This window comes from Streptomyces sp. NPDC048521, assembly GCF_043199855.1.
Classification (GTDB): domain Bacteria; phylum Actinomycetota; class Actinomycetes; order Streptomycetales; family Streptomycetaceae; genus Streptomyces.
In genome coordinates, this window is record NZ_JBICWR010000029.1 from 1 (window position 1) to 57,420 (window position 57,420).

At 73.4% G+C, this 57,420-nt stretch carries 45 protein-coding genes and 1 pseudogene (1 of these 46 only partly in view); 24 read left to right on the plus strand and 22 right to left on the minus strand.

Annotated elements, in window-relative coordinates; genetic code table 11:
- On the minus strand, positions 1–932 hold a 932-nt coding region (locus ACGFRF_RS38825; protein WP_393748372.1), incomplete at its 3' end, for a lipase family protein.
- Positions 933–1,141: 209 nt separating this feature from the next.
- Between ACGFRF_RS38825 and ACGFRF_RS38830 the strand changes: the two genes are divergently transcribed.
- Positions 1,142–1,840, plus strand: coding sequence for a lipoprotein (locus ACGFRF_RS38830; RefSeq protein WP_393748374.1), 699 nt, complete (start codon positions 1,142–1,144; stop codon positions 1,838–1,840).
- Between the two features lie 21 nt (positions 1,841–1,861).
- Here ACGFRF_RS38830 and ACGFRF_RS38835 read toward each other — a convergent pair whose 3' ends face one another.
- Positions 1,862–2,494, minus strand: a complete 633-nt coding sequence (locus ACGFRF_RS38835; protein WP_393748375.1) for a GNAT family N-acetyltransferase — start codon at positions 2,492–2,494, stop codon at positions 1,862–1,864.
- Between the two features lie 177 nt (positions 2,495–2,671).
- The gene (locus ACGFRF_RS38840) at positions 2,672–4,666 is read right to left on the minus strand and encodes a DUF1996 domain-containing protein (protein ID WP_393748377.1); all 1,995 of its coding nucleotides are present in this window, start codon (positions 4,664–4,666) and stop codon (positions 2,672–2,674) included.
- 403 nt (positions 4,667–5,069) lie between these two features.
- Here ACGFRF_RS38840 and ACGFRF_RS38845 point away from each other — a divergent pair, with 403 nt between their 5' ends.
- From ACGFRF_RS38845 to ACGFRF_RS38865, 5 genes and pseudogenes are all read left to right on the plus strand, one after another.
- Positions 5,070–6,986, plus strand: a complete 1,917-nt coding sequence (locus ACGFRF_RS38845; protein WP_393748379.1) for an NlpC/P60 family protein — start codon at positions 5,070–5,072, stop codon at positions 6,984–6,986.
- Between the two features lie 199 nt (positions 6,987–7,185).
- A complete protein-coding gene (locus ACGFRF_RS38850; protein ID WP_393748381.1) occupies positions 7,186–8,550 on the plus strand; it encodes an FAD-dependent oxidoreductase in 1,365 nt (454 codons plus the stop codon).
- Between the two features lie 182 nt (positions 8,551–8,732).
- A pseudogene (locus ACGFRF_RS38855) lies at positions 8,733–9,698 on the plus strand (DUF1152 domain-containing protein).
- A 485-nt stretch (positions 9,699–10,183) separates the two neighbouring features.
- A complete protein-coding gene (locus ACGFRF_RS38860) occupies positions 10,184–11,446 on the plus strand; it encodes a hypothetical protein (protein ID WP_393748383.1) in 1,263 nt (420 codons plus the stop codon).
- A gap of 85 nt (positions 11,447–11,531) precedes the next feature.
- Positions 11,532–11,819 carry a DUF1232 domain-containing protein gene (locus ACGFRF_RS38865; RefSeq protein WP_393748385.1) on the plus strand — a complete coding sequence of 96 codons (288 nt, stop codon included), beginning with the start codon at positions 11,532–11,534 and terminating at the stop codon, positions 11,817–11,819.
- A 164-nt stretch (positions 11,820–11,983) separates the two neighbouring features.
- Here the strand turns inward: ACGFRF_RS38865 and ACGFRF_RS38870 are convergent, their stop codons facing one another.
- Positions 11,984–13,252 (minus strand): hypothetical protein, encoded by a 1,269-nt coding sequence (locus tag ACGFRF_RS38870; protein WP_393748387.1) that lies wholly within the window; start codon positions 13,250–13,252, stop codon positions 11,984–11,986.
- 385 nt (positions 13,253–13,637) lie between these two features.
- On the opposite strand from ACGFRF_RS38870, the gene ACGFRF_RS38875 reads away from it, so the two are divergent.
- The 3 genes from ACGFRF_RS38875 (at position 13,638) to ACGFRF_RS38885 (ending at position 20,357) form a co-directional block, all read left to right on the plus strand.
- Positions 13,638–16,139 carry a SpoIIE family protein phosphatase gene (locus tag ACGFRF_RS38875; protein ID WP_393748389.1) on the plus strand — a complete coding sequence of 834 codons (2,502 nt, stop codon included), beginning with the start codon at positions 13,638–13,640 and terminating at the stop codon, positions 16,137–16,139.
- An 83-nt stretch (positions 16,140–16,222) separates the two neighbouring features.
- Positions 16,223–18,961, plus strand: coding sequence for a SpoIIE family protein phosphatase (locus ACGFRF_RS38880; RefSeq protein WP_393748391.1), 2,739 nt, complete (start codon positions 16,223–16,225; stop codon positions 18,959–18,961).
- Positions 18,962–19,037: 76 nt separating this feature from the next.
- Positions 19,038–20,357 carry a tetratricopeptide repeat protein gene (locus tag ACGFRF_RS38885; protein WP_393748393.1) on the plus strand — a complete coding sequence of 440 codons (1,320 nt, stop codon included), beginning with the start codon at positions 19,038–19,040 and terminating at the stop codon, positions 20,355–20,357.
- A gap of 13 nt (positions 20,358–20,370) precedes the next feature.
- On the opposite strand, the gene ACGFRF_RS38890 is transcribed toward ACGFRF_RS38885, so the two are convergent.
- Both ACGFRF_RS38890 and ACGFRF_RS38895 read right to left on the minus strand, forming a co-directional pair.
- Entirely contained in the window at positions 20,371–20,607 is a 237-nt protein-coding gene (locus ACGFRF_RS38890; protein ID WP_393748395.1) for a hypothetical protein, read from the minus strand.
- 151 nt (positions 20,608–20,758) lie between these two features.
- Positions 20,759–22,597 (minus strand): glycoside hydrolase family 15 protein, encoded by a 1,839-nt coding sequence (locus ACGFRF_RS38895; protein WP_393748397.1) that lies wholly within the window; start codon positions 22,595–22,597, stop codon positions 20,759–20,761.
- 196 nt (positions 22,598–22,793) lie between these two features.
- Between ACGFRF_RS38895 and ACGFRF_RS38900 the strand changes: the two genes are divergently transcribed.
- Together ACGFRF_RS38900 and ACGFRF_RS38905 are read left to right on the plus strand one after the other, a co-directional pair.
- Positions 22,794–23,000, plus strand: coding sequence for a hypothetical protein (locus ACGFRF_RS38900; protein WP_393748399.1), 207 nt, complete (start codon positions 22,794–22,796; stop codon positions 22,998–23,000).
- 345 nt (positions 23,001–23,345) lie between these two features.
- Positions 23,346–24,266 (plus strand): helix-turn-helix domain-containing protein, encoded by a 921-nt coding sequence (locus ACGFRF_RS38905; RefSeq protein WP_393748400.1) that lies wholly within the window; start codon positions 23,346–23,348, stop codon positions 24,264–24,266.
- Positions 24,267–24,391: 125 nt separating this feature from the next.
- Here the strand turns inward: ACGFRF_RS38905 and ACGFRF_RS38910 are convergent, their stop codons facing one another.
- The 4 genes from ACGFRF_RS38910 to ACGFRF_RS38925 form a co-directional block, all read right to left on the minus strand.
- Complete coding sequence (locus ACGFRF_RS38910) at positions 24,392–24,880, minus strand: DUF5709 domain-containing protein (RefSeq protein WP_393748402.1); 489 nt, start codon at positions 24,878–24,880, stop codon at positions 24,392–24,394.
- A gap of 627 nt (positions 24,881–25,507) precedes the next feature.
- Positions 25,508–26,362, minus strand: a complete 855-nt coding sequence (gene prcB, locus ACGFRF_RS38915; protein ID WP_393748404.1) for a proteasome subunit beta — start codon at positions 26,360–26,362, stop codon at positions 25,508–25,510.
- A 73-nt stretch (positions 26,363–26,435) separates the two neighbouring features.
- The gene (locus ACGFRF_RS38920) at positions 26,436–27,383 is read right to left on the minus strand and encodes a lysylphosphatidylglycerol synthase domain-containing protein (protein WP_393748406.1); all 948 of its coding nucleotides are present in this window, start codon (positions 27,381–27,383) and stop codon (positions 26,436–26,438) included.
- Positions 27,380–28,867 (minus strand): hypothetical protein, encoded by a 1,488-nt coding sequence (locus ACGFRF_RS38925; RefSeq protein WP_393748408.1) that lies wholly within the window; start codon positions 28,865–28,867, stop codon positions 27,380–27,382. Before ACGFRF_RS38925 ends, ACGFRF_RS38920 begins: the two co-directional genes overlap by 4 nt.
- A gap of 187 nt (positions 28,868–29,054) precedes the next feature.
- Here ACGFRF_RS38925 and ACGFRF_RS38930 point away from each other — a divergent pair, with 187 nt between their 5' ends.
- Positions 29,055–29,426 (plus strand): BlaI/MecI/CopY family transcriptional regulator, encoded by a 372-nt coding sequence (locus ACGFRF_RS38930; protein WP_393748410.1) that lies wholly within the window; start codon positions 29,055–29,057, stop codon positions 29,424–29,426.
- A gap of 263 nt (positions 29,427–29,689) precedes the next feature.
- Here ACGFRF_RS38930 and ACGFRF_RS38935 read toward each other — a convergent pair whose 3' ends face one another.
- Both ACGFRF_RS38935 and ACGFRF_RS38940 read right to left on the minus strand, forming a co-directional pair.
- Positions 29,690–32,032, minus strand: coding sequence for a glycoside hydrolase family 65 protein (locus ACGFRF_RS38935; protein WP_393748412.1), 2,343 nt, complete (start codon positions 32,030–32,032; stop codon positions 29,690–29,692).
- Positions 32,029–32,769, minus strand: coding sequence for a beta-phosphoglucomutase family hydrolase (locus ACGFRF_RS38940; RefSeq protein ID WP_393748414.1), 741 nt, complete (start codon positions 32,767–32,769; stop codon positions 32,029–32,031). The genes ACGFRF_RS38935 and ACGFRF_RS38940 overlap by 4 nt, the downstream gene beginning before the upstream one ends.
- Positions 32,770–32,934: 165 nt before the next feature.
- Here ACGFRF_RS38940 and ACGFRF_RS38945 point away from each other — a divergent pair, with 165 nt between their 5' ends.
- The 5 genes from ACGFRF_RS38945 (at position 32,935) to ACGFRF_RS38965 (ending at position 40,098) form a co-directional block, all read left to right on the plus strand.
- Positions 32,935–33,624: a nucleoside/nucleotide kinase family protein gene (locus ACGFRF_RS38945; protein WP_393748416.1), complete on the plus strand. Its 690-nt coding sequence runs from the start codon at positions 32,935–32,937 to the stop codon at positions 33,622–33,624.
- A 370-nt stretch (positions 33,625–33,994) separates the two neighbouring features.
- The gene (locus tag ACGFRF_RS38950; RefSeq protein WP_393748418.1) at positions 33,995–35,689 is read left to right on the plus strand and encodes a phospholipid carrier-dependent glycosyltransferase; all 1,695 of its coding nucleotides are present in this window, start codon (positions 33,995–33,997) and stop codon (positions 35,687–35,689) included.
- 79 nt (positions 35,690–35,768) lie between these two features.
- A complete protein-coding gene (locus tag ACGFRF_RS38955; RefSeq protein ID WP_393748464.1) occupies positions 35,769–36,686 on the plus strand; it encodes a MurR/RpiR family transcriptional regulator in 918 nt (305 codons plus the stop codon).
- A 469-nt stretch (positions 36,687–37,155) separates the two neighbouring features.
- Complete coding sequence (locus ACGFRF_RS38960; RefSeq protein ID WP_393748420.1) at positions 37,156–37,536, plus strand: hypothetical protein; 381 nt, start codon at positions 37,156–37,158, stop codon at positions 37,534–37,536.
- Between the two features lie 171 nt (positions 37,537–37,707).
- Positions 37,708–40,098, plus strand: a complete 2,391-nt coding sequence (locus ACGFRF_RS38965) for a SpoIIE family protein phosphatase (RefSeq protein ID WP_393748466.1) — start codon at positions 37,708–37,710, stop codon at positions 40,096–40,098.
- 115 nt (positions 40,099–40,213) lie between these two features.
- Here the strand turns inward: ACGFRF_RS38965 and ACGFRF_RS38970 are convergent, their stop codons facing one another.
- The 3 genes from ACGFRF_RS38970 to ACGFRF_RS38980 all read right to left on the minus strand — a co-directional run bounded on the left by ACGFRF_RS38970 (position 40,214) and on the right by ACGFRF_RS38980 (position 42,651).
- Entirely contained in the window at positions 40,214–40,654 is a 441-nt protein-coding gene (locus tag ACGFRF_RS38970; RefSeq protein ID WP_393748468.1) for a flavin reductase family protein, read from the minus strand.
- Positions 40,655–40,883: 229 nt separating this feature from the next.
- The gene (locus tag ACGFRF_RS38975) at positions 40,884–41,618 is read right to left on the minus strand and encodes a peptidoglycan-binding protein (RefSeq protein WP_393748422.1); all 735 of its coding nucleotides are present in this window, start codon (positions 41,616–41,618) and stop codon (positions 40,884–40,886) included.
- A 190-nt stretch (positions 41,619–41,808) separates the two neighbouring features.
- Positions 41,809–42,651 carry a hypothetical protein gene (locus ACGFRF_RS38980; RefSeq protein ID WP_393748424.1) on the minus strand — a complete coding sequence of 281 codons (843 nt, stop codon included), beginning with the start codon at positions 42,649–42,651 and terminating at the stop codon, positions 41,809–41,811.
- Between the two features lie 289 nt (positions 42,652–42,940).
- Here ACGFRF_RS38980 and ACGFRF_RS38985 point away from each other — a divergent pair, with 289 nt between their 5' ends.
- From ACGFRF_RS38985 to ACGFRF_RS38995, 3 genes are all read left to right on the plus strand, one after another.
- Positions 42,941–43,684, plus strand: a complete 744-nt coding sequence (locus ACGFRF_RS38985) for a TetR family transcriptional regulator (RefSeq protein WP_393748425.1) — start codon at positions 42,941–42,943, stop codon at positions 43,682–43,684.
- Between the two features lie 158 nt (positions 43,685–43,842).
- Entirely contained in the window at positions 43,843–44,259 is a 417-nt protein-coding gene (locus tag ACGFRF_RS38990) for a Zn-ribbon domain-containing OB-fold protein (RefSeq protein WP_393748470.1), read from the plus strand.
- Positions 44,260–44,538: 279 nt separating this feature from the next.
- Positions 44,539–47,298 carry a hypothetical protein gene (locus ACGFRF_RS38995; protein ID WP_393748427.1) on the plus strand — a complete coding sequence of 920 codons (2,760 nt, stop codon included), beginning with the start codon at positions 44,539–44,541 and terminating at the stop codon, positions 47,296–47,298.
- A 20-nt stretch (positions 47,299–47,318) separates the two neighbouring features.
- On the opposite strand, the gene ACGFRF_RS39000 is transcribed toward ACGFRF_RS38995, so the two are convergent.
- Positions 47,319–47,705: a PPOX class F420-dependent oxidoreductase gene (locus tag ACGFRF_RS39000; protein WP_393748429.1), complete on the minus strand. Its 387-nt coding sequence runs from the start codon at positions 47,703–47,705 to the stop codon at positions 47,319–47,321.
- A gap of 70 nt (positions 47,706–47,775) precedes the next feature.
- A complete protein-coding gene (locus tag ACGFRF_RS39005; RefSeq protein WP_393748431.1) occupies positions 47,776–48,954 on the minus strand; it encodes a MalY/PatB family protein in 1,179 nt (392 codons plus the stop codon).
- Between the two features lie 25 nt (positions 48,955–48,979).
- On the opposite strand from ACGFRF_RS39005, the gene ACGFRF_RS39010 reads away from it, so the two are divergent.
- From ACGFRF_RS39010 to ACGFRF_RS39020, 3 genes are all read left to right on the plus strand, one after another.
- Positions 48,980–50,023, plus strand: a complete 1,044-nt coding sequence (locus tag ACGFRF_RS39010; protein ID WP_393748433.1) for a hypothetical protein — start codon at positions 48,980–48,982, stop codon at positions 50,021–50,023.
- A 51-nt stretch (positions 50,024–50,074) separates the two neighbouring features.
- Complete coding sequence (locus ACGFRF_RS39015; protein WP_393748435.1) at positions 50,075–50,905, plus strand: SAM-dependent methyltransferase; 831 nt, start codon at positions 50,075–50,077, stop codon at positions 50,903–50,905.
- Between the two features lie 303 nt (positions 50,906–51,208).
- A complete protein-coding gene (locus ACGFRF_RS39020; RefSeq protein WP_393748437.1) occupies positions 51,209–52,594 on the plus strand; it encodes a S1 family peptidase in 1,386 nt (461 codons plus the stop codon).
- Between the two features lie 124 nt (positions 52,595–52,718).
- On the opposite strand, the gene ACGFRF_RS39025 is transcribed toward ACGFRF_RS39020, so the two are convergent.
- Positions 52,719–52,910 (minus strand): hypothetical protein, encoded by a 192-nt coding sequence (locus ACGFRF_RS39025; protein WP_393748439.1) that lies wholly within the window; start codon positions 52,908–52,910, stop codon positions 52,719–52,721.
- A gap of 120 nt (positions 52,911–53,030) precedes the next feature.
- A complete protein-coding gene (locus ACGFRF_RS39030; RefSeq protein WP_393748441.1) occupies positions 53,031–54,176 on the minus strand; it encodes an ROK family protein in 1,146 nt (381 codons plus the stop codon).
- Between the two features lie 124 nt (positions 54,177–54,300).
- Here ACGFRF_RS39030 and ACGFRF_RS39035 point away from each other — a divergent pair, with 124 nt between their 5' ends.
- The gene (locus tag ACGFRF_RS39035; protein WP_393748443.1) at positions 54,301–55,503 is read left to right on the plus strand and encodes a Gfo/Idh/MocA family protein; all 1,203 of its coding nucleotides are present in this window, start codon (positions 54,301–54,303) and stop codon (positions 55,501–55,503) included.
- A gap of 4 nt (positions 55,504–55,507) precedes the next feature.
- Here ACGFRF_RS39035 and ACGFRF_RS39040 read toward each other — a convergent pair whose 3' ends face one another.
- From ACGFRF_RS39040 to ACGFRF_RS39050, 3 genes are all read right to left on the minus strand, one after another.
- Positions 55,508–56,203 carry a L,D-transpeptidase family protein gene (locus ACGFRF_RS39040; protein WP_393748445.1) on the minus strand — a complete coding sequence of 232 codons (696 nt, stop codon included), beginning with the start codon at positions 56,201–56,203 and terminating at the stop codon, positions 55,508–55,510.
- 363 nt (positions 56,204–56,566) lie between these two features.
- Positions 56,567–57,358 carry an SDR family NAD(P)-dependent oxidoreductase gene (locus ACGFRF_RS39045; protein ID WP_393748447.1) on the minus strand — a complete coding sequence of 264 codons (792 nt, stop codon included), beginning with the start codon at positions 57,356–57,358 and terminating at the stop codon, positions 56,567–56,569.
- A gap of 58 nt (positions 57,359–57,416) precedes the next feature.
- A protein-coding gene (locus tag ACGFRF_RS39050; protein WP_393748449.1) for an SDR family oxidoreductase crosses the window boundary here: on the minus strand, positions 57,417–57,420 show its 3' end. Its footprint extends 911 nt past the window's final position; only the last 4 of its 915 coding nucleotides appear in the window; the start codon falls outside the window, past its right edge; it ends in the stop codon at positions 57,417–57,419.

A 57,420-nucleotide genomic window follows, 5' to 3' on the forward strand; every position in this document is an offset into this window, starting at 1 on the left:
TCGCCGACGCACATCCTGGACAGGTCGGCCAGTGCCGCCTTGCCCGCCGGGTTCAGATGCCGGTCGGCGATCGGCTTCAGCGCCGGGTCGGACTGGAGGAAGCCGTTGACGGCCCAGCCGAGGGCACCGGCCAGATCGCTGCCGTCGATGGCCCGGGTCACCTCGGTCAGATCGGCGGGCGGCGCACCGGAGTAGGTGCCGGCCAGGGTGATGTCGGGGGCGTAGGACGGCTGGAGTTCGGCGGCGGCCGCGGTCGCGCCGCCGCCCTGGCTGTAGCCGTACAGTCCGACGGGCGAGGCCGCGGTCACCGACGCGCCCTCCAGGTTACGGGCCGCGCGCACCGCGTCCAGCACCGCGTGCGCGCCGTCGAGGCGGTTGACATAGGTGTGCAACCGGTCCGTCGCGCCGAGCCCGGCGTAGTCGGTGACGACGACCGCCACCCCCTCCGAGAGCAGTCGGTAGATCGCCAGATCCTCGTAACCGACGGACACCGTGCGGCCGTTGAGCGTCAGGGGGTGTTCCAGACCTAGAGAGGCGGCGCACTGGTCGCCCTGTCCCATGGTGCCGGGGGCCACCGCGACCAGGGGGCGCGGTCCGCCGTGTCTCCAGGCGGCGGCCGGCTCGAGATAGGCGCCGGTCACCGCGACCGGCTGCCCGGTGGAGTCGGTCGACTTGTACATCAGCCGGGTGGCGCGGCCGGGCAGCGGGCCGTCGAGGCCCGGCAGGCTCAGCGCCAGCGGCAGGCGCTCGCTGCGGATCAGGGCGCCGTCGGCGACGGGCAGCGTGGTGGGCGGTGTGTAGAAGGCGGGGATGGTGACGCCGCGGGACACCACCGGGTCCGAGGCGGCGGCGGGGAGCGCGGCGGCTGTCTGCGCGCCGAGGCAGGCGGCTACGGCGATCGCGAGGGCGGGCAGACGGGTGCGTACGGGCATGGCGGACCTCCTGGGCGGCGTGGTGGGGCAGGGGGCTCCGAAGCGACCGGCAAGGACATTACTTTCGAGTAAGTTACCGGCGGTAGCCCACGAGAGGTCACGGTTGGGTAATGGTGAATCGCTGTCAGCAAGAGCCTCGACCCATATTCCCGGGCCCGTTGTCCGCCCCCTCGGCTACAGTGTCCGCCCGGACCATCGGGGAGACGAAGGTGCAGGTCGAAGTGGGGATCGTGCGGACTACATCGCTAGGCATCGCGGTGGGAACGGCGCTGTTGGCGACGGCGCTCAGCGGGTGCGCCGAGTCGAGCGGGCCGGACGGCAAGGGGCGCCCGAGCGCATCCAGCACGCCGGAACCGGCGAAGGCGACCGCGAGCGGTGGCACGATCGGCGCCGCAGGTTCCGCCTGCAAGCTGCCCGTCAGCTTCGACATCGCCAAGGACTGGAAGGCCAAGGCCGTCGACGCGGACGCGGAGCTGTCGAAGGCGACGAAGGGCTCCGACGACGACCTGGGCGGAGCATTGGCCGAGGCCTTCCTGCGCCAGGGGCCGGTCACCGCCGCCTGTGAGATCGACGCCAAGCCGGCCGGCAACATCGGTTTCCTGCGCGTTTGGACCGGCAAGGCGGGCGACGGCGACGCGGGCAGCGTGCTGCGGGAGTTCGTCGCCGCCGAGGACAACGTCAGCAAGGCGAAGTACCACTCGTTCAAGACCGGCGGCGGGGTGTCCGGCGTGGAGGTGGAGTACCTCTACACGAGCAAGCTCCTGGACGAGACCAAGAAGGAGAGCGCCTTCGCGGTCAGCACTCCGGGCGGCCCGGTCGTCCTGCACCTCGGCGGCATGGACACCGAGGAGCACGAGGCGATGCGGCCCGCGTACGACCTCGCCAAGCAGACCCTCGAGCTCGGCTGAGGGCCGCCGCCCGCGCCTCGCTCACTCCACGGCCGTGGCCCGGCCGAGATAAGTGAGGGGGCCGGCGTCCGCGACCTGGATCTCGTGGAAGCCGAGCCGGTCGTAGAAGGCGCGGGCACCGGTGTTGACGGTGACCATCCCGAGGTGGACCGCCTGAACGCCCTTCCCGCGCAGGGCGTTCAGGAAGGTGTGCAGCAACCGGCGCCCGTGACCCCGCCCCTGCCACGGTGGCAGCAGGTCGATGTGCAGGTGGGCGGGGTAGGCGGCGAGTTCGGGTACGAGCATCCGTTCCGGGTGGTGCAGGAGGCGGATCATCTCCTCCGTGGGCGTACGGGACGGCCCGGCGGGTTCCGGGTAACGGCCGGCCAGCCGGGGTATCCAGGTCCGCCGGAAGTCCTTGACGAAACGTTCGGTGTCCGCGGTGCCGACGACGTACCCCACGGCCCGGCCAGTGCCGTCGTCCAGCACGAAGGCGAGGTCCCGGTCGAAGTGACAGTACGGCTCCGCGAAGATCGACGGCATCAGGCGCTCGTCGGGGTACATCGCCCGGGAGTCGCCTCCGTTGTGCGCGGTGCGGACGCAGACGTCGGCCACCGCGGCGCGGTCGGCGGGGCGGTAGGGCCGGATCACGGGGCTCGGACGGAGAGAGGACATGACGACATCGTGAGCCCTTTGGGAGCGCTCCCACAAGGTCTCGGCGACGAAGGCTGCCGGCGGGCGAGGCCGCCGCCCCGGTCGGGCCCCGCGAACGGCGCCGCGGCGACCGCACCTTGTGGAGGTGGGCCGCCGCGGCGCCCGTTATCGCGGGTGTGCTGTGTGCTGGTGTGCTGCTCAGTAGCGAAGGCGCTTGGCCCGGAGCAGCATGAGCAGGCCCGAGAGGGCGAGCAACGTGCCGATGGCCGCGGGCCAGAGGTGGGCGCCCGTTTCGGCGAGTCCGCCCCGGGTCGCCTGGGGCTGCGTCTGCGCGGCCGCGGGCGGGGTGTCTGCGGCCGCGGCGGCCGGGGCCGACGCGGACGCGGTGGGTGCGGACGGGGACGGCGCCGACTGAGCCGGCGCCCCCGAACCGCTCTGCGGGGAGCCGGGCTCGGCGGACGTGACCGGTGCGGCCTTGTCGCCCGCGTCGCGCTTGGTCGTAGGGGCCGGTTCGGTCGTCGGGTCGGTCCGCGGTGCCTCGCCGGCGCTGGAGACCGACGGTACCGGGGCGGAGGAGGTTCCGCCGTCGGGATCGGTCGTGCCGGCGTCGCCCGGGGCCTCTGTCGCACCGGCGCCGGAACTCTGCGTCGGCGTCGCGGTCGCACCGTTGCCGTTGCCGTTGTCGTCGCCGTCGCCGCTGCCGTCGCCGCTGCCGTTGTCGTCGCCGTCGCCGTTGCCGTCGGGGCCGCAGTTGCGGTTGGAGTTGATGCAGTCGACCATCTCGCGCATCAGGTCCTCGTCGAAGACGTTGATGAAGTCGCCGTGGTCGGTCACGGGCTTGTGCAGCTGCTCCGGGAAGGAGTCCACCGCGAACAGCGGGACGGTACGGCCGCCGTCCTGCAGGCTCGGTGCGTCGACGTCGTAGACGATGCGCTGCACGAGCTGCGGAATGGGGCGGAAGCCCGCCGGGCAGGAACCGTCCTCGGCGGCGAAGGCCACGTGCGTGCGGTGGTTGGCGCTGTCGATGTTGCGGCCGTCCCAGCAGCTCTGGAACCGGAAGGTGCGTACGACGTCGCTGCCCTGCGGGCACAGCGGGTACTTGTCCTTCAGCTGCCGGTCCTCGAAACCGGTGCAGCTCCAGGACGCGTTGGCGTTGCCGGGGCCGTTGACGAAGGCCTTGGCGTCACCGGTGATGATGCGCAGCAGGCGGGGCATGGCGGTGACCTTCTCGCGCGGGTTGCCCACGAACGTCAGCGTCACCTGCCTCGGTGTGACGATCTTGCCCGCGTTGCCCTCCGTACCGCCGCCCGGGGCTCCCGCGTCCCGTTCCTGGGTGCCGTTCTGCAGACGCAGCACCGGCCAGTAATAGGTGGACTTGTCACCCTGGTCCACACAACTCGTGTCGGCGTTCGCCAGGTCCTCGTCGCTGGCGAAGGCGCTGTTGCTCTGGTTGCCGATGTAGTCGTGGAAGTGGTGGGCGCCGTTGGAGACTCCGGGAGCGACGATGACGTTGTCCGAGTTGAACAGGCCGTTCGCGTTGACGCCGCAGTCGGAGGTGAAGGTCCCGCGCGAGGCGCCGTCCTGCTGGGGCGGGTTCGGTGCGTCGGGCGGTACGGAGGTGATGTCCGTGTAGTCGGAGGTGACGGGTCCGTTGCCGCCCTGGCCCGCGCCTGCCGGTGCCTGGCCCGCACCGCCCTGGTCCTCGCCTCCCGGTGCCTGCCCCGCGCCGCCCTGCTGGGCTCCTTCGCCGGGGGCCGCCGTGGCCTGGTCGCCACCGTCGGCGCCGCCGGGGCGCAGGGTGCACTCGGCCAGGTCGTCGAGGCCCTCGGGGCGCTCCCCCGCCTGGTCGACGGCGTCGACGATGCGCCCGATGGTCTCCGCCCGCTTGTCCTTCAGCGGGTTCATGATCGCGCCGTCGACGGAGTCGGAGTCCTGGCCGCCGGCCTGTCCTGCAGCCTGGAGTTGCTGGTACGCCGCCGTCGTCTGCTGGTCGAGCACGGCGAGTTCACGGTCGACGTCCGCGCGGGCCGCCTTCGGGACGGCCGTCAGCCGGCTGCCGACGTCGGGGCAGTCGATGGTCGCCATGCCCGAGGACAGCACCCGCCCATGGGCGTTGGTGTCGGAGCCGTCGCCCCAGCCCTCGGTGGCCGAGGCATAGACGTTCGCCGCGACGAGCCCACCTCCGCCCAGCATCAGGGCCACCCCTGCGAAGGTCGCGCGTCGTGCGCCGGTCGGGCGTCTGCGCCTGTTGCGTACCAAGGTCGTCCCCTGTGTGTGTCATTGCCGGTCGGCATGGAGTTCCCCCGCCTCATACGGAGGACGGTGCCACCGTGTTCAACCGGATCGCGAATTCACCGAGAACCCACAGGAGAACGTGAGCCTCGCCCTTTCCCCGTCGAACGTCATCACGAACATCACAAATACGTATCGGACATTCCACGCCTCAACCTTCACACGAGGTACACACGTTGGCTAGGTTGACGCGAGGCCGCCCGGCTCAGCCCCGGCGAGCCGCCGTGTGGTCCGGCACCGGATGCTCGTCGGTCGGACGAAACGGCCCAACTGCCCTGCGGGGCGAGGAAGGAGCACGTCTTCCATGGCGCCGGAGAGCCGCGACGAGGTGCGGCAGCGGATCGACTCCCTCTACGACCAGGCCGAGAACGCGACCGGGAACTTCAACGCGACCCGAGCCATGGCGGCCAGGACGCGTTCGCGGGGCGTCCCACTGGCCAAGCGACGGAGCGGGCAACCGGATCCCGCGCTCGACGAGGTGGCCCGGCAGTGGTTCGACGCGGCACGCGCCAGACTCGGCCCGACCGTCCCCGCCGCCTTGCCCGCCGACCGGCTGCCCGACCGCCCGTCGGCGCCGGCAGCCTCCCGGGACCGGTCGGGGGGCGGCCTTCCGGGCGGCGAGACGGGGGCCTTCGCTCTCCCCGGCGGCGAGCGGGGCAGCACCGGCCTTCCGGCGAGCGATGAGCGGGCGGCTCTGGGAACGGGCCCGTCCGGACGGCGTCCCGAGCTGGAGCGCGGCGCCGACCGCGCGGTGGCCGAGCTGACGGCCGGCTCGACGCCGGATCCGACGGCTCGCCCCCTCGCGGCCCTGGAGAACGGCCGCCCGGCACTGCCCGGCGCCTGGGGAACCGAACTCCCAGGCGCGGCAGCTCGGTTGCCCGGGCGGGGCGTGGCGGAGCCGGGTGACCGGAGCAGACCGGAACCGGCGATGCCCGGTCCGGCGGCACTGCCGGAAGGTGGCGCCCAGGGACCGCTCGGTCTCGCGGCTCCAGGATCGGCTCCTGGGCTCGCCGCTCTCGGCACGTTCGGATCGGCACCGGAACTGACCGGTCCCGGTGGGCTTCGATCGGCGCCCGAGGCACCCGGTCCGGGTACGGCGGACCCGACCGCAGGCGGTTTCGGCGAGACGGCCGTACTGCCGGTCGCCGCGCTGCCCGCCGCACAGGCAGCGTCGGTCCAGGTCCCCGGAACACTGTCCGGCTCCGGCGCGTCCGGCCGCCCCGCCCCCGCCGTCTCGAAGGCCGGCAACCGGCGCAAGCTCGCCACGGCACGCGAGCTGCTCGCCAGGTCCGCCGCCCGACCGGCCGTGTCCGGCACCGCCGTTCAGCCCGACCCGGCACGGACCGCGTGGGACACCGGGGCGCAGCAGGTGGTGGCTCAGCCCGCCGTGACCCGGACAGGGCGAACCGCGCAGGCGCGGCAGGCCGGGCAGGCGACGGGGCAGTGGCAACCGCAGCCGTGGGCGACACCCGGCGGGGCGGCAATGGCGCCGGCAGCGCCGACGACACCGGCACCTTTGATGGGGAACACCGGGACCGCCATCCCCGTCCCCGTGACCGACACCGGGTCCCTCGCGTACCCGGTCGGCCCCGCACCCGTCACCGACACGGGCTCCTTGCCGTACCTCGGCGCTGCCGCTGTCACCGGCACGGGAACCTTGCCGCCCAGCACCGCCGCCGATGTCACCGACACCGGCTCCCTCGCGTACCCGGACGGCACCGCTGTCGATGTCACCGGCACCGGCTTCCCGTCCGACCCCACCGGCACAGGGCCCTTCGCCGCCTCCGCCTCAGGGTCCTCGGCCATTGCCACAGGTTCAGGTTCCCTCCCTCTCCCCCCGCCGGCCCCGGAGTCACCCCGTGCCCTGCGTGCCGCCAAGGCCATCGCGTTCGCTCGGGCGCAGCTCGGGAAGCCGTGTGTGTGGGGTGCGACCGGGCCGGACTCCTACGACTGCTCCAGCCTCACGCAGGCCGCGTGGAAGGCGGCCGGGGTCACGCTGCCGCGCGCCGCGCACGAACAGGCGCTCGCCGGCGCCCCGGTCACCCTCACCGGTCTCGAGCCCGGTGATCTCGTCCTCTTCTTCGACGACGACCGGCATGTGGGCCTGCACGTCGGTGACGGCATGATGGTCCATGCCCCCGGGCCGGGCTCGTCGATCCGCGAGGAGTCGATCTACGGCGCCGGGGAAGCGGCAATCCACCGGATCGTCAGGCCCGCCTGACATCGGCGCAGGCAGGCCCGGACGGCCACCACGTCGGGCGGCTCGGCGCGCCGCCCGACACTCCGCCCCATAAGGAGCACCTGGGCAAGGCATAAGATCACCTTATGAGGTCATAGACCGGACCCCCGTACTAACTTAGGTCTGCCTTAGTTTAGGCTTCCCATCGAGTCGCCCGTTCACGCTCGAAGGGAAACTGATCATGCCGCGCCCCCTGCGGGTAGCCATCGTCGGAGCCGGCCCCGCCGGGATCTACGCCGCCGACGCCCTGCTCAAGTCCGAGGTGGCCGCCGACCCCGGTGTGTCCATCGACCTCTTCGAGCGGATGCCCGCCCCGTTCGGCCTGATCCGGTACGGCGTGGCGCCCGACCACCCGCGCATCAAGGGCATCATCACCGCCCTGCACCAGGTGCTGGACAAGCCGCAGATCCGCCTGTTCGGCAACGTCGACTACCCGACGGACATCAGCCTGGACGACCTGCGCGCCTTCTACGACGCGGTGATCTTCTCCACGGGCGCGATGGCCGACCGTGAACTGCCCATCCCCGGCATCGACCTGGACGGCTCCTACGGCGCCGCCGACTTCGTCTCCTGGTACGACGGCCACCCCGACGTGCCGCGCACCTGGCCGCTGGAGGCCGAGAAGGTCGCCGTGCTCGGTGTCGGCAACGTCGCGCTCGACGTGGCCCGCATCCTCGCGAAGACCGCCGACGAGCTGCTGCCGACCGAGATACCGCCGAACGTCTACGACGGCCTGAAGGCCAACAAGGCCCTGGAGATCCACGTCTTCGGCCGCCGTGGCCCGGCGCAGGCGAAGTTCAGCCCGATGGAACTGCGCGAGCTGGACCACTCCCCGAACATCGAGGTCATCGTCGACCCGGAGGACATCGACTACGACGAGGGCTCGATCGAGACCCGGCGCGGCAACAAGCAGGCCGACATGGTCGCCAAGACCCTGGAGAACTGGGCGATCCGCGACGTCGGCGACCGCCCGCACAAGCTGTTCCTGCACTTCTTCGAGTCGCCCACGGAGATCCTCGGCGAGGACGGCAAGGTCGTCGGCCTGCGCACGGAGCGCACCGCCCTCGACGGCACCGGCAACGTCAAGGGCACCGGCGAGTTCAAGGACTGGGACGTCACCGCCGTCTACCGTGCCGTCGGCTACCTCTCCGAGAAGCTGGCCAAGCTGCCCTGGGACATCGACTCGGGCACCGTCCCGGACGAGGGCGGCCGGGTGATCGAAGAGGGCGGCGCCCACCTGCAGTCCACCTATGTCACCGGCTGGATCCGGCGCGGCCCGGTCGGTCTGATCGGCCACACCAAGGGTGACGCCAACGAGACCGTGGCCAACCTGCTGGACGACCACGCGAACGGCCGTCTGCACGTCCCCGCCTCGCCCGAGCCGGAGGCCGTGGACGCCTTCCTCGCCGAGCGCGACGTCCGGTACACCACCTGGGAGGGCTGGTACAGGCTGGACGCCGCCGAGCGTGCGCTGGGCGAGCCGCAGGGCCGCGAGCGCGTGAAGATCGTCGAGCGCGAGGACATGCTGCGGGAGAGCGGGGCGTAGGTCCCGGACCTGGGTGGCTCAGCGGGGGCCGGCGCCGAGGCACCGGCCCCCGCTGCCGGTTCGGTCCCCTCTTCCGATTCAGGCCTCCGCGGCCCGGGCGAACGCTCCTGCAGCGGCATCGGCGCCAGCAGCCGTATGAAACCCCCAGGAAGCCTGGGGGGCGGCCCTGTTAGGGTCCTGCGGTGTTCTCCCTCCGTGAGCCCGCCTTCTTCACCCGCCTGAGCGAGGCGCGCCGGATCCTCGTCGCCGGTGCGGGCGGCGGCTTCGACGTCTACGCCGGGCTGCCCCTGGCGCTCGCGCTGCGCTCGGCCGGCAGCGAGGTCCACCTGGCCAACCTGTCCTTCTCCGACCTGTACGGCCTGGACCCGGACACCTGGATCGCGGAGGACGTCGCCGCCGTCCGCCCGGACACTCCGCTGCGCGGCGACTAGTTCCCCGAGCGCTCTCTCGCCCGGTGGCTCCGCTCGCGGGAACTGCCCGACACCGTGTACGCGTTCCCGCTCACCGGGGTCCAGCCGCTGCGCGCCGCCTACCGGGCGCTGCTGGAGCACCTGGGCGGGGTGGACGCTGTCGTGCTGGTGGACGGCGGGACCGACATCCTGATGCGCGGGGACGAGCACGGGCTCGGTACGCCCGAGGAGGACATGGCCAGCCTGGCGGCCGTCGCGGGGCTGGACGGGGTCCCGCACCGGCTGGTGGCCTGCCTCGGCTTCGGCGTGGACGCCTACCACGGTGTCAACCACTCCCTGGTACTGGAGAATCTGGCCGCTCTGGACCGCGCGGGCGGCTACCTGGGCGCGTTCCCGCTGCCCCGCGAGAGCCCCGAGGGGGCCGCCTACCTCGACGCGGTGGCCCATGCCCAGCGCTGCCACGCGAGCCGTCCGAGCATCGTGCACGGGTCCGTCGCGGCAGCGGTGCGCGGGGAGTTCGGCGACGTGCGGTTCACCGAGCGCACCCGCGGCAGCGAACTGTTCGTGAACCCGCTGATGGCGCTGTACTTCTGCGTCGACCTGCCCGTGCTGGCGCGCACGAACCTCTACCTCGACCGACTGCGGGACACGGTCCTGATGCGCCAGATCAGCTCGGTCGTCTCCGACTTCCGGGCGGAGCTGCCGCGGCAGCGGCCGCCGCGGGCGTTCCCGCACTGAGCGCACCCCGGGCCCGGCGAAGGAGCGTCGCCCGTGGGCGGGTCGATGTCCCACAGGAACGTCTCGACCATCCCCTCCGCCCGCTCGCGCCGGTAGGAGGTGGGGAGCAGGCGAAGGACGGCGCGGTAGCGGGCTTGCAGCAGTGTGGTAGCCGGTCACACGCGCGGGTGCCCTGAGAACGCCGGTGCCGGTCACGCGCGTGGGTGCGGGGAGAACGCCGGTGCCGTGGGAACGGGGCCCGCCCCTGAGCGGATGGACGGGCGGGCCCCGTTCGCCGGACCATTGTGGGCGCCGTACGCGGGTGCCACCACGGGTGAACGGTGGCCCCTCGACGCGTTCCGCGCGCGCCCCGGGTGCACGGCGCGCGTCCCGTGCGCGGGGGCGCGCGCCCGACGCCACGCGCCGCCTCGCGGCCCCGGCGGACGTGTCGCGGCGCCGGGCGGTGATACTGGGAGACGCACCGGCCCCCATCAGCAGATTGGCCCATGTCGAACTCCGCCACCGACCGCGCCACCATCCCGCAGACCCTGTGGGCGTCCCGCGGCCGCCACACCGGTCCCGTTCCCGAGGAGGTCGTCCGGCGCACCCTGCGCCGGCACAAGGAGAGCGGCGACATAGACGACTTCACCGAACCGCCCACGCCGCAGGACGCGACGGGCCGGGTCTTCGAGGCGCGCTGGCGGGCCGCGGGCACCGTCACCGTGCGGGCCCGGCTGACCCTCGTACCGCTCACGGGCCGGCCGGAGGAGCACGAGTGGCGGCTCGTCGCGGAGGCCGAGCGCCCGTGGGACGAGGCCTGGCCCTCGCCCGCGACCCTGTTCTGGCCCGAGGGCGCGTCGGGCGAGGGGGACGACGGCGCTTGGGACCATCACGCCACCGTCGCCGGTGTGCGCTTCCGGCAGGTCAACGCGTTGCCCGCGGACGACAAGGAGATGCGGCGCCGACTGCGGGCCGCGGCCCGCGAGGCGTGGTGCGTCAACGTCGTCGTGCACGAGGCGATGACCCCGGACGAGCGGGGCCGGCTGCCGCTGGCGCGGCTGCTGCCGCCCGGCCTCAGGCACCGCGTGGTGGAGCACCGGGCCGCCCCGCACCAGCTGCGCGCCGTCAACTGGGCGCTGAGGGACCTCGGCGTCGAGGTTCCGCGCGGCGGCGCCGTGCTGCTGCCGCCGGACCCGGCACCGGAGGACTACGACAGCCGGGAACATCGGGTGCGCAACGTCTTCCTGGACGGTTCGGAGCCGGTCGAACTCGTCGCGGCCCTGCGGCACTTCGTCGCCCTGCCCCGGCCCCTGCCGAGGGATGCCGAGGAGGCGCTGACGGACCTGCGGGAGAACTGGACCCTGATGACCCTGGAGGAAGAACTGCAGCGCGAACGGCGGCTGGTCGCCATGTACGCCGAAGCGCTGGAGGCGATGACGAAGTCCCGGGACCTGTACAAGCAAGCCGCCGAGCAGGCCCTGGAGGCTCTGTCCGCCTACCGCGACGTGCCCGCGCCGGTGCTGCCGCAGCAGCAGCGGCCCGCTTCCCGGACGCCTGGCGCGTTGCAGCAGTTGACACGGACGTTCGAACGACTGAAGTTCACCGCCAAGGGCCAGCGGCAGCCGGCGCCCGCCCCGGACGGCTCACCGAGCGGCTCACTGGACGGCTCGTCGAACGGCACGACCGAAACGGACCGCGCGGGCGGCACGGCCGGCGCTGACCATAGGGACGGCACCGACCGCACGGACGGCGCTGACCGGCCGTCGTAACGGCGGCCCGTCCGCCGAGGGCGTCGTCGCCCTCCCGCCGAAGACTGTCGCAGCCCTCCCGCCGAAGACCGAAGAAGGAGGCAGGATGGATTCCACCACGACGCTGCTGGTGATCGCAGTCGTCGTCGCGGCGGTGCTGCTCGCCGTCGCCGTCGGCCTGCTGCTCCGGCTGGTGCGTGCCCGGCGCACACTGCGACGGGCGGGGCTGCCGACGGGCCCGCGCTGGGTGTTCTGGGGCGCGGTCGCGTACCTGCTGCTGCCCACCGACCTGCTGCCCGACCCCGTCTATCTGGACGACATCGGCGTACTGGTCCTCGCGCTGCGCAGCCTGCGTGCCGGCCGCGCGCTGCCGCCCGGCACGCCCGAGCCCTGAACGGCCGCCGCCTGCCGGATCATGGAGCGACGCAGTCCCGTGTTCACCGGTACGGTCGATGCGCCGAACGCCCCCGATGTGGCCATGGTCGCGGATACGGATCCGGCCGGGCGCGGGCTACCTGACTCGGCCTGTCCGCATCCGAACGACCCGAACGACCCGACTCACCGTCCGCCGTCACGGTGGGAGTTGCCCGCGGCCAGGGTGACCACCAGCGCCACCAGGGTCGCGAGCGCGGCCGCCGCTGCCGCCGTACCGGCGAGCCAGGGCGGGGCCAGGGCCGCGTCCCACAGCTGGGACAGGCCGGGCGGGGTGAACCGGCCGTCGAGCACCTGCCCCACGGCGAGCACCACCGTGACGCCGACAGCGGCCGTCGCCGCGACGAGCCGGGCCGGTGCCGCCGGTGCGGGGAGAACGAGGGCGAGCAGCATGCACAGTCCCGCGACGACGACCGTGGCCCCGAGGACGCCCTGGTCCAGTCCCGACCAGTAGCGCGGCACGTGGGCCACCCCGCACAGGAACACCAGCAGCGCGGCGCCACGGGCGACCCACAGGCAGGCCGCGGGACTCCGGCCGGCCCGGTGGTCTTTCGCCTCCCGGCCCTCCGCCTCCCGGCCCCGCTCCGACCGTCCCTTCGCCTCCCGGCCCTTCGGCTCCAGGCCCTTCGCCGACCGTCCCTGCGCCGAACGGTCCTTCGTGGGCAGGTTCTTCGTGGGCCGGTCCCCCATGGGCTGTTCCGTCAGGCCCGGCACGGTTGCGGCCCTGGTGGCGGCTGCGGCTGCGGCTGTCGGGGCAGCGGATGCCGACATGAAACCGGCCGGCGTGGGCATGGAGCCGGGGAACGCCGACAGGGAGCCGGCGGGCTCGTGCGGCGCCTGCTCGCGCGGCGGGCTCGGGGGCACGGCCCGTTCCGCGGCCAGCCGGCTGATCAGCTCGGCGAGTTCCTCGACCGGACGGCCGACGGCCGCCGCCTGCACGGCCGCCTGCCCACAGCGGGGTTCCACCGGAGTGCGGTGCAGCAGCTGCATGAGCCGGATGACGTCCTCCAGGGACCGGCGCTCGGCGGCGGCGCGGATCGCCTCGTCCGCGCTGTCGGATTCGCGGGGCGGCTTGGTTAGCAGGGTCACCAGACGGGTGACGTCCTCCACGGACCGGTCGACCGCGGCCGCGCGCAACGCGTCCGCGGTGGTCCGGGCGTGTTCGGGCGAGCGTTCCAGCAGCGTGATGAGCCGGACGACGTCCTCCACGGGGCGGTCGGCGACGGCGGCGCGGACCAGTTCGTGCAGCGGATCGCCGTACGGGAGAGCGTCCTGGTGGCCGGCGCCGGGGAGCTGCTCGAGGAGCGGTGCGGGCCGCATCGTGAGGTGGGAGGCCGCCGGTGCGGGAGGTATCAGGGAGTCGTCGGGACGGGGGGACGAAGAGCGGGTGGTCATCTCGGCTCCAGGAGAAGGGCGCGGCCGCACCTGCGTCCCCGCGTGCGGCGCGCGGCATTACGCAGTCCGTTACGTCCACTACGCGGCATTACGCAGTCCATTACGTCCATTACGTCCATTACTAGGAGCGGGTACGCGGCCCCGCCACCGGGACGGGGCACTGGTGTGAGGCGGCGGGCCCGCACGGTCAGCGCGCACGCCGGGTCCGCCGGGGCAGCTCACCGAACAGGGCCGACGCCTCACCTGCCGGCACCGCACCACCGCTTCCCACCGCCCGTTCCTGCCTCGCGCCGCTTCTCTCTCCCGCCCAGGTGCGTTCCGCACTCTTTCTGGCGCATTCTTGCTGTGTCATCCACCCGGAGGCGCACGGGACGAGGTAGGGCCGATGGCTGGGAGCGGCGATCAGACGGTCCGCACGCGGGCCCGGCTGGCCGCGCTGCTGGCCGACGCCTCGACCAGCGCGCTCGGCGCGGCCGGCGGCCGGGGGGCGGGCGTGTACCTGCGCTCCAGCACACCCGGCCTGCTGCGTCTCGCGGTGCTCGTGGGGCTGCCGGGGCCCCTGTTCAAGTCCTGGTGGCGGCTGCACGTGGGCCGTCCCTTCCCGGTCGCCGACGCCTACCGGCTGGGCGTGCAGGTGGTGCTGCCGAACGCCGCGGAGACGGTGCGCAGGTATCCGCAATTCGCGGCCGGTCTGCCCTTTCCGTTCGGGTCGGTGCACGTACCGGTGCCGGGCGGGGAGGAGCCGCTGGGGGTGCTGACGGTGCTGCGGCCGGCGGTCGCCGAGTCCGTGGACGAGTTGCTGGACCCGGGGCTGCTCGGCCGGCTGGCCGAGGGGCTCGGCGCCGAGCTGCTCGCGCTCGCCGACGGGAACCCGGGCGCGGTCGTCTGGGACGGAGAGCCGCTGTGCGTGCGGCCGCCCGCGCGCCTGCCCGCGCGGGCCGCGGTGGGGCGGTTCAGCTGGGACCCGGCGACCTCCTCGGTCCGTGCGGACGACCGGCTGCACACCCTGCTCGGTCTGCGCCCCGGCGAGTTCGCGGGGACGGACGCGGCCCTCGCGAACGCCGTGGCCCCGGCCGACGCGCACCGGATCCTGGCCGCGCTGCGCGACACGGCCGCCGGCCGGCCGCCGAGCGCACCGCTCACCCTGCGCTCGCCGGACGGCACACCGCGCCTGCTGGACCTGTGGTCGGCCGTGGACGACGGTGCCACGAGGATCGGCGGGGTGGTCCTCGACCAGGGTCCCGCCGCCTCCGCCGACGGCGCGGCCGATCTGCTGCCGCAGGGCGTGTTCTGCCTCGACCGGCTGGGGCTGATCGTGTACGTCAACCAGGCCGCGGCCCGGCTCGCGGGCCAGGACCGGGAGTGGCTGCTCGGGCGGGAGCTGTGGGAGGCCATGCCCTGGTTGGCCGGCGCGCCGTACGACGACCACCTGCGGGGCGCGCTGTTGTCCGCGGACCCGGTGCACTTCCATGTGCGGCGGCCGGCCGACGACCGTGCGGAGGCCGGGGAGGGCGACTGGCTCGCCGTGTCCATGCACCCCGGAGCCGACCTGCTGACCTGCACGCTCGTACCCGCCAGTCGCGTGGACGCGTCGGTCGAGCCGGTGGCCGACGTACGCGTCCGCGAGGACCCGGTGGCGAACGGTCACTCCATGGAGCCGCTGTACCGGCCGATCGCCCTGGCCATCGCGCTGACGGACGCGGTGACCGCCCGGCAGGTGTCGGCGGTGGTCATGCAGGAGCTGCTGCCCGCGTTCGGCGGCCGCCGCCTGGCCATCTACCTGCTCCAGGACCGTCACCTGTACCTGGCGTGGGAGACCGGCTTCCCGCAGGGCTTCCTGGTTCCCTTCGAAGGGGTCGGTCTGGACGAGCACCTGCCGGGGGTGGAGACCCTCACCACGGGCCGGCCGCTGTTCTTCGAGTCGATGCAGCAGCTCGCGGCCGCCTACCCGGGTATCGCGCTGGACGCCGACCAGGGCGCCCGTGCCTTCCTGCCGCTGATCGCCTCCGGCCGGCCGGTCGGCTCCTGCATCCTCGGCTTCGAGGGCTCGCGCCGCTTCAGCACGGAAGAACGTACGGTCCTGACCGCGCTCGCCGGGTTGATCGCGCACGCCATGGAGCGGGCGCAGCGCTACGACAGCGAGGCGGCGCTCGCCCGCGGGCTGCAGCAGGCGCTGCTGCCGCGCCGGCTGTCGGCGCATCCGCGGGTGGAGACCGCGGGGCGCTATCTGCCGGGTACGCAGGGCATGGACGTGGGCGGCGACTGGTACGACGTGGTGGAGGCCGGCGACGGGCTCGCGCTGGTCATCGGCGACGTGCAGGGGCACGGGGTGCAGGCGGCGGCCACCATGGGCCAGCTGCGCAGCGCGGTTCGCGCGTTCGCGCTGGGCGACCGCCCGCCGGACGAGGTGCTGAGCGGGACGAACCATCTGCTGATCGACCTCGATCCGGGCCAGTTCGCCAGCTGCTGCTATCTGCGGCTGGACCCGGCCACCGGCCTCGCCCGGGTCGCGCGGGCGGGCCATCCGCCACCGTTGCTGCGCTCCCCCGACGGGCGGACCCGGCTGCTGGACATCCCCGGCGGTGTGGTCCTCGGGGTGGATCCGCACGCCCGGTACCCGGTGACGGAGCTGCTGCTGGAGCCGGACGCGATCCTCGCGCTGTACACGGACGGCCTGGTGGAGCGGCCGGGCGCCGACATCGACGACGGCATCACGGCGCTGCGGCTGGCGCTCTCCCGGGCCGGCGCTGCCGCCGGACCACGGGGCGGGCGGTCGCTGGGCGGGGTCGCCGACCGGCTCACCGCCAGCGCCCGGCAGGCCATGGACCGGCCCGACGACATGGCGCTGCTGCTCGCCGTCCGCCGTCGGGCACCCGCGCACCGGTGACCGGACGGCGCCGCTGCGATCAGCGGCCGTCGCCTCGGGTCACGGTCTCGCCTGACGGCGCCGGGCAGTGTAGACATGGGCACATGGTGCGACTGCCCGGCCGGCCCGCGACTCGGCCGCCCCGTCCTTTCGGGCAACCGCGCGCACCGCAGGGGCTGCGGCCGGAGGGCAAGGGCGCGAACGGTGATCGGCCGGGAGTGCTGTGGTCGGCGGTGTCCGGGCGCAGTGTGGCCGGACAGGTGTTCGTCCTCCAGGTGGTGATCGTGCTGCTGCTGGTCGTCTCGGCCGTGGTGGCACAGGTGCTCCAGGTCCGGCACGACACCGACGTCGAGGCCGCCAACCGCTCCCTGGCCGTCGCCGAGACGTTCGCCAACGCGCCGGGCACGGCGGCCGCGCTGCGTGCCCCGGATCCGACGGCCGTGCTGCAGCCGAAGGCCGAGGCCGCCCGCAAGGCGTCCGGCGTGGACTTCATCGTCGTGCTGAACACGGACGGCATCCGCTACACGCACCCCAAGACCGACCGCATCGGCAAGAAGTTCGTCGGCACGATCGGCCCGGCCCTGGCCGGTGGCACGGTCACCGAGCACATCGACGGCACGATAGGCCCGCTCGTGCAGGTCGTGGTGCCCGTGAAGGACTCCGCCGGCACAGTGGTGGGCCTGGTGGCGGCGGGCATCACCACCGCCCATGTGGGCGGGGCCGCCGACCGGCAACTGCCGCTTCTGCTCGCGGCGGCCGCGGCGGCCCTGGCGCTGGCCACCGCGGGCACGGCCCTGGTCAGCAGACGCCTGCTGCGCCAGACGCACGGGCTCGGCCCGTACGAGATGACCCGGATGTACGAGCACCACGACGCGGTGCTGCACGCGGTCCGGGAGGGCGTGCTGATCGTCGGCGGCGACGGCCGGCTGCTGCTCGCCAACGACGAGGCGCACCGCCTGCTGGGCCTGCCCCAGGACGCCGAGCGGCGCCATGTGCTGGAGCTGGACCTGGACGAGGAGACGGCGGCGCTGCTCGCCTCCGGGCGGGTCGCCACCGACGAGGTGCATTTGGTCAAGGACCGGCTGCTGGCGATCAACCAGCGGCCCACCGACCTGCGCGGCGGCCCGGCCGGCAGCGTCACGACGCTGCGCGACTCCACCGAGCTGCGCGCCCTGTCCGGCCGCGCGGAGGTCGCGCGCGAGCGGCTCAACATGCTGTACGACGCCGGGGTGGGCATCGGCACCAGCCTGGACGTGACCCGCACCGCCGGGGAGCTGGCCGAGCTGGCGGTGCCCCGGTTCGCGGACTTCGCGACGGTGGACCTGTTCGACGCGGTGCTCAGCGGCGAGGAGCCGCGGCCCGGGACGGCGCTGCGCCGGGTGGCCTGTGCCGGCGTCCGCAAGGACGCCCCGTTGTACCCGGTCGACGAGCGCATCCGGTTCGTGGCCACCTCACCGCAGGCCCGCAGCCTGACCACCGGGCAGTCGGTGGTGGAGCCCCGGCTGCGCGAGTCGCGCGGCTGGCGCGCGCAGGATCTGGAACGCACCGACCAGGTGCTGGCGTACGGCATCCACTCGCTGATCACGGTGCCGCTCCGGGCGGGCAGCCTGTTGCTGGGCGTGGCGAGCTTCTGGCGGTCGGAGAAGCCGCAGCCGTTCGACGCCGAGGAGGTGGCCCTGGCCGAGGAACTGGTGGCGCGGGCGGCGGTGTCCATCGACAACGCCCGCCGGTACACGCGCGAGCACAGCATGGCGGTCACGCTCCAGCGCAGTCTGCTGCCGCGGTCGCTGCCCGAGCAGGGTGCCCTGGACATCTCCTACCGCTATCTGCCGGCGCAGGCCGGTGTGGGCGGCGACTGGTTCGACGTACTGCCGCTGTCCGGCTCCCGGGTGGCGCTCGTCGTCGGTGACGTCGTAGGGCACGGGCTGCACGCGGCGGCGACCATGGGGCGGCTGCGCACGGCCGTGCACAACTTCTCGGCGCTCGACCTGCCGCCCGACGAACTCCTCGGCCTGCTGGACGAGCTGGTGGTCCGGATCGACCAGGACGAGACCCCGGCGGAGGGCGCCGCCGTGGTCACGGGCGCGACCTGTCTGTACGCGGTCTACGATCCGGTCTCCCGGCTGTGCACCGTCGCCCGGGCCGGCCATCCGCCGCCCGCGCTGGCGCGTCCCGACGGCAGCGTGGACTTCCCGGACGTGCCCGCGGGGCCGCCGCTGGGCCTGGGCGGGCTGCCGTTCGAGACGGCGGAGCTGGAGTTGCCGGCGGACAGCCGTCTGGTGCTGTACACCGACGGGCTGGTGGAGGACCGGGAGCGGGACATCGACGAGGGGCTCGAACTGCTGCGCGACGCCCTGCGCCGTACGCCGGGGGCCTCCCCGGAGGAGACCTGCCGCGCCGTGCTGGACCGGCTCCCGAACCGGCCTCGCGACGACGTGGCGCTGATCGTGGCCCGCACCCGCGTACTGGGCGCGGACCGGGTGGCGCAGTGGCAGGTGCCGTCCGATCCGGCGGCCGTGTCGGAGGTACGGGCCTCGGTGACCCGGCAGCTGTCCGACTGGGACCTGGAAGAGTCGGCGTTCACGACCGAGCTGATCCTGAGCGAGCTGGTCACCAACGCCATCCGCTACGGACGCGGCCCGATCGGCGTCCGGCTGCTGCGTGACCGGACGCTGATCTGCGAGGTGTCCGACCACAGCACGACCTCGCCGCACCTGCGGTACGCGGCGAGCACCGACGAGGGCGGCCGGGGTCTGTTCCTGGTCGCGCAGCTGGCCGAGCGGTGGGGCACCCGCTACACCCCGAACGGCAAGATCATCTGGGCGGAGCAGCCGCTGCCCTGAGCGCCCGGCGCCCGCCGTCCTTCCGCCCGCAGAAATATGTTGAGGTCACGACAGCCGGCGAGTGATGATCGCCGGCATGTTCTCGCGCAGGAATCGCCGCCCCACGTCCGCCGACCTCCTCAAGGCCTGGGAATCCCTGGACTCCGGGGACGTGCCCGGCGCGCTGCGGCAGTTGCGGGCGGCGGGCGAGGAGCAGCCGCTCGCCGAGGTGGCGCTCGTGGTACGGCGGGCCGCCGGCTCGGCGGGCTTCGACGACCTCGCCGAGGCCGCGGCCGCGCTGACCGCCGCCCCCGAACGGCTCCAGGCGCTCTACGACTTCGGGTACGCGTGTGTCGAACGTGGCGTGCCCTACCTGGCGGTCCCCGCGCTCCGCGAGGCGCTGCGCCGCAGCGACGGCTCGCTCGCCGTGCTGCGGGAGCTGGTGTCCGCGTACGAGGCGGAGGGCCGGCACCGTGAGGCGGTGACCGAACTCGCCCGCCACGAGGGGAAGTCGGCGGACTGGCCGGACCGCTACCTGCTGGTGTTCAACGCCCTGATGGCCGGTGATCTCGAGCTGGCCCGGCGGCAGCACGCGCTGCTGGGCGAACCGGAGGACACCGTGTGGCAGCCCGCGCGGGAGCGGCAGGACCGGATGCTGGAGCGCGCGGCCGCCGCCGAGCGGGCGCGTACGCTCGGTCCGACCGATCTGCGCGGCTGGCAGTACGTGATCGCCGGCACCGTCCTGGGCACACTGTCCCCGTTCGGCTTCACCGCGGGCATGAACGGGCGTTACGCCTGGCTGCAGGACAGCCCGGACCGGTGCCTGCGCGGCCTGCTGCGGCTGCGGACGCTGCTGGACGCCACCGAGACGCGGCCGCGTTCGGTGTCCCTGCTCCCGGACCGGGACTCGATGATCCTCGGCCTGGCCGCGGCGGAGGTACTCGGCCTGCCGGCCGAGCCGTTCACGCCCGGACGCGCCGACACGGTGGTCGTCGCCTACGACCTCGACGGCCTCGCGGAGCACGACGGCGGCCCGGACATCATCGGGGACCTCTTCGAGCGCGCCCCGGGACAGGTGCTGCACGCGCACGCCGCCTGCTGGACGGACCCGCCCGCGATCACCGCGGACAGCGTCGGCCTGCTGCACCAGTCGCTCGTGACGCCCTGGGGCGAGCAGCTGCGCCAGGGCGCGGACGGCGGTGTCGAGCGGGGCCCTGCGGACGACCGTCCGGCGGCGGAGATCGCCGCCGGGATCACGGGTGCCGACCCGGCGGCGGACCCCGGGGACGGCGAGGGCCCGGAGGACGCCGACGCGGAGTTCGCCGCGTTCGCCACGGCCGTCAGGAGCACGTGGCTGCGCGGCGACCGGTCGCGTGTGCGGTCCGCCGGGCCCGTCCCGAGTTCCCGGTTCGCCTGAGCGAGGGCCGCGGTCAGCCGCCGTTGAGCCGCGAGCGCAGCAGCTGCTTGCCCAGTTCGGCGCCCTTGCGACTGTCGGCCTGGGCCTTGCGGAACAGGTCCACGACCTCGTTGTCCTTGTCACGCTCGGCGTCCTGGATGTACTGCTCCAGGCGCAGGGCGTTGCTCAGGCACGCCTCGACGTACCAGATCAGGTTGTAGTCCTTGTCACGGGTGCCGGTGACGTCGCCGGTCTCGCTGGTGCTGGTCATCCGGGGTCTCCTCCTTCTGTCGACCCTGTGTCGAACCACTTCGGGACCCCCGGGTACCCGTGCGACCTGTGGGCACACCGCCCGGCGACATCCGGTTGACCCGCCGGTTCCTCCGTCGTCGCAGGTGCCGGGGCCGGACACCGGGGGCGGTTCAGCCGAGGGCGCGGTCCAGGTTGAACGCGGCGCTGATCAAGGACAGATGGGTGAACGCCTGCGGGAAGTTGCCCTGTTGTTCACCGGTGCGGCCGATCTCCTCGGCGTACAGCCCGAGATGGTTGGCGTAGGTGAGCATCTTCTCGAAGGCCAGCCGGGCCTCGTCGAGCCGGCCGGCCCGGACCAGCGCCTCGACGTACCAGAACGAGCAGATGGAGAACGTCCCTTCGTCACCGCGCAGTCCGTCGGGGCTGGCCTGCGGGTCGTAGCGGTAGACGAGGGAGTCGGAGACCAGGTCCCCGGTGAGGGCGTCCAGGGTGGACAGCCACTTGGGGTCGGTCGGGGCGATGAACTTGGCGAGCGGCATCATCAGCAGCGAGGCGTCCAGGACGTCACCGCCCTCGTACTGCACGAAGGCGGACCGCGGCTCGGACCAGCCGCGGTCCATGATCCGCCGGTAGATGGTGTCGCGGGCCTGCCGCCAGCGGGGCAGCTCGGCGGGCAGCCCGCGCCGGTTGGCGAGGCGGATGGCCCGCTCGACGGCCACCCAGCACATCAGCCGCGAGTACAGGAAGTTCTTGCGGCCGCCGCGGGTCTCCCACACGCCCTCGTCCGGCTGGTCCCAGTGGTCGCACACCCAGTCGACCAGCCGGCACACGTCGTCCCACTGGCCGCTGGAGATGGGCTGCGCCCACTTGTCGTAGAGGTAGATGGAGTCGATCAGGGCGCCGTAGATGTCCAGCTGGAGCTGGCCGGCGGCGGCGTTGCCGACCCGGACCGGGGCGGAGCCCTGGTGGCCCTCCAGATGCGGCAGCTCGCGCTCGGGCAGCTCGGAGCGGCCGTCGATGCCGTACATGATCTGCAGCGGTCCGGAGCCGTCGCCCCAGCCGGGGCTGATGTGGGTGGTCAGGAACCGCATGAACGCCTCGGCCTCGCCGCTGAAACCGAGCCGTAGCAGCGCGTAGACGGCGAAGGCGGCGTCGCGCACCCACACGTACCGGTAGTCCCAGTTGCGCTCGCCGCCGATCTGCTCGGGCAGGCTGGTGGTGGGGGCGGCGACGATGGCGCCGGTGGGGGCGTAGGTGAGGAGCTTGAGGGTGAGGGCGGAGCGGTGCACCATCTCGCGCCAGCGGCCCCGGTAGCGGGACTGGTGCAGCCAGCGCCGCCAGTAGGCGACCGTGGCGTTGAACTGGTGCTCGGCCTCGGCGTGGGCGCAGCCGCGCGGGGTCACGTCGCCGTCGACCTGGTCGAGTGCGAACACCGCGGACTCGCCCTCGCCGAGCTTGAAGTCGGCGCGTGCGTCGCGGCCGTCGCACTCCAGGGCCACGGTCGAGGTCAGGGCCAGCGACCGGTCGGCCGACTCGAACAGGATTATGCCGTCCTGGGGGCGCAGGACGTGCGGGGCGGCGCCGTAGTCGAATCGCGGGGCGACCAGCACGCGGAAGGGGACGGTGCCGCGTACGCACACCACGCGGCGGATCAGCCGGTGCCGGCCCGCCTCGGTGGGCGCCTCACCGGCGACCGGCATGAAGTCCTGCACCTCGCCGACGCCGTCCTCGGTGAAGAAGCGGGTGATCAGCACGTTGGTGTCGGGGAAGTAGAACTGCTTGGTGCGTGCCCGCACGGCGGCGGCCAGCTCGAAGCAGCCGCCGCGCTCCGCGTCCAGGATCGCGGCGAAGACGCTCGGGGCGTCGAAGGAGGGGCAGCAGTACCAGTCGATCGTGCCGTTGCTGCCGACCAGAGCCACGGTGCGCAGGTCACCGATGAGCCCGTGCTCGGCGATCGGCAGATAGCGGGGGTGGCGGGGCAGACCCTCGTGGAACGGCGTCTCGGCCATCGCGGCCTCCCGGTACGTGGTGCGGGTGTTGTCCAGCTTAGGAGGGAGTACTTCCGTATGGCACGGGCAGGCGCTCCACACCCGCTCACGGGGCGCCTTCCGGATGCAGGGTGCGCCGAGGCGGGGAATGGTGAGAGTGTGCCCCATCGGGAGGCACCGGCACGGATGCGGTCATCCGGACCGAGGAGGAGGCATCATGTCGACATCCACACCCGAAGGATCCCGGTCGTCCGACGACCACTGCACCCCGGACGCCCTGCTCCACTCCGCTCCCTCGCGGGATGTCTCCCCTGAGGACCTGGTGATGGCGGCGGGCAGGGACGTCACCCCGAAGACCCTCGACTGGGCGCGTCGCAAGCTGGAGACGGAGGGTCCGGCAGCCATCGAGAAGCTGCTGCCCTAGGGCGGTCCGGGGAACGCACCGAACGAACGGGGAGGGCCGGCCGGGCGAACACGCCCGGCCGGCGGCGGCAGCGTGGGCATGGGGCCCTGGTCCATGACGCACCTCCTCGACGCAGACCCGGACCGCCGAGGTCGGTGCGCGCCTCGTGGCGGCCCCCGATCAGGTGGCGCCTACTTCGGGCAGACGGTGGCGGTCGAGGAGGGCGGCGGGCGGACGTCTCCCATGGGGTCGCGATCGAGCTTGCGATCCCACGAAACGGGCTTCGGCGTGCGGGGAGAAGGTCGCGTTCGTGGGGGGTACAAGCTCGACCTCCCTCCCCGGCGGCCCCTGGTTACGGTGGAGGGCATGGACCACCGACCCGGCGACCGCGCCGACAACCGCGCCGACATCCGGGACTTCCTGGCCAGCCGGCGCGCCAAGATCACCCCGGACCAGGCCGGACTGCCCACCAGCGGCCGACGCCGGGTCCCGGGGCTGCGGCGCGAGGAGGTCGCCGTTCTCGCCGGTGTCAGCACCGAGTGGTACACGCGCCTGGAGAAGGGCCACATCAGCGGCGTCTCCGAGGACGTTCTCGACGCGGTCGCCCACGCGCTCCGGCTGGACGCGGACGAACGCACCTATCTGTTCGACCTGGCCCGAGCGGCCCGGTCCGCCCGTCGTACGCCACCCCGCCGCAAGGACGTCGAGGTCCCGCCGTCCGTCCAGTGGCTGCTCGACTCCATGACGCTGTCCGCCGCCTTCGTGCGCAACGGCCGCCTGGACGTCGTCGCCGGCAACGCGCTGGGCCGGGCCCTGCACGCGCCGATGTTCGACAGCGACACCTCCGGCGGGCACCGCCGCGCCAACTTCGCCCGCTACCACTTCCTCGATCCCGGCTCCCAGCACTTCTTCGTCGACTGGGACGCCGGCGCGCACGCCACCGTCGCCCTGCTGCGCGCCGAGGCCGGGCGCGAGCCCCACGACCGGGCGCTGCGCGAACTCATCGGTGAGCTGTGCACGCTCAGCCCCGAGTTCCGCACCATGTGGGCCACGCACGACGTTCGCATCCGCCACGGGGGTGTCAAGCGGCTGCAGCACCCCGAGGTCGGCCGCCTGGAGCTGACCTACCGGTCTTTGGACCTGCCCGTGTCGGACCGGGCGGTGCACGACCTGACCCTCTACACCGCCGAGCCGGGCACCGCCTCCGAAGAGCGGCTCAGGCTCCTGGCGAGCTGGACCGCCAGCCCGTCCCAGGGGGCTGCAGAGGCCGTCCGCCGCCCTCGCTGAACGGGCCGGTGCCGGACGCCCCTGTCGAGCTGGTCAGGCGGTGCCGGGCGCTCAGCCGGGGCGTCCTGCTCGTGCGGCCGGTGTCCTGGATCCGGTGCGGCCGGAGCCGGCCGGGCCGCCCGGGGTCACTCCGGCAGGTCGGTCTCGTCCGGCACCACGTGAACGGCCGCCTCCTCCGCTCCCGCCGCTCCCCCGTCGATGCCCACGTCTCGGGCGACCTCCTCCTTGACGGTGTTCGGGTGGGCGCCCTCGTCCGGGGCGACCAGGCGGCCCGCGCGGGAGGTGCCGGCCTCGGGGTCGAGCGGCTCGCCCTCGCCGCCGGGCAGGTCGCCGACCTCGTCGCCGGCCGGTGCGTCCAGGTCCGGCACCTCCTGGCGGAGCCGCTCGTCCAGGGTCTCCCCCTCGTGCTGCTCGGCGGCGGTGGTGCCGTGCTTGGTGACGCCCAGCGGCCGCTCGGGCGGGGAGTAGCCCTCGTCGAGCATGTCGTCGTAGGTGCGCTCGTCGACCGCGTCCTGCAGGTCCAGGGGCCCGGCGTCCTCCTGTTCCTCGTTGGTACCGGTGGGCTGGTAGGCGTCGTCCGCCATCGGGGTCTGCTCGGACTGCTGGTCGCTCATCGTCGCCTCCTTCTCGGCTCGTGGGCGGTCCCGGTCCGCGTTTCCCGCAGGCGGCTCGTTAACCCCGGCAGCACACGAACAGGTCGGTCGGCGGACCGGTCGGCCAGGTCCGCCGTCCGCTTCTCCTCGATGCGGCCCGCCTCCCACGCCGGCAGGGCGACGGCCCAGGTGGCGAAGAATCGGAGATCCAGTCCCGGAAGGCGGCGTGCAGCCGAAGGAGTCGGTGTCGGCGCTGCGGCGCGAGGGTGCCGACGAGCGTGTCCCGGCCGATGGTGTGCGGGGCGAGGACGCAGCCGGCCGTCCCGCCGACCCTGATCCGCTCCTGCCGCGTCATGGAGCCGCAGACGCGGTGCCGGGCCGAGGGTGTGCTCTCGGCCCGAGCGGGGAGGGACGGAGCGGAATCAGGGGCGGCCGTCATCGGGAGGTGATTGCTTGCGGTGGTGCGGGTACGGCTGCGCTCCACAGCCTTGTGCCATCTGTCCGTGGCTGCAACGCAGGTGCAGTAAAGACCGCGGCAGGCCTTTGCCATGGGGAGGGAAAGCCGGGGCGCGGGCCGCAGGGAGGGCGACGAAGCGGCCGGCCGTACCCGCCGACGGCTCGTCGAGCGGTGCGGCGCGACCGGGGAGGTCAAGGCGTGGCGTGCGGGCCGTCCGGGCGGCCGGTGCGCTGCCGGACCATCTCGCGGCTGAGTTCCTCCGTCTCCGTCTCCGGCAGCCGTTCGAAACCGTCCTCGGTGATGACCGAGACGACGGGGAAGATGCGGCGGTTCAGGTCCGGGCCGCCGGTGGCCGAGTCGTCGTCCGCCGCGTCGTACAGCGCCTGGAGCGCGGTCGAGGCCGCCTCACGGCGGGTGAGGTCCGGCCGGAACAGCTTCTTCAGCGCGCCCCGGGCGTACGGGGAGCCGGAACCCTCGGCGTGGAAGTGCCGCTTCTCGTACAGTCCGCCGGCCGCGTCGAAGCTGAAGATCCGGCCCTGTCCGCCCTCGGGCGCGGAGAGGTCGTAGCCGACGAGCAGCGGGACGACGACGAGGCCCTGCATGGCCTGGGCGAGGTTCTGCCGGATCATGGCCGCCAGGCGGGTCGCCTTGGCGCCCAGGGTCATCGGTATGCCCTCGATCTTCTCGAAGTGGGTGAGTTCGACCTGGTAGAGCCGCACCATGTCGAGGGCGAGGCCGACGGTGCCGGCGAAGGCGACGGCCGTGTGGTCGTCGGCTGGGTGCACCTTCTCCAGGTCGCGCTGGGCGATGAGGTTGCCCATCGTGGCCCGGCGGTCGCCCGCGATCAGCACGCCGTCGCGGTAGGTCAGGGCGAGCACGGTGGTGCCGTGCGGGAACCGGCCGGGTGCCGTGCGGACGCCGGCCGGCAGCGGGGGCGCGGTGGGCAGCAGCCGGGGGCGGTGCGCGGCCAGGAACTCGGTGAAGGACGACGTCCCCGGCGTGAAGAAGGCCTCCCCCGGCAGACCCGCGCTGTCGTTCTCCGGCATGGCTCCCCCTCCTGTGGCACGTGGCAGTACCCGACTTCCTACCTGGAGCGGGCGCGTGGGAAACTCCCGGGCCTCACAGGGCCTTGCGCCGCACCAGCACGCCGAGCACCAGCAGGCCGGGGAGCAGGGGCAGCCACATGGTCAGCAGCCGGTAGCCGAGCACCGCGGACGCGGCGGCCGCCGCGGAGGTGCCGGACGCGGTGAGGGCGAGGGCGAGTGCCGCGTCCAGCGAGCCGAGGCCGCCCGGGGTGGGCAGCAGGGCGGCGGCGCTGCTCGCGGCGAGGTACAGCAGGGCCACCTGGAGCGGGGCGAGCGGCAGTGCGACGGCCTGGGTGACGGAGATGAGGACCAGTGCGTGCAGTGCGGCGAAGGCCAGGGAGCCGCCCCACAGGGCCGCCGCGCGGGCGGGGCAGGCGTGCACCGCGCGGATGTCCGCGAGGACGGCCGTGAGCGCCCGCCGGCAGCGCGGCCACAGGGGAACGGCCGGCAGGACCGCCACCAGGACGGCAACGCCCAGGGCGACGGCGACGGCCACCGGGGAGACGGGCGGCAGGCGCAGCAGCCCCGGGCAGGCCGGGGTGAGCAGCGCGAGCAGCGCCAGGCGGACGGCGGCACCCGAGGTGGCCTTGACGGCGAGCGCGCTGGCCGAGCGCCCGGCCGGCAGCCCGCAGCGCATCAGGAACCGCAGGTTCACCGCGCCCGCGCCGACCCCCGCGGGCAGCAGGTGGTTGGCGGCGGAGGCGGCGAACTGGGCGGCGACCAGCCGCGCCCCGGGCAACCGCCGTAACACGGCGCCCTGCTGGGCGAGGGCCGAGGCCGCCCAGGTGCCCGCGGCCGCCGTCGCGCCGACCAGCAGCCAGCCCTGGTCGGCGACCGCCAGCCGTACGGCCCCGCTCTCGACGGCGGCCCAGTGCCGATGGGCCAGGTACAGCGCGCCGAGCAGTACGGCGAGGCAGACGACGGCGGGCCAGTAGGCGCGCCGCCGGCCGAGGGGGACGGTGAGTTCCGCCGTGGATGTCATGAGTCGGCCTCCGGTACGACGTAGTAGAGCCGCACGTCGCCGAGGGGTGCGGACGCCCAGTGGCGGGCGTACCCGGGGGGCCGGGCACCCGCCGGCACGAGGACGGCCGCCGGGATCCGCCGGGCGGTCCGGACGATGCCGTCCTCGGTGCTGTTGGCGTTGTGCCCGCCCGTCGCGGCCGAGGAGCAGCCGGTGTAGAAGGCCACCGGAATGGCCTCATGTCCGGTGAGCAGACAGGGCGGGCGGACGCCCAGGCGGTGCAGGGTGCCCGCGGTGCGCGACCAGGCGCGGTGGGCGGCGGTGGTGCCGTGCACCGTGTGCACGAGGACGGCCAGTTGCACGGCGAGGTGGGCGGCGAGGCCCAGGCAGACCAGTGCCACGGCCAGGGGACGCCGGCTCCGGCGCGGTACGGCCGTCAGCGTCAGCAGCGCGTCGGCGGCCGGGACGGCCAGCAGGGCGTAGGCGGGCAGCAGGAAGCGGGGTGCGGCGTAGCCGATCAGGAACAGGTAGGGGAAGGCGGCCGTCGCCGCGCACAGGAGCGGCAGCGCCGTGACCGCCGTGCGGCGGGTGCGCAGGGCGACGGCCGGCGCGAGCACGGCGAGCAGCGGAAGGACGAACCACCACAGGAGGAACACCGGGTCGGGCAGCGCCCCGGTGCACGGCCGGCACAGCGTCCGCCCGCCGAGGCTGCGCAGCTGGTCCACGACGGCGACATGCCAGCCGAGGCCGCCCTGGATCGCCGAGGCGTCGGACAGGCGGCGCCCGAGGCCCCCGTACCCCGTGTACGCCTCGATCACCCACTCGACGGCGCCGGCCGCGAGCCCGGCGAGCAGCACGCACAACGCCCGCCGGTGGCCGCGTACCAGGCCGAGGGCGAGGAGCGGCAGGACGGCCCAGACGGCGTCCATGGGCCGCATCCACGCCATCAGCGCCGCGCTCGCCGCCAGGCCCCACAGGGCGGCACGGTCGGCGCGGTCGGCGCGGGCGCGCAGGAAGCAGGCCACGACGGCCAGGGCGCCCACGGCGACCCAGTAGTTGGGCATGGCCTGCGGGCCGTAGAACAGCGTCACCCACAGGGACGCGAAGAGGGCACCGGCCAGGGCGAGCACGCGGACCGGGAACAGGCCGCGCCAGGCGCGCAGGGCCAGATACAGGGCGAGGCCGGAGAGGACCGCGAGGTAGATCCGCAGCAGGGCCGTCGAGGACGACCAGGAGGCGATGGGCGCGACCAGCAGGGAGACGCCCCGGGAGCGGGGTGCGCTGAAGAAGGCGGCGGGTGCGTGCGCGCTGACCTGGCTGACGTACACCGTCTCGTCCCAGCCGAGGCCCATGCCGGGCCGGACGAGGAGCAGTTGGGCCAGGGTGAAGGCCGCCGCGACGGCCGCGATCGGTGCTTCGGTCCGCAGGCCCCGGGTGCGGCCGGACGGGCGCCGCACGTGCTCGCGTCCCGTTCCGCCGAGTGTGGTGTGCGCGCTGCCGGCCATGATCACCCCTCTGTCCCTGCGGCCCGTAGGGCCACTGCCGTCTCCAGCCCGCAGGACCGAGGGCAGGAGCCGCGGGGCACCAGCGCACACCCCCGGAGAACATGGCCAAACTAACCGGAATCGGCGCCGCCCGCCGGGTCGGTTACGGCCATCCGGCCGACGGCCCTACGCGCTGTAAGGTTGGGGCATGGCTGGCAGAGGGTCGCACGGCAGAGCGGAACGACGCGGCGCCGGGCAGCTGGAGAACGAGGTGCTGGCCGCCCTCTGGGCCACCGAGCGGCCACTGACCCCGGTGGAGATCCAGGCGGGGATCGGCGGCGGACTCGCGTACAACACGGTCCACACGATTCTCAAACGCCTGTACGACAAAGGGCTGGTGCTGCGGGACGCCGACGGGCGGCGTGGCGCGTACCGGCCCGCCAAGAACGCGGCCCAAGTGACCGCCGAGGCGATGCACGAGGCCCTGGGCCGGGGACCCGACCGCATCGCCGCGCTCGAGCAGTTCGTGACCGGGCTCAGTGCCGAGGAGGAGCGGGCGCTGCGCGAACTGCTCGCCTGAGGCCTGGGCGCTTACCAGGTGGGGCTTGCGGCCGGCACCTCGGCGAGGGACGAGTGGCCGTCCGCCGCGAGGCCCGCGGGACCGTCCGAGCCGCCGTCCGCCGGCCGCGCTCACCGTCCGAGCACCCGGTCGGCCGGGCCTGGCTCCTCCCCGGAACCAGGCCCCTGACGCCCTCGCCCTCCACCACCGCCCGGCCGGCCGCTGACGGCGAGCCGGGCCGGGGGCGCGACCGGCGTCATGGGTTTCGCGCGCCGCGGTGGCGTTCAGCCGCCGTTGGGCGCGCGGTGCGGCGGCTGCTCGGGGGTGGGACGGCGGACGACCGGCGGTACGGGCCGCACGGCGGGTTCGTCGGTGCTCACCGTCAGCGGCTCGCCGTGGTGGTGCAGGGTCAGCGGCGGACCGTCCAGCAGGGCGTACGTGGCCTTGTCGGCGCCTATGTCCACGCGCAGTCGGCGCCCGCGGAACTGGAGGTTGAAGGCGAGCCGGCGCAGCCGTTCCGGCAGGCGGGGCGCGAACCGCAGCCGTTCGCCGTCGCGGCGCATGCCGCCGAAGCCCGCCACCAGCGCCATCCAGGTACCGGCCAGCGAGGCGATGTGCAGCCCGTCCCGGGTGTTGTGCTCCAGGTCGTGCAGGTCCATCAGGGCGGCCTCGGCCGTGTAGGCGTAGGCGAGCGCCGGATGGCCCGCCTGGGCGGCGATGACGGCCTGGCAGCAGGCGGACAGGGAGGAGTCGCGTACGGTCAGCGGTTCGTAGTAGGCGAAGTTCCGGGCGATCTGCTCGTCGTCGAAGTGCTCGCCGCACGTGTACATGGCCAGCACCAGGTCGGCCTGCTTGACGACCTGTTTGCGGTAGAGGTCGAAGTAGGGGAAGTGCAGCAGCAGCGGGTACTGGTCGGGGCGGGTGCCGGCGAAGTCCCAGCGCTGGTAGCGGGTGAACCCGGCGTGCTGTTCGTGGACGCCGAGATCTTCGTTGTAGGGGACGTGCATGGCCTCGGCCGCGTCTCGCCAGGCCGCGCTCTCCTCCTCGTCCACACCGAGCCGCTCCGCCTCGCGCGGATGGCGTTCGACGGCGTCGGCGGCGGCGAGCAGGTTCTGGCGGGCCATGAGGTTGGTGTAGGTGTTGTCGTCGGCGACCGCGCTGTACTCGTCGGGCCCGGTGACGCCGTCGAGGTGGAAGACGCCGTGGCTGTCGTGGTGGCCCAGCGACCGCCACAGCCGGGCCGTCTCCACCAGCAGTTCCACGCCGACCTCGCGTTCGAAGGCGGTGTCGCCGGTGGCCCCGACGTACCGGACGACGGCGTCGGCGATGTCGGCGTTCACGTGGAAGGCGGCGGTGCCGGCCGGCCAGTACGCCGAACCCTCCGAGCCGGCGATGGTCCGCCACGGGAACGAGGCCCCGTCCAGCCCGAGTTGGGAGGCGCGTTCCCGGGCCTCGTCCAGGGTGTTGTACCGCCAGCGCAGCGCCTCGGCGACGGCCGCGGGCGCGGTGTGGGTGAGCACGGGCAGCACGAACATCTCCGTGTCCCAGAAGGCGTGCCCGTCATAGCCGGAGCCGGTGAGCCCCTTGGCGGGGATGGCGCGCTGTTCGGCGCGGGCTCCGGCCTGCAGGACGTGGAAGAGGGCGAACCGGACGGCCTGCTGGATCTCCTCGTCGCCCTCCACCTCGACGTCCGCGCGGGCCCAGAAGTCGTCCAGGCAGGCCCGCTGGTCCGCCAGCAGGCCCTGCCAGCCGTCGTGGGCGGCGGCCGCGAGGGCGGCGTCGACCTGGTCGGCCATCGCGGGCAGCGAACGGGCGCCGGACCAGCCGTGGGCGACCAGCTTCTCCACCCTGAGCCTCTGCCCCGGCTCCAGCACCGAGGTCACGGTCAGCCGGGCCACGTCGACACCGCTCTCGCTGCGCGTGGTGGTGCGCTCCGGACCGGTGACGACGTGGTCGGCCGCGACGGCCACCCGCAGGCCGCTGCGCCGGGTGCGGTGCACCAGCCGCAGCCGGTTGCCGGAGGCGAAGTGGTCCTCCTGCTCCAGCGGCGACTTCAGCGCGACGGCCGCGCGCGGGTCGCCGTCGGACTCGGGCAGGCTCTCGTTGGCGACCAGCTCCGACTGGATCACCACCCGGCTGCGGCTGCCGACGGCCTCCACCTCGTACGCCACCGCGGCCACCGCCCGCTGGGTCAGCGACACCAGCCGGATCGAGCGCACCCGGACCGTCGATCCGGCCGGGGAGGTCCACTCGCAGGTCCGCTCCAGCACCCCGCGACGCAGGTCCAGCACCCGCTCGTGGGCGACGAGCCGGCCGTAGCGCAGGTCGAACGGCTCGTCGTCCACAAGCAGCCTGATGACCTTGCCGTTGGTGACGTTGATGACCGTCTGACCGGACTCCGGGTAGCCGTATCCGGCCTCCGCGTACGGCAGCGGGTGTACCTCGTGCACGCCGTTGAGGTAGCTGCCGGGCAGGCCGTGCGGTTCGCCCTCGTCGAGGTTGCCGCGCCAGCCGACATGGCCGTTGGACAGGGCGAACACCGACTCGCTCTGGGCGAGGACGTCCAGGTCGAGGGCCGTTTCCCGGACGGTCCACGGTTCCACGGCGTACGACCGTTCGGTGATCACGGCTTGCCTCCCAGTTCGGCCAGGTCCTTCACGACGATGCTCGCGCCGTGGGCGTACAGTGCGTCGGTCTGTCCGACGCGGTCCACGCCGACGACGTAGCCGAAGCCGCCCGCGCGGCCCGCGTCCATGCCGGCGAGCGCGTCCTCGTAGACGGCGGCCCGGGACGCCTCGACGCCGAGGTCCCGGGCGGCGGCGAGGAAGGTGTCGGGGTGCGGCTTGCCCGGCAGGTTCCGTTCGGCGGCGACCACGCCGTCGATGCGGACGTCGAAGAAGTGCTCGGCGCCGACCGAGCGCAGCACGTCCCGGCAGTTGGCGCTGGAGGAGACGATCGCCGTGCGCAGCCCCTCGGCGCGGACCGCCTCCAGATAGCGCAGGGTGCCCTCGTAGGCCTCGACGCCGCCGGTGCGGATCCTGGCCAGGAGCAGGTCGTTCTTGCGGTTGCCGAGGCCGTGCACGGTGCGGGCGTCCGGCGGGTCGCCGGGGGTGCCCTCGGGCAGGTGGATGCCGCGTGAGTCGAGGAAGGCGCGGACGCCGTCGGCGCGCGGGCGTCCGTCGACGTACTCGTCGTAGTCGGCGGCCGCGTCGAACGGCCGCCCCTGCGCACCCTCGTAATCGCGCAGGAACGCGTCGAAGGTCTCCTTCCAGGCGGCCGCGTGCACGACGGCCGTCTTGGTGACGACCCCGTCGAGATCGAAGAGACAGGCCTGGATTCCGTCGGGCAGACCGAGCTGAGTCATACCCAGCACTGTTCCCCATGAGACGCCCTCCAGTGGGTGGCGCACACCACACCGGGCGCACTTCTCGGCAAAGCTTTCGATACGGGCTTCCCCGGTTCGCCCTCCGGACCGGATTCAGCGGGACTCCCCGGCCCGCCGGAACTCCTCGGTGTCACACTGTCCCCTGTGCCGCTGACCTTCGACGATCTCCTCACCCGTGCCCGTGCGCTCACCCGGGGCGGCCGACGGGCCCTCCTCGGTGTCGCGGGCAGCCCCGGTACGGGCAAGACGACGCTCGCCGAGCACCTGGTGCGGGCCCTCAACGGCGACGGTCCGCCCTGGGTGGCGCACGTGCCCATGGACGGCTTCCATCTGGCCGACGCCGAGCTGGACCGGCTGGGCCGCCGGGACCGCAAGGGCGCGCCGGACACCTTCGACGCGGCCGGGTACGCGGCGCTGCTGCGCCGGCTGCGCGAGGACACCGACGAGGTGGTGTACGCGCCCGGGTTCGAGCGGATGCTGGAGCAGCCCATCGCGGGCTCGATCCCGGTGCCGCCGGCCGCCCGCCTGGTGGTGACGGAGGGCAACTACCTGCTGCTCCAGGAAGGTTCGTGGGCGCGGGTGCGGCCGTGCCTGGACGAGGTGTGGTTCTGCGAGGTCCCCGAGGACGAGCGGGTCCGCCGGCTGGTGGCCCGGCACGAGGAGTTCGGCAAGGACCACGACACCGCCGTGGCCTGGGTGCTGGGCACCGACCAGCGCAACGCCGACCTGGTCGCGACGACACGGCAGCGGGCGGACCTGGTGGTGCCGGACGACACCCTGCCGTCGCCGTACGCCGTGCCGGACATCCGGTCCACCGGCCCCGGGCGCGACTGACCGATCTGCTCTGCCCCGGGGCGGGCAGCACGCTGTTCCTTGTACGGCCGCGTTCGCCGACGGGACGTGCGCGCCGGCGAGGTCGGGTCTGCGACCCCTGTTCGTGATCTGTGAACACCCTGCTCCGCGTTCACCTGTCGTACACGTCCACGTCGCCGGTTGGCGACGGGGCCCGGCCGCGCGGCCGGTTCGACCGGGTCGAGGTGAACTCCGACGGGCTGCGGGCCGTACCCGTGTACACGGCAGAGGGTCTGCCGGTACGACTCGTGCAGCGGTGACGCCCGCGGCGACCGGAGCGGTGCGACAGTAGGGCCGTGATCCGGCCCCCCAGCGCTCCCGCCACCGCACGGCCGGTGCCACCGCGGGGCGGATGATGGCAAGCGAACAGCACACTGTCCTCACCCGGGAGGCCGGTGCCGAGGGGCCCGCGCGGCCGTCCCCGGCCCGTCCCTCCTCCGGGGCGCGCCGGCACCGGCGGTGGCTGGTGCCTCTGCTGGCGGTGCTGCTGTCGGCACAGATGGCGGCGGCGATGGTCACCACGGCCGTGCAACAGACGCCCACCATCGACGAACCGGTGTACGTGGCGACGGCCACCGACTACCTGCGCGAGCACCGGCTGCGCTACAACCCCGAACATCCGCCGCTCGGCAAGCTGCTGATCGCGGCCGGTGTGGCGGTGGCCGACCCGCACTACGACGCGTCCTACACCGGCACGCAGGGGGACGTGGGCCGGCATCTGCTGTACGAGTCGGGCAACGACCCCTGGCGGCTGATGCTGTGGGCGCGGCTGCCGGTGATCGCGCTGACCGTGCTGTTCGGGCTGGTCGCCTTCGCGTTCGCCCGTGAGGTGACGGGGACGGCGGGCGGGCTGGTGGCGCTCGCGCTGTACGCCTTCTCGCCCGATGTGATCGCACACGGTGCGCTGGCCACCCTGGACGTGCCGGCGGCCGGGTTCGTGCTGACGTCGGCCTGGCTGGTGTGGCGGGCCCGCCGGCGGCCGGGACGGTACCTGCCGCTCGCCGGGGCGGCTCTCGGGGCGGCCGTGGCGACAAAAATGAGCGCACTGCCGGCGGTGCCGGTGCTGATGGCGCTGGCGGCGGTGTCGGTCCTGGCGTCCGGCCGGCCCGCCGGCCCACGGCGGAAGGTGCTCTCGGCGCTCGCCGGCGCCGCGGTCGTGGCGCTGGTGGCCGTGGTGGTCGTATGGGTCACCTATCTCGCCGTCGACCCCCGCCTGCGGTTCGTCCCCGCCGAACCCGTCCCGGCCGTCCACAGGTTGCGCGGACGGCTGGTGGACCTGCTGCCGCTGCCGCCCGCGTACCGGGCCGGGATGCGGGTGCAGTTCGGTTTCGAGGACTACCCGTGGCAGGGCTATCTCTTCGGGCACCTGTACACCGGCTCGCTCTGGTACTACCTGCCGGCCGCCCTGCTGGTGAAGACGCCGCTCGGGCTGCTGGCGCTGGGTGCGGCCGGTGCGGTAGCGGTCGTGCGGGTACGCCGGCTGCGGCCCGCGGCACCGTATCTGCTGCTGCCGCCCCTGGTGCTGCTGGCAGCGGCGATGACGGGGGCGCGGGACTTCGGCACCCGGTACGCCTTGTTCGTGCCGGTGTTCCTCGCGGTGGCGGCGGCCTGTGCGCCCGTGCCGCGCCGGCGGTGGACCGGGCTGCTGACCTGCGCGCTGGTGCTGTGCACGGCGGTGAGTTCGCTGCGGACGTTCCCGTACTACCTGCCGTACGCGAACGAGGCGTTCGGCGGCCCGGCGCACACCCATCGGTTGCTGCACGACTCCAACGTGGACTGGGGGCAGGACCTGGGCCGGCTCGCGGACCGGCTGCGGCAGCGGTACCCGGGCGAGCGGGTGTGGCTGGTGTACAAGGGCGCCGGCGTGCCGTCGGCCTACGGCATCCGCGCCGCCGATCCGCGCACGGTCGCAGCGGACCGGGTGCACGGGCTGCTGGTGGTGTCGGACTCGGCGGTCGCCAAGGCGCGCGGGAGGCTCGCCGAGCTGATCGCGAGCAGCCGGCCGGTCGGCGACGTGGGTCATTCGATCAGCCTCTACCGGCGCTGAGCACCCCTCGCTCAACCCCCTGGTCACGGCGGTCGGTGAGCTATGTTGAGTGCTCGTGGCAGACAAAGGAGGCGGACCGGTGCCCTCGCCGCAGCAGGCCCGCGCACAGGCATCAGCGATCACGTCGGGCAAGACCGCGCCCGAGGCCGAGGCCGCCCCGACCTCCCGGCTCCGAGAGCTGTTCGACGGGCCCCGTCTGTCACCGGGGCAGCGGCGTATCGCCCAGTACCTGATCGAGCACATCACCGAGGCCGCGTTCCTGTCGATCACCGAGCTGGCCGACCGGGTGGGTGTCAGCCAGCCGTCCGTCACCCGCTTCGCCGCCGCCGTCGGCTTCAGCGGCTACCCCGCGTTGCGCGAGACGCTCCAGTCGATCGCGCTGAGCACGCTCGCCGGCGGGCCCGGCGAGGAGAACCGCGCCAACGAACTCCAGGCGGCCGTCGACGCCGAGATCGAGAACCTGGAGAACCTGCGGCGCGACTTCGCCGACCCCGACCGGGTCATCCACGTCGGCCGGGAGCTGTCCCGCTCCACCCCGCTCACCGTGCTGGGCCTGCGCATCTCGGTGTCGCTGGCCGAGTACTTCGGCTACGCCGCCCGCCGCATCCACCCCGATGTGCGGCTGGTGACCCGGGGCGGCAGCGTGGCCTACGACGCGCTGCTGCAGGCCGGTGAGGCCGGCGGCACCTGGGTGCTGGCGTTCGCCATGCCCCGGCACTCCCAGGAGACGCTCCAGGCGATCCGGGTGGCGCGCGGTGCCGGTCTGAAGGTCGCGCTGGTGACCGATCTGGCGCTGGGGCCGCTGGCCGACGAGGCCGACATCGTCTTCGCCACCGGCACCGGCTCACGGCTGGTCTTCGACTCCTACGCGGCGCCGGGCGTGCTGGCCGCGGCGCTGCTGCAGGCCATGACCGACGCCGATCCGGAGCGCACCCAGGCCCGGCTGGAGAAGTACGAACAGCTCTCCGAGCAGCACCAGTTCTTCATGAGGGACTGAGCGGGGCGTCCGCCTGGCCCGGACCGTCCGGCCGATCCTTCCGTCCCCGCCGGGCCACTCGTGAAGATCTTGCGGTCTCGAAACCCCTGGACGGGGATCATTCACCGCATATCGCGCATGAATGTTTTCATACGTCTTGCAAAGCGGTCGGCATATATAAATACTGCTCACGGATCGCGCCCGACCCGCTCCGGGCACGTTCCGCACCCGCGGGCTCACAGCTCGCACACCGCCCCGAGAAAGCCGACGGACCGCCCATGCGCACGGACCACCGCACGCAGCGCCGGTTCCCGACTCCCGGGGCCCTTGCACGGACACCCCCAGCCGCCGTCTCCTACCCGCGTCGGCGCCCGGGGTGTACCGGGGCGCATCGTCCGCGCGAAGCGCCCGCGGCGGCCCCGGCCATCCCCTAGGCCGGGGCCGCCCCGAACCCGTCGGACCACCCTCACGACGCCGCACACCGGAAGCGATGATCATGCCCCTGACCAGCACCCGCATCAGCCCCGACTGGCCCTGCCAGGTGAAGACGCCGGGCAGCTACGACTGGGAGCGCTCGGCGGCCAAGTGGCTGCGCGAACTGATCCCCGCGCGCTACGCCAGCTATCCGGCACTCATCCGGCATCCCGTCCTGCTCGCCCGGCACGCGCAGATCCAGGTCCACCAGGAGATCCGGGTGGCGCGGACCGCCCTGCAGACCGCGCGGGCCGAACTGCCGATGCTGGGGCTGCCCGAGTCGGTCATCGAGCACACGATCAAGATGTACGCGGCGGAGGTCCTGCAGTTGCAGCACATCGCGCGCAGCGTCCGCGCGGTCTCCGAGGCGCTCGGCGGCCGCGGCACGGGCCGCTGAGCCGCCGTCCCCCTATCGCCCGCCGGTTCCGGCCGAGCGCCGTTCGTTTCTTTGGTGCGATCCGCTCCGCCTCGCCTGCCCACCTGGCCCGAAGCCCGATCCGGCAGACGAGTGATCGAACGGCCCCAGGTGTGCAATGCTCGTCGCGTGACGAGCGAGCCCGTGCCCTCGATGGACCCAGGCAACAGCGCCGATCTGGCGGCGCTGGCCAAGGTCGTGGCCCGGCAGCGCGCCGAGATGGAGCGGTTGCGGGACCTGGCCGCGACCTCCGCTGTCCTGGAGCGGGCCAAGGGCGTCCTGATGGCGGTCACCGGGTGCACCCCCGTCGCCGCCCACGAGGAACTGCTGCAGCGCGCCAAGGACGGCAACCGCACGCTCCTCGAGCAGTGCTGGCTGACCCTGGGCGCCCTGCTGCCGCCCCGGGAGCAGCCCTCCGGCACGGCCCCGGCGTCGCCCATGAGAGCGCCCGCCACCGTCGGCTCCTGGGAGGTCGCGCCCGCCGACACCGTGGACGTGGCGGCGGTGCTCGGGTATATCGGCCGGGACCTGGTCCGGGTCGGCTCGCCGCAGGAGCTGGCCGAGTGCCTGCGGGACCACCTGGCACCCGAGGTGCGCGCCGACGCCGTCATGCTCTACGAGCGGCTGCCCGAGGGCGGGCTCGAACTGATCGGGCACGCGGGCATCGACACCACCCTCGCCGCCCAGTGGCGGTACGTGCCCCCGCTGAGCGGAGTGGCCGCGTTCGACGCCCTGCAGGCGGGCGAGCCGCGGTGGCTGGAGGACCTCCCCACGGACCGCGCCCGGTACCTGCTGATCGGGGACCCGCCCGAGCGGTGGCTCACCCGGGCCTGGCTGCCCGTTCCGGCCGGGGACACCGCCTGCGTCGCCCTGGGCGTGCTGCGCCGGAACGACGGGCCGTTCGAGCCGCGCGAGCGGAAGCTGCTGCGGGCCGTCGCCCGATTGTGCGCGGGCCGGCTGCGGGCCTTCGACGCCCCGCCGGAACGCCCCGACGAGGACGGCATCGCCCCGACCGTGCAGGCCGTGTTCGACGCGCTGCCGGGCGCCGCGATCCTGCTCACCCCGCTGCGTACCGCCTCCGGCGAGGTGGAGGACTACCGCATCGACGCGGCCACCGCGGAAGCGGTCGACGTGTTCGGCCGCACCGGCCGGGACATGGTCGGCAAGCACATCCTGGAGAGCTACCCGTCCGTCGCGGGCGAACCCCTGTGGCACGGCTATCTGCAGGCCCTCGAGACCGGGACGCCCTTCGACGGCGAGCCGTTCGCCTACCAGGACTCCTCCGACGGAGTGCCCGTGACCGCCACCTTCTCGGTCCGGGCGGCCCCGCTGGGCGACGCCCTGCTGGTGACCTGGTTGCGGCACGACCCCGTGGAGCGGCAGGAGCAGAGGCTCTCGGACGTGCAGCGGCTCGGCAACCTCGGCTGGGCGAACTGGAACCTGATCACCCAGGAGATCTCCTGGTCCGCGCAGGCGTACGCCGTGCTCGGCCGGGGTCCCGGGCGAGGGCCGCTCCAGCTGGACCAGCTGCCGGACGTGGCCGTACCGGAGGACGCGGCACCCCTGGCGCACGCCATCGGCGAGCTCGTCCGCGAAGCCCGCCCGTTCGACGTCCCCTTCCGCGTCGAGACGCCCGAGGGCGTCCGGCATCTGCGGATGGTCGCGGAGGCCGTCACCGAGCCGGACGGCACCCCGGTCGAGGTGCACGGCTTCGTCCAGGACCTCACCGCGCAGCGCAGCGCGGAACTCGCGCTGGTGGAGAGCGAACGCGCGATGCTGCTGCAACGCGGGATCCTGCAGGCCGAGCGTGCCCTGGCCGCCCGGCTGCAGCACGCCCTGCTGCCGCTGCCCAGCAAGCCCGTCCAGCTGGCCGGGCTGCGCATCGAGGTCGCGTACCTGCCCGCGCAGTCCGGCATCCATGTCGGCGGCGACTGGTTCAGCGCCATCGAACTGCCCGACTACGACGCGCTGTTCGTGGTCGGTGACGTGGCGGGCCACGGCATCGGCGCCGTCGCCACGATGGCCCAGCTCCGGTTCACCGCCAAGGGCATGGTCAGCACCGGCTCCTCGCTGACCGGGGCGCTGGCACGGCTCAACCAGCTGCTGCTGCACTCCCGGGACAGCCAGACCACCGCCACCATGGTCCTGGCCCGCTACGATCCCGACGAGCACGTCCTGGCCTGGGCCCAGGCCGGGCACCCGCCGCCGCTGCTGGTGCGCCGCGGCGAGGTGCGCTTCCTCGACCGTCCCGGCGGCATGCTGCTCGGCGCGAGTGGGGCCCCCGTCTACGAGTCGGCGGAACTCCACCTGGAACCCGGCGACCGGCTGCTGCTGTACACCGACGGCCTGATCGAGCGCCCCGGCGAGGGCCTGGACGCCGGCTTGGCCCGGCTGGCCGAGGCGGTACGCGCCCACAGCTGCGCCGAGTCCGGCTCCCTGGACACGCTGCTCGCCACGATGCTCGCGGACGAGCGGCGGGACGACGTGTGCGTGCTGGACATCAGGATGCCGCTGGAGGACGACGTGCAGGACGTGAGCGCGTAGCCGGCCCCGCGCTGATCGCCCCTCCCCCGCACGACGGCGTGGCGCGCCCCGGTCCGCCGACCGCAGGCGGATGCACTGGTCCGCCTGACGCGGACGCCGGGGCGTTTCCATCGGCTCATTCGGCCGGGTGGCCGGCGTCGATGCCGTGCGCGTCGGACAGGCGCAGCAGCGGTCCGTCCCGCCCCTCGCCCGACCGCACCGGGTCGAGGACGAAGCCGACATGGTCGCCGCCGTCGGTGCGGTGAAGGATGGTGCCGACGAACCAGGCCGCCGCGTCCGTCAGGACGGCCGTACCCTCCGGGCCCTCCCCCCAGTCCAGCCGCGCGAACTTGTCGACCTCGTCGCCCGTCTCGCCCCCGAAGAGTTCGGCGAGATCCCGCTGGTCCCGGGTGAGCAGGTGGACGGCGAGGTGCTGCGCGGCCCGGGCGACGCGGTAGGTGCGGTTGGCCTTGGACAGCCAGACGGCGAACCGCAGCGGGTGGATGGAGCATTGTGAGGCGAAGCCGACCAGGCAGCCGGCCCGCTCGCCGTCGGCCACGGCCGTGACCATGCACATGTCGGGGTCCAGCCGGTCGAAGAAGCCGTCCGTGGCCGCGGTGTCGCCGGTGGCCGCCGTGTCGCCGGTTTCTCGGATGCCGACCGCCTCTCGTGTGTCATCGGGGTTCGGTGTGCCCTGTGTGTTCGTCATGCCGCTTCGCTCTCGTTCGCCGCTCGGTGTCCGGCCTCAACTCACCGCGGTGGGCGCGGGGATATCCGCCCGCCTCCTCCTGTTCCCGGCGTGCCGCTCATGAATCGGCACCAGGGGCGGCCCGTGACTCCAGGGCGCGGCGCGTGTCGTCGCCGTAGACGCCGGTCTCGTCCCCGCTGATGCCGTACCAGAGCTGGAAGCGGGCCACGGCTTCGGTGAGGGTGGCGTCGTAGACGCCGCTGGTGGAGCCGTCGCGGTAGACGTCCGGGACGTTCAGGAGGCGTTCCTGGAGGTCGGTGACCTCGGGGCCGGTGTCGCCCTGGCGGAGGGTGCCGGGGCCGTCGGGGTCGATGGCGGCCGTCGGTGCCGCCGACGCTGTGGGCACCGGTGCCACGGGGGCCGGTGTGGTGGGCGGTGCTGCGGTGGATGGTGCTGTCGTCGTGGGCTCAGGGGGCCGTGCGGTCGCGGCGGCCTCCTGGCGGCCGGGGAGCAGCAGGGCGCAGCCGAACCCGACGAGTGCGGCGGCGACCACGGCCCCGGCGACGGCGGCCCGGCGGGGTACGGACCCGAAGCCGCCGGTGGGGGGAGCGGTCCGGGGGTGCGCGGCCGGCACGGGCGGCAGCTCCTGGGTCTCCTCCTCGGCGGCCACCGGTGTCCGGGCCGCCGTGCGGTGCGGCCCCGGTGGCGTGCCGACGGGCTCGTAGGTGACCGGGTCCGGACGCATCTCCCGCATCAGCTCGGCGAGGGCGTCGAAGCGGCGGAGCCGCAGGACCCGGACGGGTCCCAACACCGGTCCACGGTGCGGCGGTTCGGGTTCGGGCGGTGTCGGCACCTGGCTCTCCTTCCGTCCCGTGCGTACGGGAGTCCGGGGTCCCCGTGCTGAGATACGGCGCGCGCGGCAGCCCCGTTCAGGGCTGACCCTCGGCGACGGCATCGGCCCCACCGCCGAACCCTGCACGTCCCGCCTCGCCGATCCGGGGGGCACGGCGAGCCGGCACCTCGCCACGACGGCCCCGGCACCGTCAGGCCGGACTGAGCGCCCCCTGCACGAACCGGCTCAGGGACGCCGTGAACGCGGTGCCGAAGGCGTCCCTGGCCTCCTCCGGCAGGGCCTCCAGGGACAGGTAGGGGTTCAGGTCCTCCAGCTCGACCAGCAGAAGCTCGCCATCGGGGGTCCGGCAGGCGTCGACACGCTGGATGCCGTGCCCGAGGTCGTTCCAGTCGACGAACCGCCGGGCGAACTCCAGGTCGGCGGCGGTGGCCGCATAGGGCTCGAGATCCCAGCGGCGCTCCGGGTCGGGGGCGTAGAGGGCGTACTGGAAGTCGTCGTCCACGAAGTAGAAGGACACCTCGTAGGCGAAGGCGACGCAGGGCTGGATCAGGACGTCGCCGGTCGCGAACGAGGCGACCTGCCCGGCCGGGACGATCCGCATGCCGAGGGAGTCCGCGCCGAGCCTGGGCTTGACCACATAGCGCTCGGCGGACGGCAGCCGGTGCAGGTCCTCGGCGCAGCCGACGGTCGGGATGACCGGGAAGCCGGCGGCGCTCAGGTCGAGCAGATACTGCTTGCCGGCCATGTCCGCCTTGCCGGTGAGCGGGTTGTACACCGGGGCGCCGGTGGCGAGCGCCTTCGCGCGGAAGGCCTCGTACTCCTTCTCGTAGCCGAGCACGGGACCGCTGTTGCGGACGACCACCGCGTCGAAGGCGTCCATCAGGGCCGCCGCGTCCCGCGGATGGCACAGGGCCAGGTCGAAGTGGGCGCGCAGCCGGGAGGTGAGGTGGATGTCCTCGTCGCAGTAGCGGCGCCCGCGGGCCTGGTACGCCAGGTCCGTGACGTAGAGCAGGCGGGGGCGGGCGGCGGGCATGCGGGATCTCCTTGAGAGGGACCGGTGTCGGCGCGGGTGGAGAAAGGTTACGTCGCAGGGTACGGGCTGCTTCGACCGCCCCCGGAGCCCACCGCGACTCCCCGTTGCCGGGCTGTCGTCCGACGATCCCGGCCGGCGGATCAGGGTCGGGCGGTACCTCACCGTGAACCCTCCGACGCATCAGTGCGATCGCTGCGTTCGGGCGGGCGGGCAGCACTCAGTTCCCCCTTACGAGGGCTCACCCTGCACTGAGTGTCAGGAGTGGGTTCCGGGTGCTACGTTCCCGTTCATGAGCTCCAGCAGTGCGGCGCCGGCCGCGAAGCCGCCGATGCGGGAGGCCCTGGTCGCGGCGGCCTTCCGGCTCTTCCTGGAACGCGGGTACGAACAGACGACCGTGGACGACATCGTGGCCCTGGCCGGGGTCGGCCGGCGCTCGTTCTTCCGCTACTTCCCCTCCAAGGACGACGTGGTCTTCCCCGACCACGAGCGCTGCCTGGCCGACATGACCGCTTTTCTCGCGGCGAGCGGCGAGGAGCACGAGCCGGTGCGGCGGGTGTGCGACGCGGCCCGGATGGTGCTGCGGATGTACGCGGAGAACCCGACCTTCTCCGTGCAGCGCTACCGCCTCACCAAGCAGGTGCCGGGCCTGCGCGCATACGAGCTGTCCGTGGTGTGGCGCTACGAGCGCGCCCTCGCCGAGTACCTGCGCGGGCGGTTCGCCGGGCGGCCCGACGGGACGCTGCGGGCCGATGTGATCGCGGCCGCGGTCGTCGCCGCGCACAACAACGCCCTGCGCTCCTGGCTGCGGTCGGACGGCAGGGACGATCCGGGCGCGGCGGTGGACCACGCCCTGGGATACGTGCAGCGGGCGTTCGGCCGCCCGGTGGACACGGCCGCGGGCGCCGGCCGGATCGGACCGGTGCCGGCGGGTGAGGCCGAGGACGCCGAGGAGGTGGTGGTGCTCGTCTCGCACCGGGACGCTCCGGTATGGCGAGTGGTGCAGGAGTGGGAGACGGCGCTCGGACGCGGCTGACCCGCGACGCCGGTCAAATTGAGGGTACGGAGTGCCTTTACGAGTGACACTCAGTGCCATAACCTGTCGGCGTGCACGGTGGCACGGCTGCCGGGCACACGCGTGCCGGTCGGCGCCGGGCACGCGGGATTCCGGCCGAGCGCAGGGAGTTGAACAGCGTGTACCACCACTCAGCAAGCGCCTCGCATCCGGCGGCCGGTTCCGCGGCGGGAGTTCTCGACCCCGTTGCCGCGGATTCCAAGGACGCCATCCTCTTCCAGCGCTGCACCTGGTGCGGCACGGCGATGTACCACCGGCTGCTGTGTCCGGTGTGCCAGGGCAGCGATCTGCGCACGGAGCGCAGCGAGGGCGTCGGCACGGTCCGCCACTCGACCGTGGTGCACCGCAACACTCCGGCGGCGCGCAATGTGTCGCTCATCGAGATGGCCGAGGGATTCGTCGTCCGGGGCCGGGTCATGGGTCCGCCGGTCGGCATCCACAGCGGCGACCGGGTCCGCCTGTCGACCGCCAAGGACCCGGTGCGCGGCGAGCCGGTCTTCCAGCTGGTGGACGAGCCGTACCGGGCCTGGACCTGACGGCCGTACGCGGCTGAGGCCGGCCGGCCGCCACGTCACCGAGGCCACGGACACGGCGTCAACTCCCTTGCGCTGACGGGCTGTCCGAACGGGAGGTCTGCCATGCGCGGGTTCCCCGCCGGTGCCCCGTGCGCGGCCCGCCACGAGTTCCCGGCCAGGCCGCAGGTGTGATCCATCACCCGCGCCGCACAGGCAACGCACAGAGTCCTCTTCCCCTCCTCCGGGGCGAGGGGTCCCGGTACGGACGGGACCCCCGTGTTCGGGGTTCGAGGAGGAACTGTGGTCCGTGCCCGGTACATAGCGGTGACCGCCGCCGCGCTGCTCGCGGTGGCGGGAGCATCCCCAGGGGTGGCAGTGGCCCAGGCCCGACCGCCTGCACAGGTGAGGACGTCGACGGCCACGGACGGCGGGACACTGCCGCCCGGGTGGCGGATCACCGACGGGCGCTCGGCGCCGCAACTGGAGTGGCGGTCCGACCGGCCCGTGCCGATGGGGGACGCTCGGGTCGAATTCCGGTCGGGCGGACGCCTGTTGGGGGTGCCCAAGCCGGGCGCGGACGGGCACACCTTCCGGCTGCCGCTGGAGGCGCGGCGGACGAACGAGCTGGCCGGTCTCCAGGTCTGGTCCGGCGGACGCCGGCTGGACGCGCGGGACGCCGCCGGTGCCGCGTCGGCGGCGCGGCCGCCGGCCCCGCTGCCCGCGAACGGTGTGGACCCGGGCAAGTCCGGTTCGTACCGCACCAGGACGGGCGAGTACGGCCTGAAGTCGGTCCGGCTGCCGGGCTTTCCGGCGCCGGTGGAGATGCGCGCGGTGGTCGTCGCCCCGGTCGGCGCGTCCGGCAGGCGTCCGCTCGCGCTGTTCCTGCACGGCCGCCACTACACCTGCTATCGGGGCCGCGACATCACCGGCGACTGGCCCTGCAAGGCCGGCGCCGAGCCGGTGCCCAGTCACCGCGGCTATCTGCGCGACCAGAAACTGCTGGCCTCGCAGGGCTATGTGACCGTGTCGATCTCGGCGAACGGCGTCAACGCCCAGGACTGGGCCGCCGAGGACGGCGGCGCGCAGGCGCGTTCCTCGCTGGTGCGGCAGCACCTGGCCCGGTGGGCCGAGTGGGCCGAGCACCCCGGGGCGGCGCCGGCGGTCGTACGCGAGTCGCCCCGCGCCGACCTGTCCCGGGTGCTGCTGGTGGGGCACTCGCGCGGCGGCGAGGGGGTGAACCGGGCGGCACTGGACAGCCTGTACCCGCCGCCCGCCGACCAGGACGGCTACCACGGCCCGGTCCGCTGGAGGATCCGCGGCACGGTCCTCATCGGCCCGACCGTCTTCGGTCAGAACCCGGTGCCCGACGTGCCGTCCGTGACGATCCTGCCGGGCTGCGACGGTGACGTCTCCGACCTGCAGGGCGAGGTGTACGTCGACGGCACGCGCGCGGTCAGCGGCGGCACGGCGCTGCACAGCGCCGTGTACGTCATCGGCGCGAACCACAACTTCTTCAACTCCGAGTGGACGCCGGGCCAGGCCGCGGCACCGGCCGAGGACGACTTCTTCGACGACGCGCAGCACCCCGATGCGGTGTGCGGCAAGCGTGCCGCGACCCGGCTGACCGCCGACCAGCAGCACCGGGCCGGTGCGACGTACATCGCGGCCGCCGCGCGGCTGTTCGTGGCCGGCGACGACCGGGTGCGGCCGCTGCTGGACGGCTCCGGGAAGCGGGCGCCGTCGGCGGACCCGGCGCGGGTCCTCAGCCACGCGGTGGGTGCGCGCCGGGGTGCCGGGTTCCTGCCGGACGGCGGGTTGTCGGTGACCGGCGGCAAGCTGTGCGACGCGGTGGACCCGAGCCCGGCCAGGACCTGCCTGGGCCAGGGGGCGAAGGGCTCCTCGCCGCACTTCGCGCCGTGGGAGACCGACCGGGAGGCCGGCCGGCACGCGATCGCGCTGCGCTGGACGCGCGCCGGCAGCCCGGTGCGGGTGAGCGCCGGTAAGCCGCTGTCGCTGTCCGGTGCCACGTCGCTGGCGCTGCGGCTGTTCGTGCCGCCGAACTCCCGTGGCACGCAGCTGGATGTGTCCCTGACCGACGCCGCCGGCCGGAAGGCGACGCTCGGCCGGGTCCGGGCCGACGGGCTGCCGGGCAGTGAGCGGACCGCCTCCTACTGGGCGCGCGAGCTCCGGGTGCCGCTGACCGCGGCCACCCGCGCCGGCCTCGACCTGAAGTCGGTCAAGTCCCTCGCGCTGACGCCGCGTTCGGGCTCCGGGCGGGCCTGGCTCATGGACGCCTGGGGCTGGCGGGCCGGGACGCCCGCGGTGCGGGCGGCGGCGCTGGCGCGCGTCGACCTCGGCCGCACGGCCGTGGACGAGGGCGACTCCGGTGTGCGCACCTACCACGTCCCGGTCCGGGTGACGGGCCGGGGCAGCGGTCAGGTTCGGGTGTACGTCGTCGACCCGGCCACCGGCCGGGCGACGGACCGGCTGGTCACGGTGCGTCCGGGCGGCCACGACCTCGACGTACCGATCGAGGTGAAGGGGAACACGCGGTACGGCGCCGATGTGTCGTACGACGTGCTCGTCAAGGCGGTCCGCGGCGCGGTCGTGGGCTCCCACCGGGGCGGCATCACCGTCCACGACGACGATCCGGCGCCCACGACGACCGTCACCCCCGTCGCCGACCGGGTCGGCGAGGGGCAGTCGCTGATCTGGCGGGTGTCCCTGTCCGAGGCGGTCGACGTCGACATGAACGCTATGTTCACGGTCGTGCCGGTCGACGGGCCGGAGCTGTCCACCAAGGACGTCCCGGCGCGCTGGCTGGAGGACACCGCGGGGGCGAAACCGGACCCGGAGCGCGCCCTGTCCACGGTGGACGGACTCTACCTGTGGGTGGACATCCCGTCGGGGCGCACGAGCGCCGACATCACCGTGCCCACGGTGAAGGACCGGGTGACGGAGCCGGCGGAGTCGGTGCGGTTCCAGCAGATCGACCCGGAGACCGGTGAGCCGCGGTCCGGCGGCCTGGTGCTGTCGGGGTCGGTGGCGAACGCGTCGTAGGACGCGCTGCCGGGTGGCCCTCAGTCCGTGAGGGTCACCCGGATCCCCACCGTGCCGTCCAGGCCCCGCCGCAGCCGGCTGCCCAGCAGCGTGAGGCGGCCGAAGAGGCCGTACTTGCGGGCGAGGAGGGAGCGGTAGCGGGCGGTGGTGGCCGCGTCGGCGATCTCGGCGGTGGCCGGCAGCTGGTCGCCGGTGGGGTTGCCGCGCACATCGCAGGGCCCGACGAGTACGTCGGAGCGGCGCCGGATCCGCTTGACCTTGAAGCTGTCGGCGGCGGTCCAGACACCGAGGGTGTCACCGTCCCGGACCACCCACACGGGCGTGGCGACCGCGGTGCCGTTCTTGCGGTAGCTGGTCACCAGCAGGTACTTACCGGAGCCGAGCCGGTCCAGCCGCGTTTCGTCCATGTCCGGCAGTCTAGGAGGCGGACCGCCGGCCGAGGAGGGCGCCGGCCGTCCCGGAGAACGGGTCACCCGGTCATGACAGCGCCGCCGCCATGCGCTGTACCCCTTCGGTGAGGATCTCCGGCGCGGTGGCCAGGTTCAGGCGTACGTGCCCCGCGCCGCCGGTGCCGAACGGCAGGCCGGAGCTGAGGGCGACCCGGCCGCGGTCGAGGAAGACCTGGGCGGGGTCGTCGCCGAGGCCGAGCGCACGGCAGTCGAGCCAGGCGAGGTAGGTGGCCTCGGCGGCGTGGAGGCGGATGGCCGGCAGGTGTTCGGCGAGCAGGCCGGTGAGCAGGCGCCGGTTGTCCTGGAGTCCGGCCAGCAGGGCGTCGAGCCAGCCGGTGGCGTCGCGCAGGGCGGCGGTGTGGGCGATGACGCCGAGGTGACTGGGGCCGTGCCCGACCTCCTCGGGGAGGCGGCCGAGGTCGGCTTCGGCCGCGGGCCCGGCGAGGGCGAGGGCGGCCTTGAGCCCGGCCAGGTTCCAGCCCTTGCTGGCCGACATCAGGGACAGGCCGCGTTCGGCGCCGGGCACGCTCAGGTACGGCACGAAGGTGACGCCGGGGGCGACGAGCGGGGCGTGGATCTCGTCCGCGACGACCCGGACGCCGTAGCGTTCCGCGAGGCGGGCGACGGCCTCGAGTTCGGTGGCGGTGTGCACGGTGCCGGTGGGGTTGTGCGGGCTGCACAGCAGATAGGCGGCGCGCCCGCCGCCCGCCGTCGCCTGCCTGAAGGTCTTCTCCAGCGAGGCCGGATCGATGCGCAGACCGGCGCCGAGCGGGTCCTCGACCACCCGGCGGTCCATGTGGGTGATGAACTGGAAGAACGGCGGATACACCGGGGAGTTGACGATGACCGGATCGCCGGGCCCGGTGACCAGTTTGAGCATCTCGACCACTCCCAGCATCACGTCCGGAACGATCGCGGTGCGCGCGACGGCGATCCCGTGCCAGTCCCAGCGTTCGGCGGCGAAGGCGGCGAGGGCCTCGGCGTAGGCGGTGCCGGCGGGGTACCCGGTGTCGCCGAGGGCCAGCGCGTCGGTGACGGCGCGGACGACGGGTTCGGCGAGCGGGACGTCCATCTCGGCCACCCACAGCGGCAGCACGTCGTCGGGGTAGGTGCGCCATTTCATGCTCGTACGACGTCGCAGCCGCGCCAGGTCCAGGGCGCGCAGCGGGTCCGGTCGGCCGGGGATGTCGTGCGGGATGCTGGTCATGGGGCTCAAGATAGGGGGCTGTGGCGTGAGCGGGAATGCGGACACGAGGACGGACGGGCGGTGGGAGGCCGCCGCGGACGGCCGCTTCGCCGAGGTGGCCTGTGACGAGTCGGGCTCGGACGGGGAGAACCTGGTCGGCGGGAACACCGCTGTGTTCGCGCACGCCAGTGTGGCGCTGCCGGTGGACGTGGCCGCGGAGTGCGTGGCGGAGATCCGGCGGCGGATCCGCTCGCCCGCGCAGGAGTACAAGGCGACCCATCTGCTGCGCGAGAAGCACCGGGCGGTGCTGGAGTGGCTGCTGGCGGAGGGCGGGCCGATCCACGGCCGGGCCCATGTGCATCTGACGGAGAAGGCGTTCTTCGTCGTGGACCGGGTCGTCGGACTGCTGCTGGAGGACGCGGCGCAGTCCCGCACCCTGTACCGGCAGGGGCCGCGCACCTTCGGCGCGGCGGAGTGGCAGGAGTTCCTTCAGGCGGCGAACCGGCTGCTGCGCGTCCGCCCGGACGGCGACCCGGCCGCCGCCGGCGCGCCGTTCTTCCGGGCCGTCGACGCACTGGGCCGGGCGTATCCGGACACCGAGGCGGCGGGTGTCCTGCGGCGACTCGCCGCGGGCCGGTCGCGCGCGGACGCCTACCGGGCGCGGGTGCAGCGCACACCGCCCCTGTTCCCGGTGCTCAACCCGCTCTTCCCGGCGATCCGGCTGACCGCCGCGCACTGGAGCGCCGGCGGGCGGACCGTCACGCTGGTGCACGATCAGCAGAACGCGCTGACGCCGGGGCGGATCGCCCGGATCGTGCAGTCCGCCCGGCGGGACGGGATCGGGCTCGGCGGGCTGCGGCTGGTCGACTCCCGGGACGACGCCCGGGTGCAGATCGCCGACTTCCTGGCCGGGATCGCCCGCAAGATCGCCTCCGACGCGCTGGGGGGCAGCGGGGACCCGGTCCTGACCGCGCTGCTGCGGCCGTACATCGGGGCCGAGTCGGTCTGGGGGGACACGGCGAACTGGGCGAGCATCGGCCCGCCCCCGGAAAACCCCGGACGGGCGGCGGAGATCAACTCGGCCGTCTAGATTGCGTCTTGCATGCTGCAATCGCCCTCTGGCATCCAGGAGCTGACCCACGTGACCGACAACCAGGCAGCCACCAACGACGTGGCCGTGTCGCTGCGCGCCCGCATCAACACCGGCCAGCCGCACACCGCCCGGATCTGGAACTACTGGCTCGGCGGCAAGGACAACTACGAGGTCGACCGCGCGGCCGGCGACCAGATACGCCGACTGCACCCGGGCATCGGGGAGTACGCGCGCGCCGACCGGCTGTTCCTCGGCCGTGCCGTGCGGCACCTGGTCGGTGAGGTGGGCATCCGGCAGTTCCTGGACATCGGCACCGGGCTGCCCACCGCCGACAACACGCACGAGGTCGCCCAGCGCGTCGCGCCGGAGTCCCGGATCGTGTACGTCGACAACGACCCGCTCGTCCTCGCCCACGCGCGGGCCCTGCTGACCAGCACGCCCGAGGGCCGTACCGACTATCTCGACGAGGATCTGCGCAACGTCGACGCGATCTTCGAGCACGCCGCGAAGACGCTGGACTTCAGTGAGCCGGTGGCGCTGATACTGCTCGGTGTGGTCATCTTCATCGGCGACGAGGAGGACCCGTACGGTCTCGTACGGCAGTTGGTGGACCGGCTGCCGTCGGGCAGCCACCTGGTGCTGTCGCACACCATCACCAGCCCCTCGATGCCGGACGTGGACGAGGCGGTGAAGTTCTGGAACGAGCACGGCACCCCGAAGCTGACCCAGCGCACCCCCGAGGACGTGACCCGGTTCTTCGACGGCCTGGACCTGCTGGAGCCGGGCGTGGTGTCCTGCTCGCGCTGGCGCCCGGAGCACGCCCACGAGGGCGAGCCGGAGGAGGTCGCCATGTTCGGCGGGGTGGCCCGCAAGAACTGAGCACCGCACGAACCGAGCACCGCACGAACCGAGCACCGCGAGGACCGGCACACTGCGAACCGGGCACCGCGATCGGGCACCGCGATCGAGTGCCGCTTGGGCCGAGCCCGGGCGAGACGATCACCGGCGTCGGTGGAGGCCCCGAGAAGGTCACCGGCGTCGGTGAGAACGCGAGGAGATCACCGCCGTGGGTGAACGCCGCCACCGCCGGCTCCGTATGGAGGATCGGTCCCTCGACGACCCGAGGGCCCCGCGATGCCGGGACGGGCATCGCGCATCCGGGTTCGGCTTCGGGAGCCATGCATGCGGCACGCACGACGACGGGTCGTCCGGCGAATGACACGGCTGGCGGCGGTCGGCGGACTCCTCCTGGGCGGCGCAATGGTCGCCCAGGCGGCCATGGCGAGCCAGACGCCTGCGACCTCCGCCAGACCGCTCGGCTCCGCCGGTGACGCCGGGGACACGGGCGCCGCGCTGGTGGCGCGGCTCGGCACCGCGCGAACGGCGGGCAGCTGGATCGGTGCCGACGGGCGGCCGGTCGTGGCGGTGACCGACGACGCGGCGGCCCGGGCGGTACGGCGGGCGGGGGCCGAGGCGAAGGTCGTCTCCCACAGCATGAACGAACTCAAGTCGGCCACCGCCACGCTGCGTTCGGCGCCACGCGTGGCCGGCACGGCCTGGGCGGTGGACTACCGCACCAACCGGGTCATGCTGCGGGCGGACAGCACGGTCTCCGCCGGTGACTGGTCCCGGATGACCCAAGTGGCCACGCACATAGGCTCTTTCGTGCACATGGAACGTTCGAAGGGCACCTTCACCACGCGGCTGAACGGTGCCCAGCCGATCCTGTCGACCGGCGGCCGCTGCTCGGCGGGCTTCAACGTCACCAACGGGCAGAGCGACTTCATCCTCACGGCCGGTCACTGCGGCCCCGCCGGATCCACCTGGTTCGCCGACAACCAGGGCGACCAGCAGCTCGGCAGGACCGTCAGCAGCGCCTTCCCCGGCAGCGACTTCTCCCTCGTGCAGTACGCCTCCGGCAAGGCCGGCGCGGGCGCGGACGTCGTCGCGATCGGCGGCGGCAAGGGTGTGCGCATCACCGGGTCCGCGGATCCGGCGGTGGGACAGCGGGTGTTCCGCAGCGGCAGCACCAGCGGACTGCGCGACGGCCAGGTCACCGCGCTCAACGCGACCGTCAACTACCCGGAGGGGACGGTCACCGGGCTCATCGAGACGGACGTGTGCGCCGAACCGGGTGACAGCGGCGGCCCGCTGTTCTCCGAGGGCATCGCCCTGGGCGTCACCTCGGGCGGCAACGGTGACTGCACGAGCGGCGGGACGACGTTCTTCCAGCCGGTGACCAAGGCGATGACGGCCCTCGGCGTCCGGCTGATCGCGTCGGCGCAGAACGCGGGCGGGGCCCAGGGCGCAGCGTCCTCCCCCGCGCCGTCGGCATCCGCGTCGCAGGGCTCGGTCGCTCCCGGCGAGGTCTCGCCGGGTTCCTCGGCGCCGGTCACGGGCGCGTCGGAGGGCAGGGCCCTGCTGGCGCGGCTGACGGACACACGGAACGTCGGACCTGGCCTGCTGGTCATCGCGGGGAGTCTGATCGCGCTGGTCGCGACCCGTTTCATCCGGGCCGAGCAGGACCGCAAGGCGTATCAGCGGTACTACTCCGCGACGTGGAGCTGACACAGGTCGCGGCCGGGCCTCGGGGGCTTCCCGGGGCCCGCATCGGGCTCGGAGGTGCGACGAGAAGGGCACCCGTGCGCTCGCGGGTGCCCAGGACTGTACGGCGCGGTGTGCGCCGGGTGCGTCAGGCCGCCCGGTGCGGTTGCGACTGCGGGGCCGCGGCGGCCCACTCCATCACGAGGCGCTGGTACTCCTCGCGCTGCTCGGTCGTCAGTGTCCCGCCCGACCGGAGCCACAGGGCCCGGATCTCCTCGTTGACCTCCGCGGCCGATCGCTCGGAGGCGGCTGCAACAGTGGTGGACATGCTGTGAAGCATATGCCGATCGACGTGAAGGCGCTGTGAGTAAGTACACCTGATGCGGACATTTCGGACCGTGTTACTCATCACGTCAATGGGCCGGGCGCGAGCGGCAGTTCACGCCTTGACCAGGCGCGATCAGGCCTCGGTGAGCCCGAGCACCAGCACCTGGATCGCCAGCACCGCGGCGCCGCGCGCCCAGTCGTGGAAGTCGGACACCTTGGTCTCCAGGTCGACCGGGGCGGCCTGCGGATGCCGGTGGGCGCGGATGGTCTCGCGGACCGTGTTCCCGGCCACGTCCATCAGTCCGACCCCCTCCCCGGCGAGCAGGATCTTCCGCGGCATCGCGAAGTTGGCGATCTGCGCGACGAGGGTGCCGAGCGCCCGGGCGGCCTCGTCGATCACCCGGGAGGCCATGGGCTCGCCCGCGGCGGCACCGGCGAGGATGTCCTCGTAGCGGGCGTCCCCGCCGGTGGCGGCCCGGATCTGGTACTCGATGCTGGGAATGGTGAGCAAGGACACGGCGCTGCCCCGCTGGCCGTCGGGGGTGAGGGGGCCGTGCGGGTCGACGATCCAGTGCCGGCCGAAGCCGCGGCCCTCTTCGGCGTAGGGCACCCGGCTGCCGCCGAGCACCAGCCCGTAGCCGATGCCGGCGCCGATGGTCAGGACGACGAAGCGGTCGAGTCCCCGGCCCGCGCCGAACCAGGTCTCGGCCTCGACCAGGGCGGCCACGTCGTTCTCCACGACGACCGGCAGCCCGGTGCGGTCCCGCACGAGCGCGGCCAACGGCACGTCCCGCCAGCCCAGGAAGGGTGACTCCCCCACCACCGCGCGGTCCCGCACATGCCCGCCCACACCGATGCCGATGCCCGCCGGGGCGGGGTGGCGTGCGGCCAGTTCGGCGGTCATCCGGGCGAGCAGGTCGGCGACGGAATCCGGGTCGCGTGTGGTGAGCGGCCGGTCGAGGCGGTCGGTGACCTCGCTGCGGAGGGTGGTGACGACGCCGTAGACCATGTCGGCGGTGATCTTGAAGCCGAGGAAGGCGCGGGAGTCGGCGAGGACGTCGAGCGGCTGCGACGGCCGTCCCAGCCGGGCCGCCGCGCCACCGGCGTCCGTGACCTCCACCAGAAGGCCGGACTCGATCAGTGGCTTGGTCAGCCGGGTGAGGCTGCCCTGGGAGAGGCCGAGCCGGCGCGCCAGCTCGGTGCGGGACAGCGGTCCGTGCACGAGCACCTCGATCGCCACGGAGCGCTCCGCGGGGCTCAGCGGCAACCAACTGGTCATGGTCCGACCCCACTTTTCTTCTAAGACAGAAGTAACGAGGTCACTTTAGCGGAGCGAAGGAGCTGAAGGACCGAACAGTTCCCGCTCTTGACGCTGTCATTCTTCCGAAGCGAAAGTAATGCGCATGACTTTCTCTCTCGGCATCGTCGGCGCCGGGCAGTTCTCCGGCCAGTTCGCCACCCTCTTCCAGGCCCACCCCGGCGTCCGTGACGTCCATGTCACCGACCTGCTGCCCGAGCGGGCCGAGCGGCTCGTCGCCGCGCAGGGCCTCGCGGGCACCTTCCCGTCGTACGCGGCCATGCTGGAGTCGCCGGACATCGACGCGGTCGCGATCTTCACCCAGCGCTGGACGCACGGCCCGCTGGTGCTCGCCGGTCTGGAGGCCGGCAAGCACGTGTACTCCGCCGTCCCCATGGCGATCACCACGGAGGAGATCGCCGCGATCATCGACGCCGTGCGGGCGACCGGGCTGACGTACATGATGGGCGAGACCAGCCAGTACAACCCGGCGACCGTGCACGCCCGCAACCAGATGGCCGAGGGCGCCTTCGGCCGGCTGTTCTACGCCGAGGGCGACTACGTCCACGACATGGACCTGGGCTTCTACGACGCCTACCGGTACAGCGGCGGCGAGGACTGGAAGGCGACCGCCAGCTATCCCCCGCTGCTGTATCCGACGCACTCGGTCGGCGGGGTGCTCGGGGCCTGGCAGACGCATGCGGTGAGCGTCTCGGCGATCGGTGTGCGCGATGAGCGAGGTGACGGCGTTTTCGATCGTTCGGTCAGTCAGTTCGACAACGACGTGTCCAACGCCACCGCTCTGTTCGAGGTGGCGGGCGGCGGCTCGTTCCGTACGAACGAGTTCCGGCGGGTCGGCTACCCCTCGCACATCCGCGAGTCCCGGTTCCGGTTCTTCGGCACGGAGGCCAGCATGGAGCAGTTGGCGACGGTGGCGCTGTGGCAGGACAAGAACGGCGTGAAGGACATCAGCGAGCTGCTGGAGCCCAAGCAGACCCTGTCCCCCGACGACCCGTCGCTGCAGCACATCGCGCCGGAGCTGCGGGCCGCCTTCACCTCCGGTTCGGCGCCCGTGCACGACCGCTCACGGCTGCCCCGGGAGTTCGACCATCTGCACAACGGGCACGAGGGCAGCCACCACTTCCTGGTGGACGACTTCGTCACCGCGGTCAACACGCGCACGCTGCCGTCGGTGAACGCGTGGGTGGCGGCCCGCTACACCCTGCCGGGCATCATCGCGCACGAGTCGGCACGGCAGGGCGGGGTACGGCTGCAGATCCCCGACTTCGGGGACGCACCCGAGGCATGAGGGCTCAGGTGCCGGGCTTGCGGCCGTAGACGAAGACGTCATCGCCGTTCTTCAGCAGCGACCAGTACTTCTTGGCGGTCGTCGAGGTCATGTTGACGCAGCCGTGCGAGCCGGGCGGGTTCCACATGCTCAGGCCCACCGAGTGGAAGGCCTGGCCGCCGTCGAAGAACTGGCTGTAGGGCATCGGCACGTTGTAGATGGTCGAGACGTGGTCGATGTCCCGCCAGTAGATCTTCTTCAGACCGGTGCGGGTCTCGTAGCCGTCGCGGCCGGTGCGCACCGGCACGGGGCCGTAGACGAGCTTCTTGCCGTCCTGGATCCAGCTGAGCTGGAGCGTGAGGTTCACGCAGGCGATGCGGCCCTTGTTCACGGGGCACTTGCCGTCCTTGTTCGGGTTGGTCCCGACGGCCTTCTGCTTGTTCATCAGGTCCATCACGCCCCAGGTGACGGGGCCGGCGTAGCCGATGTTGGGCCTGATGCCGTGCTTGTTCTGGAAGGCCTGGGTGGCCTTGCAGTCGGCGGCGGACTGCTTGCCGTCGACCGGGCGGCCCAGGAACTTCTCCACCTGCTTCTGGTAAGGCCCCGCTTGCGTGGTGCAGCTCGCGGCCTGGGCCGGTGCCGCGGTGAAGGCGAGCGCGAGCGGCGTCACCAATCCGGTGACGCCCAGCGCCACGACACCTCGTCTGCGTATGTCCCCCATGACGGACACTTCCCCTTCTCCCCTTTTTTCCCAGGGCCTGCCCCGGGTGTTCTCCTGCGCGATTCCCGCGATCTCGGACTACTAGACCTGTCCCGGGAGCCCATGGTTGTGGTTCCGGTCAGGCTGTGACGAAACGGTGAACTTCGTCGGCGCGCAGCCGGACCCGGTGGGCCCGTGCCGAAGACACGGCATGTCAGGCCGACCGCGCCTCGTACGCACCGCACTTCGGCGGCGCCGTCCTCCCCCACCGTGCGCACCCGCACGGCGGGCCCCGCCGGCCCCGCCCGGCAGTCGGGCGGACCGCCCGCCGAGGCCGACGGCGCGCGTGTGCTCGACGGGCGGGTGGCGGTCTTCGGCCGAGGGTCAGGAGGGGGGCCGCACGGCGGCGTGGAAGGCGGTGTTCACCGCGGTGAGGCCGCCGTCGACCACGAGCGTCGTGCCGGTGATCCAGGCGGCGTCGCGGGAGGCGAGGAAGGCGACCGCGGCGGCGATGTCCTCGGGCTCCCCGACCCGGCCGAGCGGGTACAGGGCGCGCACGGCGGCGAGGTCGTCGTCGCGCCCTTCCCACGCCGAGGTCCGGACCGTGCCCGGCACCACGAGGTTCACCCGGACACCGCGGGCCGCCGCGTGCCCGGCGAGGGTCCGGGTGAGGGAGCCGAGGCCGGCCTTGGCGGCGCTGTAGGCGTGGTTGCCGAAGTCCTGCAGGCCGTTGACGGACCCGACGCTCACGATCGCGCCGTGTCCGCAGGCGGCGAGGTGCGGCAGCGCGGCGCGGCAGCAGCGGTAGGCGCCGGTGAGGGTGATGTCGAGGTCGAGAGCCCAGGCCTCGTCGGGGTCGTCCTCGAAGAGCGGGGTGTCCGGGGTGCAGTGGGCGGCGCTGTTGACCAGCACGCCGAGCGAGCCGAAGGCGGTCACGGCGCGGGCGACGGCCGCGTCTACGGAGGCGCGGTCGGCCACGTCGCAGGCGAACGCCTCGGCGGCGAGACCTCGCTCCCGCAGCGCTGCCGCGGTCCGCTCGGCCTCGGGCAGGTCCCGGTCGGTGACCAGGACCCGGCCTCCCTCCTCGGCGAGCCGGCGGGCGACGGCGGCACCGATGCCGCGGGCCGCGCCCGTGACGAGAACTCCCTGTCCCGCGAAGCGGGTGTGATCGGTCATGGGGCGACCGTACGGCTGGGGGTTCGCCCTTTCACCGGAAACCGGGAGACCGTGCGGCTCAC

Coding starts and splice junctions, on each gene's coding strand:
- ACGFRF_RS38835 (WP_393748375.1), bottom strand. CDS start 2,494: ATGTCCTCTCTCCGTCCGAGCCCCGTGATCCGGCCCTACCGCCCCGCC.
- ACGFRF_RS38840 (WP_393748377.1), bottom strand. CDS start 4,666: ATGCTGGGCGGAGGTGGGCTCGTCGCGGCGAACGTCTATGCCTCGGCC.
- ACGFRF_RS38845 (WP_393748379.1), top strand. CDS start 5,070: ATGGCGCCGGAGAGCCGCGACGAGGTGCGGCAGCGGATCGACTCCCTC.
- ACGFRF_RS38850 (WP_393748381.1), top strand. CDS start 7,186: ATGCCGCGCCCCCTGCGGGTAGCCATCGTCGGAGCCGGCCCCGCCGGG.
- ACGFRF_RS38860 (WP_393748383.1), top strand. CDS start 10,184: ATGTCGAACTCCGCCACCGACCGCGCCACCATCCCGCAGACCCTGTGG.
- ACGFRF_RS38865 (WP_393748385.1), top strand. CDS start 11,532: ATGGATTCCACCACGACGCTGCTGGTGATCGCAGTCGTCGTCGCGGCG.
- ACGFRF_RS38870 (WP_393748387.1), bottom strand. CDS start 13,252: ATGACCACCCGCTCTTCGTCCCCCCGTCCCGACGACTCCCTGATACCT.
- ACGFRF_RS38875 (WP_393748389.1), top strand. CDS start 13,638: ATGGCTGGGAGCGGCGATCAGACGGTCCGCACGCGGGCCCGGCTGGCC.
- ACGFRF_RS38880 (WP_393748391.1), top strand. CDS start 16,223: ATGGTGCGACTGCCCGGCCGGCCCGCGACTCGGCCGCCCCGTCCTTTC.
- ACGFRF_RS38885 (WP_393748393.1), top strand. CDS start 19,038: ATGTTCTCGCGCAGGAATCGCCGCCCCACGTCCGCCGACCTCCTCAAG.
- ACGFRF_RS38890 (WP_393748395.1), bottom strand. CDS start 20,607: ATGACCAGCACCAGCGAGACCGGCGACGTCACCGGCACCCGTGACAAG.
- ACGFRF_RS38895 (WP_393748397.1), bottom strand. CDS start 22,597: ATGGCCGAGACGCCGTTCCACGAGGGTCTGCCCCGCCACCCCCGCTAT.
- ACGFRF_RS38900 (WP_393748399.1), top strand. CDS start 22,794: ATGTCGACATCCACACCCGAAGGATCCCGGTCGTCCGACGACCACTGC.
- ACGFRF_RS38905 (WP_393748400.1), top strand. CDS start 23,346: ATGGACCACCGACCCGGCGACCGCGCCGACAACCGCGCCGACATCCGG.
- ACGFRF_RS38910 (WP_393748402.1), bottom strand. CDS start 24,880: ATGAGCGACCAGCAGTCCGAGCAGACCCCGATGGCGGACGACGCCTAC.
- prcB (WP_393748404.1), bottom strand. CDS start 26,362: ATGCCGGAGAACGACAGCGCGGGTCTGCCGGGGGAGGCCTTCTTCACG.
- ACGFRF_RS38920 (WP_393748406.1), bottom strand. CDS start 27,383: ATGACATCCACGGCGGAACTCACCGTCCCCCTCGGCCGGCGGCGCGCC.
- ACGFRF_RS38925 (WP_393748408.1), bottom strand. CDS start 28,867: ATGGCCGGCAGCGCGCACACCACACTCGGCGGAACGGGACGCGAGCAC.
- ACGFRF_RS38930 (WP_393748410.1), top strand. CDS start 29,055: ATGGCTGGCAGAGGGTCGCACGGCAGAGCGGAACGACGCGGCGCCGGG.
- ACGFRF_RS38940 (WP_393748414.1), bottom strand. CDS start 32,769: ATGACTCAGCTCGGTCTGCCCGACGGAATCCAGGCCTGTCTCTTCGAT.
- ACGFRF_RS38950 (WP_393748418.1), top strand. CDS start 33,995: ATGATGGCAAGCGAACAGCACACTGTCCTCACCCGGGAGGCCGGTGCC.
- ACGFRF_RS38960 (WP_393748420.1), top strand. CDS start 37,156: ATGATCATGCCCCTGACCAGCACCCGCATCAGCCCCGACTGGCCCTGC.
- ACGFRF_RS38965 (WP_393748466.1), top strand. CDS start 37,708: ATGGACCCAGGCAACAGCGCCGATCTGGCGGCGCTGGCCAAGGTCGTG.
- ACGFRF_RS38970 (WP_393748468.1), bottom strand. CDS start 40,654: ATGTGCATGGTCACGGCCGTGGCCGACGGCGAGCGGGCCGGCTGCCTG.
- ACGFRF_RS38980 (WP_393748424.1), bottom strand. CDS start 42,651: ATGCCCGCCGCCCGCCCCCGCCTGCTCTACGTCACGGACCTGGCGTAC.
- ACGFRF_RS38985 (WP_393748425.1), top strand. CDS start 42,941: ATGAGCTCCAGCAGTGCGGCGCCGGCCGCGAAGCCGCCGATGCGGGAG.
- ACGFRF_RS39000 (WP_393748429.1), bottom strand. CDS start 47,705: ATGGACGAAACGCGGCTGGACCGGCTCGGCTCCGGTAAGTACCTGCTG.
- ACGFRF_RS39005 (WP_393748431.1), bottom strand. CDS start 48,954: ATGACCAGCATCCCGCACGACATCCCCGGCCGACCGGACCCGCTGCGC.
- ACGFRF_RS39020 (WP_393748437.1), top strand. CDS start 51,209: ATGCGGCACGCACGACGACGGGTCGTCCGGCGAATGACACGGCTGGCG.
- ACGFRF_RS39025 (WP_393748439.1), bottom strand. CDS start 52,910: ATGCTTCACAGCATGTCCACCACTGTTGCAGCCGCCTCCGAGCGATCG.
- ACGFRF_RS39030 (WP_393748441.1), bottom strand. CDS start 54,176: ATGACCAGTTGGTTGCCGCTGAGCCCCGCGGAGCGCTCCGTGGCGATC.
- ACGFRF_RS39035 (WP_393748443.1), top strand. CDS start 54,301: ATGACTTTCTCTCTCGGCATCGTCGGCGCCGGGCAGTTCTCCGGCCAG.
- ACGFRF_RS39040 (WP_393748445.1), bottom strand. CDS start 56,203: ATGGGGGACATACGCAGACGAGGTGTCGTGGCGCTGGGCGTCACCGGA.
- ACGFRF_RS39045 (WP_393748447.1), bottom strand. CDS start 57,358: ATGACCGATCACACCCGCTTCGCGGGACAGGGAGTTCTCGTCACGGGC.